The organism is Magnetococcales bacterium (assembly GCA_015232395.1).
Lineage (GTDB): Bacteria > Pseudomonadota > Magnetococcia > Magnetococcales > JADFZT01 > JADFZT01.
Genome location: JADFZT010000020.1, coordinates 1 through 57,671, shown reverse-complemented (window position 1 = coordinate 57,671; position 57,671 = coordinate 1). Strand labels below are relative to the sequence as shown.

Here is a 57,671-nt window from a genome sequence, read left to right as displayed (position 1 = left end):
AAGTTGAACAGGGCGGCAAGGCCCATGGCCATGTCCGAATAGGCGGAAAAGTCGAAATAGATCTGGCAGCCGAAACCGAGGCCGGCGAGCCAGGCATCGGTAAAATTGAGGGCATGGCCTGCCTCAGCGGCCAAAAAAAGGGGATCCACGAAGGGGGCCAACCGGTCGGCGATGGCTACTTTTTTGTAAAGTCCGATGAAAAAGAGGGTAAGACCCAGTGAAAGGTTGGTTGGATCCAGCCGGGTGAAGGCCGGATTTTGATATTGATGGACCATCTCCTTGTGGCGCACGATGGGGCCTGCGATGAGCTGGGGGAAAAAAACCACGAAAAAGCTGTAATGGAGAAAATGTCCCTGAATTTTTCCCCCCCGATGGATGTCGGTGAGCCAGGCGATCTGTTGAAAGGTAAAAAAGGAGATGCCCAGGGGCAGGATGATCGCCTCAATGTGAAACCGGTTGTCCAGAATCAGGTTGAGATTTTCCAGAAAAAAAAGGCTGTATTTGAAATAGCCAAGAACGATCAGATTAGCCAAAATCCCCAGGGCCAGGAGCCAGCCAGTCCGTTTTTTTCTCCCGGAATGGCCCCATTTTTCCAGCCAAATTCCCACCCCATAATTAAAAGCGATGGATCCCAGGATGAGCGCCAGATAGCGTGGGTTCCACCAGCCGTAGAAAAAGAGTGAGCAGAAAACCAACCACACCAGCGCCCCGCTCCGATGCCCCCGCTCTCCCAGGAGATAAAACCCCAGCAGGGTCACTGGAAGAAAAGCCAGGATAAAGGGGAAGGAGTTGAAGAGCATGGTATGAGGCCCGGCTATCCATGCAATGGATGAGTTTGCCGCTTCCCTCCCTGCTCCCCATCGGTGGTCGGAGAGGGGAGGGGGGCTGCGGGCTTATCATCGATGACGAGGAGGGGGTCTTGCTCCTCCTGCCAGTAAAATTTCAGGATACCGGTCGAAGACTCCCACACATCCCGAAATGGTCCAACTCCATCCGCTACATATCCCCCCTTCCCATCCGGAATCAGGGGCAGGGTCTCCTGGCTGGTGAGGCCGAGGCGATTTTTAAGGGCCAGGAGTAGTTTCAGATAGCGCTCCGGGTCGGGTTGCAGGGGGGCAGCTTGTCGCTCTTCCAGGGAAAAATGGATGAGGCCAGAGGAGAGATGGAGGATCCTGGAGACGGGGGTTCGGGGCAGGCGGGAGGGTTTGGCCACAACAGGCGAAGGCTTTTTAAAAGTACGCCAATCCGAGATCAAAAGGTGAAAAATCTCTCCTGCCGATGGATGGGGAGCGCTAAGCTGCCAGCGGGGATCGTCCAGGGCGTAATCCAGCAGAGCAGCGGCTTGGCCGATCAAAAGATCAGCTTGTGGGTGGGCGATGTGGATCGCTGAAAGAGAGCGACCATCGGCACAAGGGAGATACCAGAGCTGCCCGTGGATACCGTGGATGGCAGACCAGCCCAGGCTGGAAAAATCGATCCGACGCCAGCCTTTGCTGCGAAACAGAGAGAGGGGTTCCCCCACCATGGCCAGAGGGGGGTCACCATGGAAGAGCATTGGCAGCCGCTCCAGGGGTGCCCAGCGCATGGGTGTGCCCTGGGAGAAGGTCCGGGCCAAGGCTTCAGCGTGCCATTGGGCTTCGGCAGCGGTGAAAAAACCAGCTGCATCACCCACGGCGTAGAGGTTTTCATGGTGGCGAAAAGAGCCCCGCTCCAGATCCAGATCCCCCAAGGTTAAAAAATGTCCGTCCACCCGTGGCAGATTGGGGATGGGTGCACCCAGATGGAAAAGATGCTCGAAGGAAATCTGGAGGCTCCTCCCATCCACGGTGACGCTCAGGGTGGTGTTGTGCCGTTCCAAAATTCGGACAGAGTGATGCATGACAACCCCCTGCTCTTGCAACCGGGATTGGAGATCCAGCAAGGAAGGGGGCCGGGGCTGTGGACGATTTCCCGTGAGGAGCAGGGTGACCCGGAGTCCCAGACGTTGGGCCAAGTGGGCGAGGGTATATATTTCTGGAGAACCCTCGTTGACGATCACGATATGGCCTTCACGCAATGACCAAAACTGCGGCAGTGAGAGGGTCTCACCCAGGATGGGATGGGAACGCCGGCGACTGCCGGTAGCCAGCACCAATCGATCGAAGGCTATCCGCCCCCCTGCCCGGGTGATGGCTGTTTGGTTGTCAATCTCCTGAAGAGAGCCAGGCTCAAAATGGACCCCCAGATTTTCCAGGGTGTGGGTCATGCCCTGGACCAATTTTTGGCGCAACTGGGTCAGGCCCGCATCCAGAGTGGCTGCATCGAGGTTTTCCCGGGTGGAGAGCCAGGCGGAAACCATACAGCCGTGGTGTAGACAGGTTCCACCCAGGGTATCGAAGGGAGCCAGTAAAGTGAGATGCCTGAAACCGTAACGGTGCAGCGCCTGCAACAGGGTAAACGCCGCCACCCCATCTCCCACCACCAGGATCCGGCTGCCTTTGTCAATGGGGTCGAAAGCAAGACGGCGGTAGGGATCCAACCGGGGAAAACGGGAGAGTTTGCCTCCCTGGAATAGAAAACGCCATTTCCAGATCGCCCCCTCTTCAAAAAAAGTCATCAACCGCTGAAGCCAGCCGGATTGCCTACCCATGGCGCACCTGAAAGGCATGCACCACCGCTACGGCAGTGTGCTCGGTATGGCTGATGGAGAGTTGCAGTTGGTAACGCTGATTGATCCGGGGGTGAATGGTGGTGATCCGGGGTCGCCCTGCGGCTTCGTGGATTTCGATTTCTGACAGGCGTAAGGGTGTGACCTCCGGTAGTGCCTTCTTGAGGGCTTCCTTGGCGCAAAACCAGCCGCAGAAGGTGATCCGGGGGGAGGGTTTCAGGAGTGCGGTGGCGATCTCCCGGCTGCTGAAATTATCCCGATAGAAGGGGGTGGCCCGGTAGTGGTCGGTTTCGGGCAGGTTGGCTACCTCTTCGATATCGATGCCAACAAAAAAAGGGGGAATCTCCCACTTTTGGTGGGGGGATTGGGAAGAGGATGGCTCTCTGGAAAAGCGCGATGGATCCATTTCCCGGCTTGGGTGTTGCCCATCAGTGGAGGGAGGGGAGGGACGGGCGGAAGAGGTGTGCGGCGCTGTGGCGTTAGCCGTTGTGGCAGCTGTAGCTGTTTCCATAACCTCCCCCCTGAAACGCATCACGATCTCTGCCAGGGTCATGTCGGTGGTGATGGGTGGGACGCGCTGCTTGGTGGCTTCTTCCAGCAGGGCGTGGAGCTTGAGACACTGGATGGATGAGCGTAGGCCGTGGCGGTGCAGAGGGCCTTCCAGCAGAACCCCCTCTTGGAAAAGTCCCAAAAAGCGGGCCACCACCTGCCGAATCAATTCCGCCCGGTTCATGGTTCGGATTTCAGGGGCAGACAGCGGTGGCATATCCACCCTTCCCCTCGGGTGGAGATCATACGCACCAGCATGGCTTGGTCGCCCCACTGGGCTTCGAGGCTTTTGAGGTCGATGCCACAGCGGGAGCAGGTGCGTTGGTGCAAAAAAGCCTGCCCGGTCACCGGCATCCCCTCCAGGGTGTAACTCGAGAGCCGTTCTTTCAGGCTATTCAAAAACTGTCCCACCTCCTGTCCACTCAGCACCCGATGGTCAAAGACGCAGGTGATCGAGAGGGGGTGGCCGGGGGGATCGGCATCCCCACCGATGCCGATGATGATCGCCTGGTTTTTGTTGCGCAGTGGTTGAAAATGGAGAATGTTTTCCCCGGAAAGATCGGTCACGGTCACGGTGCCGCCGATCAACTCTTCCGGCCTCAGGCTGTTTTCCAGGTAGCCCCGTACCAAGGCGTGGACAGCTTCGTTGATCTTCTGTAGCGTCATCTTCCCGGCATCCCGGATGATGGGCGCTTTCAAGCCCTTCTCCAGATCCAGGGCCAGATTGACGTCGATGGTGTCGTAGAAATGAATGAAACCATTGTGGTAGAACGCATTGAAGCGGGGATGCTCTCTCAGCAGTCGGGTCAATTCATAGAGAATGAGGGAAAGCAGAGAGCCTTCAAACTGCCAATCCCGAAGCGTCTGGCGGATTCCTTCAGAGGGAAGCAGCACTGTGAGAGAGCTGTTGATCAGATTGGCCTGGCCGTGGGTCAACAGATCGATTTCCAGGGCCTTCCCGGGGGGAACACGTTGGGTGCGAAGGGGGTTTCTCTGGAACTCCGAGCCTCCTTTGGTCGTGGCCTCCCCGGATGTGGCCTCCAGCACCGAATCCACCACCCGGTTGGTCACGAGCCCCATCCCCTCAAAACGGGATTCCGGAATGCCCAAAGCCTGGATTCGCGCCTGGGCTGAACGGGAAAAGCGGCTTTCTTGAGACTTTTTCCGGGAAGGGGGGAGGGGGGAATGGCGTCGATTTTCGTTGGAGGCCGGGGAGCTTTCGGGGTTTTCCGAAAGGACATTTCCCCCATTTATTTCAGTGGGTTTGTCTTCAAGGGCTGTCAGCGATTCCTGGCTGTCGGCGATCCATGCGAGAATTTTCCCCACCTTCAGAATATCCCCAGCCAGGCAAGCCTGCTTGATATGACCGGATACCGGCGCTTCGAGTTCTACCACCGCCTTGGCCGTTTCCACCTCGACGATCTCCTGGCCAGAGGAGACCGTGGCTCCGTTATTCACCTTCCAGCGAACCACCAGGATCTCTATGTCGTTGGGGTTGAGCTGTGGGACTCTGAATTCGGTGATCATGTTTGAATTGTTTCCTGCAGGAGCCCGGAGGGGGCTGTCGATACTGTCATGTTATTGCTCAGCCCGCTGTCCCTCGTTAAAACTTTGTCCACGTTGAAAAGTTAACATTTTCTTTCGGTGTGTGATAGCCTTTTGAGATTTTATCACATTGAGTAAAACCCTGTTGAAGATTCTGTCAAGTTGAGCCAAACACGGCAAAACCGATCTCCAAAAACCAAGACGCAGGCTCGGATTTTTTTTCAATTTTCAGACGAAATTCCGATAATGGCCTCCCACTTTGCAAAACCACGATTTCATCTATATTTCAATAGTTTATGGTAAAGTTGAAGGTGGGCCAAACCTCATGCGCGATGATTTTGCCTGGGAAACGGAATTTGGGGTGGTGTGGCTTGGTTGTGTCTATGGTGGGAGATTTACCATGGGGCGGGCTGGTTGCCAAATTTGACACCATGCGTGAAACAGGCGTCGGCTAGAATCAATGTTTTTGCGTGCATTGAATTTCAGTTCAATGATGTTTATCAGGCTGTTTCTAAAAACGGGTGGGCATCGATAGTTGAGGTCGGCAGCCATTGCGGTTAATATATGGTAAGCAGTCTCTCAATGGGCTGGCTGAGTCTGTATCTGCCATCTTATTCAGTCGACCTTGTTTTTGCCGCTCCTCTCCTGATCATTCTTTGTCGTTAGGGGGCCTTATCATTTCGCTCCTTGGGTTGGTTTATGTCCTATTCCCTCATGCATCGCTCTGACCTTGTCGATCTTCAGCAATTGAAAACGCTGCCAGCTGGCGTACTAAAACAGATAGAAACAGTCAGTCGGGTTTTTCCTTTTCGAGCCAATGCCCATATTTTGCGGCTCATCGACTGGCAGGCCGTACCCGATGATCCCATCTTTAAAATGATCTTTCCTGAAAAAGATTGCGTCCCTCCATCGATCTATCAAACTCTGAGCCGGTTGGACACGGTTGAAACGATAAGCCCCAGTCAAAAAAAGGATCTTCTGGCCGAACTGACGATCAGCATGAACCCGGATCCCAGTCAGCAGAGCCAGAATATTCCACTCTTTGCTGGCGAACCATTGAATGGGGTTCAGCATAAATATCAGGAAACGGTGCTGGCCTTCCCCCACGCCGGGCAGACCTGTTTTGCCTTCTGTACCTATTGCTTCCGTTGGGAACAGTTTATTCAGGGGGCCCAAAGCAAACACAAATTGGCGCCACACGACATTCCCAGGTGGATCGACTATCTGAAGAGCCAACTTCAGGTCACCGATGTGGTCCTCACCGGGGGGGATCCTTTGTTCATGAACGCCTCCCAACTATCGGACTACCTGCTGCCTCTGCTCCAGAGTGATCTTGATCACATCACCAATATTCGCATCGGTACCAAATCACTGGGCTTTTGGCCCAATCGTTTTTTGCAGGATCCAGATACACCAGAGCTGTTGGCGCTTTTTAAACAGGTTGTCGATCGTGGCAAACATCTGACCTTGCTGGCCAATGTCAATCATCCCCGGGAGTTGGAGCCGGACGAGGCCCGTGAGGCCATTCAGGTGGTTCGCCGTTTGGGGGTGGTGATCCGTACCCAATCGCCCCTGCTGGCCGGCATCAACGATCAAGTTGCCACCCTGAAACAGCTCTGGGAGAGCGAAATCAAGCTGGGGTGCATCCCCTATTATCTCTTTCTTCCCCGGGATACCGGGGCGAAAGGTCGCTTTGAAATTTCCATCGACAAGGCGCTGCATCTGGTCCAGCAAGTGTATGGGCAGGTGAGTGGCTTGGCCAAAACCGTGCGTGCCCCCGTCATGTCTACACAATATGGCAAGGTGCAAGTGCTGGGCACGCGGTGGCTGGGCGGCAAAAAACGCTTTGTTTTTCAATATCTCCAGGCCCGGGATCCCCATTTGACCCGGATGCCGTTTTTTGCCCGTTTTGATGCCGATGCGACTTGGTTCGATCAACTGGAGCCCGCAGAGGCGTTCGATGGATTCCTGTTCCGTGGCGAACGCCCCCCTGAGGAAGGATAAGGATCCGGTTTGTGATCCATCCCACCCCAGTCGGTCATCCCCTCATGCCGAAGGAAAGAAACCGCTACCATGCGTAATGAAATGCATCTGAGCCAGGACGCTTCCCCGCAGGTCAGGCAGCTATTCCATATCATCCATGAAAATCATGGCAAGTGCGTGCTCTCCCTATCGGGTGGTCAGGTGGTGCCGGAGCTGGCGCTGCCCCTGGTGGAAATACGCCAATGCGGCATAGATCTGGAGATGATTGATTTTGATGCCGAGCGCTGTCAGCAGCATCTCGATATCTGTCAGAAGGCAGCGGATCCTTTCGTGGCTGCCATGAGTTGTCAGAGTGTGACCGATGCCAATTGGGCCGCAACCTTGGGCAGCCGCCGGGTGGATTTGGTTTTATTGCAGGTTTCATCCCGGTTTTTGCTCTCCCTTGACTGGAACAATCCAGGCCAGGAAGAGGGGCTGGCCACGGCTTTAGCCAACCTGAACCGGCTGCTTGACGGGGTGTTCAAGGCGCTGGCCCCGGGTGGCAGTGTTTTGGTCCATGGGATGGTTGGCGATAGTGATGGTTCGATCCGTTCTGAGAGCGTGGGGGATCTGCTGCGTCAGAACCATTTTAACGGCATCTGTCAGGTGCCGTTTGCAACGCAAAAGGTGTTCCTGGCCCGCCGCCCTCTGGAAGGGGCTCTGGATGACAATAAACAGTCCTACTATCGCCACCAAAACCAGATCATGCGTGAGGTTTGGTCCGGTAACGGTTCCATGTGCTGGGGTCACTTTCCCCCTGGGCAGGAGGAGAGTATCTCCCTGGAAGCCGCCACCGATCTGCATGTACAAAGAATGGCAGAGCGTATCGGTTTGACTGAGGAGTCGGTGCTGTTGGATGTGGGGTGTGGCAACGGCTATACCGCGCTTTGGTTGGCTGAGACCTATCAGTGTCGGGTGGTGGGGCTCGATCTGAGCACGACCAACATCGAGCAGGCCGAAGCGGCCCTGGCCAAGGCCTCTCCAGAACTTAAAAAACGGGTTTCATTCCTTTGCGCCAGCATGGTGGAAGCCGAATTCGCGGCTGAAAGCTTCACCCATATCTGGAGCAACGCGGCCATCTATCATGTGCACGCCCGGGAGATGCAGCCCCTGTTTGAAAAGCTCAGTCAGGTGCTCAAACCCGGAGGGGTGATGAGTTTCGATACCCTGATTTCTCCCAGGGGGGAGGTGGACGACCATGTGCGGGAGTGGGTCTGTGATCGCTTCCATCTGGAAACCCTCCACCTCCAGGAGGCCTATCAAACCGCCATGGAACAAAATGGCCTGGTGATTGACAACTGGGAAGATTTAACGCAGCATTTGCACATCACCTATAAACGTGTGGGGCAACAGGCCAACAAGGCCAACTATCCCCGTCTTGCCACGGCCTATGCCGAGAGCGCCAAAACAACGGAACGGGGAACCCTCGGTTGGGTTTTGGTCCTTGCCCGGAAAGAGGCCGTATAACTGTGTGGTTTTCCTTCTCTGTCATTTCGATGACCAAAGGTGCATGTCATGTTTAAAATAGTAAAAGGTCCAGCCAAGATTCTTTGTGTTGCGGCACTTTCGGTGCTGGGGGGCTGTGCGACCACCACACAGGAGAGCGTCGACAGTAAGCCCAGCCTCTATAGTGGAGAGTATCAGGTTCCTGGGCGTCTGAAGGGGACCACCTCCTTTGCCGACGCCGAGACAGTGGATAAAAAGATCAATCCCAAATATCCCGCATGGTATCGGGGTCATGCGCCCAATGGCATGGCGGATGAAGATTCCCTCCATTTCTATCGTGTTCTGCTTGGATCCAGCTCCAGTACGGGGTTGAACCCCGAAAATATCATGTGTGGTGACTATTATCTGAAACCGGGCGTCACCTATCCCGCACACAATCACCCTGCCAATGAGATGTATTTTGTCTTGGAAGGTGAGGCCGATTGGTGGGCTGATGATGAGAACAAAAAAGTGAAACCCGGCAACATGATGTACCATCGCCCCTATACGGTGCATGGTTTTACCAACACATCCGAGACCGAATCGCTGCATCTTTTGTGGTGCTGGTGGGTGGAGCCGGGTGAGGATCCTTCCGTATTGAACATAGGGGGCAGATTTACCAATCCTGAACTGTTTTCCGCCCCTGAAAACGCCAAGGCCCATGCCGTTCCGATTCCAGCCGTGCGGGAAAAATAATCTATGGATGGGCGCGTGGATTAGATAACCTGCCACGCTGTCAGAAAAGCCGTCAGTGGCTGAAATTCAATATCTGGATGACCACTTTGGGATGCAGCACCTGTTCGGGGTAGGTGCGCATCAAATAAAGCTGGGTAAGATGGATTTTGGCCGCTGATGGTTTAGACAACGGACCGTATTGAAAAAAAGTTGATCTGGTAGGTGGTGGTTTGTTGTTTATAACGTTTTGTTTTGTTCGCTGATTTTTAAATGTATGGGTATTTTGGCCAGATGGTTTCCAAAAAAATATAGCCTTAAGGACAGATCCATCATGCGGTTTTCGCCTCCTGTCAGCTGGCTCTTCACCCTTACCGTTGTGGCGTTCTTTCTGTTGTTAAGTTCGTTATCCATGCCCGGGCCTGTTCAGGCCGAGGAGGAGCTGCCCCTTCACCGCATGAGCAACGAAGCGCTGATCAGCCACATGAAAGCGCTGCATGACAAGGTCGAGTCCACCTTGAAAAGCGACCAGCGGCTTCTGCGCACCAATCTGGAAAAACTTCTCAAGGTTCAGGAACAGCGTGCTGCATTGAGTGCTGCGCTTCCTGCCACGGATGTTGTCCAGGAGAGTTCCATCCAGGCCATAGAAGTCGGTATGACGGCTTTGGAACAACGTATCCAGAACAACCTGCAGCAGAAGGGGATCATCCACAATGAGCGCGCTCTTTGGCAGGAACGTGAACAGCTGATCCAAAACCTGACGACTCTGTTGGAGGGGTGGATCCAGTTGCGACCCCAGATTGATCTGGGATTGCTGGAACTCAAATTTCGGGTCGATGATAAAAGCCTGCGCCGCTGGACCATCCCCAAGTATCTGAACTCAAAAGATTTTAATGGACGCCAAAGACGTTACAAGAGGGTTCAAAAGAAGCTGCAGGAAGAAAATGCGACGGTTCAGGAAAAGTTGAAAACCTTGCAGGCGCTACAGATCCAAAATGATGATCAGCAGCGGCAGGCACAAGCCAAGCTGGATCTTCTCAAACAGCAACAGGAACGGCTACGCAAGCAAGCTTCTCTCAAGCAAAATTTTGGTCAGCTGTCGCCAAAGGAGCAGCTCAATCAACTCTCCCAGCTTGAAGCGGAAACCACCTGGAGAATGGGTTCGTTTTTGCTGAATAACAGTCAACACATTCAATTGCAAAAACAGGTGGAGGAGCTGGAACAGGCGCTGGAAAAGTTGCAGATCCCGAAAATTGACCAGGCTGAGCAGGAAACAGTCGCCTATGATCTGGTCCGGGCGGAAGCGCACTCCAAAAAGCTGCAACAGCGCAACGATATTCTCGAAGAGCGTTTAGAGCAGCAAAAGATGCTGGCCAGCACCATGAATCTGCTTTTGGAAAGAGGGCAGAAAGTGGTGGAACAAAACAGCAGTATTGCCGACCGGCTGGTTGATATGCGGGTGCTGATTGCCCTGTTGAACAAGCATCCGGATACCAAAGAGAAGTTGCCCCCAGGTAGCTCATTGGCCAAGCTCGACACCATAGGCGAAAAGAGCGCCAAACAGACGGCCCACATTGTGGCGGCCATGGCAGAAGCGGAGCTTCGCCTGCCGGAACTTGAACAGAGGATCGAAACAGAGATGGCCGCTCTGGCGGAGGCCCAAGCGGATCGGATTGCTTTTTCCAGACTGCTCAAGCATGCCCGCCAGAGGCACGATCAATCCAACCATCTGCGCCAGCTGGAAACCGAAGCCATCCTTGAAAGCATCGCGGTGGCGGAAGAGTCTTTTACCCAAAGTAGTGGGAAATTGAAAACGAGTCGCAGCCAGCTGAGCAGTATGCGTCAACTGACCCTTCGGGGAATTCGTGACCTGGAGACGGCTCAGGATGTTTTTTCCGCTTTTCTTCACAATGCCCAAGGGCAACGCCATCAACTGATTCGCAATCAGTTGTATCAGCAGGCCGGAATGACCCCTCTTGCTGACCCCAGTCGCCCAGTGAATCAGGCCTCCACCATTTCAGAAACAGTCCGATCTCCGGTCTATGCCATTTTGGATCAGTGGGGGGATCAGCCGGGTGATGTGCTGGAAGGCGTCGGGTTGGAACTGAAACAGTTGCAGGCTCTTCTGGTCAGTCGGATCCAGCTTCTCAACGATCAGAAAGAACAGGAAACCCGTATTGTCAAGCTGTTGACCAGGGAGAATGATGCCCTTGCCCAACACATCCATCTGATCGAACAGACGCTCAGTGCCACACAAACCTCCTTTGCCGGTGCGATTGAACTCCAAAAACGACTTGGACGGGGCGAGATGCAGCCGGATCAGGCCCCCACCCACCTGGGCAAACTGCTGGATTCCGACCGTATTGCACCACTGGAAAGCGAGTTGGCCAGGTTTTCGGCCCTTAAGTCTGAAGTCGAGGCCCAGATCACATTCTATTCCGATCCGGACAAGGCGCGCTATGCGACCATCCAACCCCTGGGTGAGTTGCAGGCTCTGCTGGATGTTCGCATCAATTTGCTCGATGGATGGCTTCGTCTGATTGAGAAAAATACGGCCAAGCTTTCAGAACTCGACCAAAAAAATCTGGAACAGGATGCGCGACGGCGATTGCTGAGCTCTGAAAGTGGTTTGGAATCCTTTCTGAACCTGTTTGTTTCGTCACAAGGGAAAAAACTGACGGACATGTTGCAGGCGCTGCACATAGAGGTGCTTGAACTTGAAATGACCCGGGAAAATCTGGCCGAGCAGAAAAAAGCCGCCGACCGGCTTCTTCGACTCAACGACTCTGAAGGACCGATTTTGACCGAGTTAACGGATATGTTCGAACAGGCCCATGCCCGTCTCTCCCAGCAGTGGTCCGAACAAAACGCTCGCCTGAACGCCTCTCAGAAAACCACCGGGACAGAGAGTGAACCAAGAAGCGAATTTGCAGCTCCCTCTGAAGAGAGCCAAACCCTCCTGGAATCGTTGGGTACCCAGGAGGAGCAACGGGCTGAACTGGATCGGCGTGCCAAAAACCTATTCGATCTTTACATTCACAAAACCGTTGCTGAAACTTGGCTGACACTGCTCAAGGTGCGTCACTCCCGTTTTGGCATGGTGGCGGAAGCAGGGATTTATCGAAACCGAAATCGAGCCCTCACCGTAGAGAGAAACAGTCTCCTAAGCCAGATTGAACGCCTGGATGGAATTTCACCCGAACGCCAAAGGGAATTGGACGCCTCTCTTGACGCTCTCTCCCCTATGGAGCGACAACAACGGATCGAAGGCAAAATCAACCTGACCCGCCAGGACCGACTCAAAATTCAACGAAAAACCGCCATTTGGGCAGGGCTCAAGCTGGCGATTATCCTGCTGCTGGCCTGGGTGACCAGGCAGTTGGTTGAACTTTTGGTCTGGCGCCGTATGGAAAAGAAGGCTGATCGTAACATCCCCAATCTGATGCGTGGATTGGTGACCTTCCTGATCTTCTTATTCGCCTTTTTTGCTGTTGTGGCCTTTGTTTTTGGCCAAACCCTGACCGGTTTGTTGGCCACCTCCGGTTTGATGGCGATGATCATTGGTTTGGCCGTGCAGATGAATATTGCCAACATTTTTTCCGGTTTGGCGATCAATCTGGAACGGCCATTTCAGATCGGTGATGAGGTCAAACTGGACTCAACCACCGGTAAAGTGGTGGACATCACCTGGCGGACCACCCGAATCCTGACCATGTGCCAGGAGTTGGTGACCGTCCCCAACAATATCGCCGCTGAATCCGTTGTCATGAACTATTCCCAACCCGATGAAAATTATTGGAAAGGGTTTAACGTCTATCTGCCCCAGGAAGCGGATCCCGATGAGATGGAGGCGCTCTTTTATGCCGCCATGAAGGATATTGATGCCATCAAGACACCTTGGGTCATGTTTATGGGGTTTAACGAATGGGCGGCGGAATATATGGTCTGGTTCATGATCCCCTACTCAAAACGCTGGGGAGTGCCCAATCAACTCTGGAAAAATATATGGGAAGCTTTCAGGGTGAAGGGTATCAAACCGGTTTTCAAACAGTTCCACCATATGCCGCCTGAGTGATCCAAACGATGACGAGTGACCCCAATAGCAACCCCATGACGATACAAACCCTGTCTGACGTTGAGGGAGAGACCATGAAAGAGGACCAGGATCAGGACCGAGAGGAAGATCAGGAATTGGACCAGGATCAGTATCAGGATCAGGACCAGGGGTCAGACCAGGAGCAAAATAAGGATCAGGAGTCGGACCAGGAACTGGATCAGGACGAGGCGCTTGATCAGGAGTTGCGCCAGGAGCTTGATCAGGAGCTGGACCAGGATGAGGAGCTGGACCAGGACGAGGATGAGGACGAGGACCAGGACGACGAGCTGGATCAGGAGCTGGACCAGGACGACGAGCTTGATCAGGAGCTGGATCAGGATGAGGCGCTTGATCAGGAGTTGCGCCAGGAACTTGATCACGAGCTGGAGCTGGACCAGGAGCTGGATAAAGCCTATGAGCAGGAATTGAACCAAGAGCTGAAGGAGTTGAACCAGGAGCTGGGCCAGGAGCTGGAACAGCAGCTGGGGGGATTGGACCAGGAGCTGGAACAGAGCAAGAACAAGCTTAAGGCCAAATTGGATCGCCGGTATTATGCCAAACATTTGATCAAAGTCGGCATGACCAGAGCCGAGGCCCGCTCTCAGGCCAGAACGGTAGAGCGTATCCTGCACTATTTTCGTGAGGATTTGCTGACTGACGACAGGGCATGGCAGTGGCGTGAAGAGACTCGGAATCAGATCGATGCCTTTGTTGCCATGTGCACTCAGCAGTTTCAAAGCGCCCAGTCAGCCCACGAGGCTGGACTGGAGGAAATGCAGTCGGTTGCAGAGCGTTTGCACAAGGAACTGCTGCTGAATCTGACCGTGGCCGGGGCGGATCGCAAACGCATTGAAGAGAGCCAGCTTGAAATCCTGGAGGCGTTAAAACAGTTTTCCCAGGCTCTGGATGCCAGTCGCAAACAAGCTCGGCTGGAAATTGAGCGCGATTTTGACAAATCCAGAACACAACAGCTGGAACTCCACCAGGCGATTGAGGCCCGGGATAATCAATTTCATCTGGTTTATCAGCAAGGGTTCAACAATATTCGTTCCGAACAGAAATCTTTTTGGCAAAAGGTCAATGCCAGCCAAACCCAGATACGCCAGGAGAGTGAGCAGCACCTGGCCAATGTCATGGCCAAAGTGCAGGAGTTGCATCACCTCGATAAAAACAGTGCAGCCCAGAGCCAACAGGAGATAAAAGAGCGTTTTCAGCAGGCTCAGACTCACATAGAGGCGTTTCAGACCAGTGTTGAGGCGAACCAGAAAAAGGCTCAAGACCACCTGGATGCCCATTTTGCTGCGACCAGCAAGACCCTCACCACCCTGCAACAGAGCAGTGCTTCGGGCGACGAACAGATTTTATCCCGCCTGGATGATGCCAAGGCCCAATCAGCCTTAAATCAGGAGCAGGCCCAAAGCCATCTGGATAGCCGTTTTGCTGAGACAGGTAAGAGCCTCGCCATCCTGCAACAGAGCAGCGTTTCGGGAGAGGAGCGGATTTTATCTCGCCTGGATGATGCCAAGGCCCAATCAGCCTTAAATCAGGAGCAGGCCCAAAGCCATCTGGATAGCCGTTTTGCTGAGACAGGTAAGAGCCTCGCCACCCTGCAACAGAGCAGCGCTTCGGGAGAGGAGCGGATTTTATCCCGCCTGGATGATGCCAAGGCCCAATCAGCCTTAAATCAGGAGCAGGCCCAAAGCCATCTGGATAGCCGTTTTGCTGAGACAGGTAAGAGCCTCGCCACCCTGCAACAGAGCACCGTTTCGGGAGAGGAGCGGATTTTGTCCCGCCTGGACGATGCCAAGGCCCAATCGGCTTTAAATCAGGAGCAGGCCCAAAGCCATCTGGATAGCCGTTTTGCTGAGACAGGTAAGAGCCTCACCACCCTGCAACAGAGCAGCGCTTCGGGAGAGGAGCGGATTTTATCCCGCCTGGACGACGTAGAGGCTCTATCGGTTGCAAATCAGGAAAAAGTTCAAGACGACCTTGAAGCCAATTTTTCCGTCGCGGAAAAAAATCTCACAGATCTGCAACAGATCAGTGCTGTGAACCACGAAAAGGTTTTGTCCCGCCTGGAAGCAAACAAGGCACAAACGATTTCAAGTCAGGAGAGGGTTCAAAGCCATTTTGAATCGCTTCTTGCGGCATCGGGGAAGACGCTGGACAGTTTCCAGCAGAGTAACGTTGCTGGGCACGAACAGATTTTTTTCCGCCTGGAGGATATGAAAAACCAAACCCTCTCCAGCCAGGAGAGGCTTCAAAATCATCTCGAATCCCTTTTTTCTGCAACGGGCAAGAGCCTGGAAAATGGGCAGCAGAGCAGCCGCTCCGGCCAAGAGAAGATTTTGACCCGTCTGGAGGAGGTCAAAGCACAATCGGTTTTGAATCAGCAGGCGGGCCAAGTTCACCAGGAACAAATTTTAACACGTATGGACTCGGGTTGGTCCCAGGCTCAGGAAGAGCGCCGCCAGATGCAATCGGTTGTGACGGAGATGGACAGCCAGTTGCGCCAAGGGTTGAACAGCAACTCCCAGTCCACCCAATCTTATTTTGAAACCATCCAGCAGGAGTTCCAGCAGCTTACAGCCAGCATTGAACAGCAACATAAAAAATTGGACTCCCAAAGCGGCGATAATTTTAACAACGTACAAAAAGAGGTCAAAAGCCAGATCAGTGAGCTGAGCGGTCAAATGGCCAAGATTGACGAAAAGCTGGATCTGGTCAAAAGCCGCATGGATAGAAAGCTGCTCGTCAACGGCTATCTGGTCCTGCTGATTGCCCTGGCCATGGCCATGCCCAAGATCATCGAGTTTTTTAAATGGTTGGGGCTGCCTCCCCTTTAAACCAGATCTAGCAGTTGGGCGTGTACGGCGGCTGTAGCATATTGGTTCATATAGTAAATGGGGGGAAAATCGTGGTGACCTGATTGGTCATGAGATTTTCCCCCCATTTGCTTGACAGATCAAGAGGCTGCGCCATGTGTACACGCCCAATTGCCGGAACCAGGTTAAAAATAGTAGCCAAATTCAAGCAGGAACATATCGTTCCAGCCAGCATCAGCCGAGCCGGTGGTCATAGGGGTCGGTTCGTCAGTGGAATTGCCGATCCAAATGGCGTTTTTACCTACGGTATAATCCATATAGATATAGAATGGACTGGCTTCAAAGCTCATGCCAATGGTATTGATCTGGGAGCTGGCCCAACCATTGGGATCCTTGTCGAGGATTGAATAGTTTTCATAGAAGGCAATGGCGTTGATCGGCCCCCAATCAACGGGTTTGCGGTAAAGGAGGTTGGCATCCCATATCCACCCCTTGGCCGCTGTCAAATAGGAGCCGCCCTGTCCTCCAAGAAGAATGGATTCGTTGGAAACGCCATCCGGATTTTTGGGGTCATGTTCGTAGCGGATACCCTCCAGGATCAGGTTGAACGGGCCATAATCGGCGCTGACGTGTAAGGCACCAGCCCAATGATCCCCATTTTCGTGGGTGGCGTCGTTATAGAGCTGCCCCCACTGCAAGGAGGCGCCAAGCTCTGCCTTGAAGATCTCTCCCAGATGGACATCCCGAGTAAGGTAGAGGTTGAACTGATTGTTTTCCATGTTGTTCTGGTTGGAATCAGCATCCTGTATCACATCAATGGAGTAGCGGCTTGTTCGTGTTGGATCGCCATATTCACCATTTTTGAAAAAGGCGAGTTTCATATTCCAATCATCAAAATCCCCGCTGAGCTGGACCCCGGCATCGAAGTCATCCTCGTATCCCAAATAGTATGGAATGCCCCACCACCAATCATGGGAGGCATAGGGCAACTTGCCGAAAGGAACGCGCAGGATGCCCCCATCCACACGCCAAGCGTCGTTGAAGCGGTAGCCGACAGAGGCGTGATGAATCATATCGTCCCAAGTGTAGAGTCGATACTGGGCATCTAACAGGATGTTGTTGATCTCTGCATCAAAATCGATGTCAAAATGGCCGAAGGCAGCCCTGCCAAGATGATCGCGGTGACTTTCGCCTTTGTGATCAACATAGCGGTATCCGAATGAAGCGGCTCCATGGACCCTGATGGTTTCTTTTTTTGCAGCGGGGGGGGGATCTTTTTTAAGGGAGGCTGTCTCGTTCTTGGTTTTTTCGGCTTGTACAGCGGTTTCTTCCAGCTTTTGTTTGACCTCCAGATCCAAAAGCTTTTTTTCCATCCGCTCCGAGTGCGCCCGAAGCTCTTTGAGCTCCTGACGTAATTGTTCTATTTCGGTCCTTGTTTCCAGGGGATCAGCCAGAGCTTTTCCTGCCCCTGGACCCGTGATGAACAGGATTGAAATAAAAATCAAAATGACCGACATCCATCTTATTTGAATGATCGTCATGGCATTTTTCCCGGTTCTGTCATCCAGAGGCATCGTCAAGCTCTCCAACAAGGGGCCAAGAAGGGTTCTGTGGCAGGCGTCCTCCCCCCTGCCATCCCATTTCGGGCACCACTCTGGTGGCTCAACTCCATTCCACCATCACCCTTTTATGAAGCTCCAAAAAAGAAACGAGCTGATAGGAGGTGGCGGTCTTGGTGCAAAGATTGTTTATTGGTACGTGGTTGAGAGAAAACGCTGTGTGTGGCTTGGTGGCTTGAATTTCCGCATCGGTGTGCTTGCTGATGCCTGATGATGCAATCGCTGGTGCGCGTTTTCTGTCCTGTTATTCTGGTACTGGCCGACTGTGGTAGAGCGAGAGCGTCGTATCTATGGTGGGAAATTTACCACGGGGTCGACTGGGTGGCAACTTGACACTGTTTTGCAGCACAAGTGGTTGCTTACTTTTCATCGTACTGCTCCACCCCCTCCCAGGATGATCCGGGGGGATGGATCAGGTGTTTTTCGCATCGTTGTCGATAGAGCACTGACGGTTGGTCATCCGGCACAGTGATTTGGAGTTCGTCGAACAACGTCATGGCCTCGCGCCACTGCCGATTGAGATAGAGAGCATAAGCCTCTTCCCATAGCGCGATCCATTTTTTCCGGTCAGGATCGATGGCATAAGGGCTCTGTGGATCGTCCTCGCCGAGTAGTTCATAGACTTCCATCGGCTGTGTGGTTCCTTTGGCGACCACCTTATCCATGGAACGGAACACAAAACGTGGCCCAGCCCCATCGCGCACATTTTTGGTGACCAGAAGTTGGGTACCATAAAACTTATTGAGCCCCTCGGTTCGGGCGGCCATATTGACGGTTGATCCGATGGCAGTAAAATCAATCCGTTCCGAAGAGCCCACATTGCCAACCACCGTATCGCCACCATGGAGACCAAAACGGGAATAAAAAATCGGTTTGCCCCCGGCGGCAAACCGCCTGTTTAAAGCGTGGCTCTCTTCACGACAGGCCAGCATGGCCATACAGGCGTCAGCGGCATGGTTTGGATTTGGAATCAAGCCGTTCCAGACAGCCATGACGGCATCCCCGATAAATTTGTCGATGACCCCATTGTGCTTTGAAATGGCCAGGGTCAACATTTCAAAATATCTGGATGTTTGAATCAAAATTTCCTCTGGTTCCAGCTTTTCCGATAACGATGTAAACCCCTGTATGTCTGAAAACAGGATGGTTACCTCCCGCCGTTCACCGCCCGGTTTCGGCACCAGACCCGATTCCACAATATTGCGTACCAACGCCTTGGGCATGTAGCTGCTAAAACTGCGCAGGGTGATTTTCATGGTGGCAATCGACCCGGCCAGCTGCTGAATCTCACTGATCCGTGAAGAAATGGTGGCTGTGCCATCCAGGTTGAAAAGTCGAATCTGCTCAGCCTCATCCGCCAACGCTTGCAGAGAGGTTGAAAACCACTTGGAGATCAAAATGACCAGCGGCAGAAAAAACAGGATAAAGAGGATCGATATGATGGCGCTCTCAATGCCCATTTCAGCAATGGGGCCGAGAAATTCACTGACCGGAACAATCAGGACAATCGCCAGATTGTCGCCATATCGCTCAGGAATGGGTGTGACTTTGGCGATATAGGTTTCCCCCGCCACGTCAATGGTCGAAAGGTCATCCCAGCTGCCGTTTTGATAGCGATCGATAACCTCAGTCACCACTGGATCCTGCAGATCCGATACCTTGGCCACTTCCAAGCGCGTTATTCCAGTCTTGCCATCGACCACCGGTTTCATGGTGCGCATTTCATCCGGGTGGGCAAACAGCTTTCCATACTCGTCAAACAGAAAAATACGGCTTGATTTGCTGACCAGTTGGCTGGATAAAAAATTCGATAGTTCGGTCAGGGTCAAATTGGCCGTAAATACCCCTTTGGAAGAGGCGTTAAACAGATGTGAAAAGGAGACCCCCGGTTTTTTAAGATCAGAATAGAAGTACATGTCGGTCATGGCCACCCCACTCTTCTCTTCGGCAATCTGATACCAGGGGCGTTTTCGGGGATCATAGGTGGATTCAACTATTTTGCCGCGACTGATTTCTGTTCCGGATCGATTTAGATAGATCCAGACTTTTTCTTTTGTTTCATCCCCTTCTCGACCAATTATCGTCAATAACCCATAGTAGGCTTCAGGCGGTGCACCGATACGTGCCTTCAGCTCATCCTGATTGTTGATGCGGGCAATTTCATAAAAATCGCCATTTTCATAGCCCATGTTGACCGCATACAGCTGCGGGTTGAGTTCCAGTGCCTTGAGCATGAAGGGAATGGCTGGATGGGCGGCCTGAAGAGCTGCGCTCCTGGAAATTTCATGGGTGGATGCAGAGATGGCGACGATGGAAAATACCGGATCAAAAATACGCCCAAACCGTTCCAAGATGATTTCATTGGTTGAGAGTAGGAGGTTTCGCGCCGATTCCATCACCATGATTGACGAGCTGCGGTAGCCCTGGATAATCAAACCACTGGTCAGGGTGAGGATGATGACCAAAAATATGCTGGTCAATTTGACTTGAAACGAGATGGAAAATGGCTTTTTTATAGGCATGTTTCTGGCTTCATCAAGTTGAGAAGAATAGGGTCGAACATGACCTCCAAAGCCCAGTACGCAGGCTTGTTATTCTTCAGCTTTCGGACGTAACTCCGGTGACCTCCTTCCACGTCTATGACGACACAAAGACTGCGTCCAAGGATTGAGCATCTAAAAGTCGGTCAGACCATTCCTCGATTTTATCCAAAAGAGGCCTTGACGAGCCTCTCTTCTACCCAGCTGGGTAAGTTTGACCCGATTTTTTGGTGCAATTGGCACCGAAGGAGTTTGGCTTGACCTCGCCGCTCACCGATCTGTTCGCCTTCCTGCTGTCCTTTCTGTCGCCCTTTGGCCTCCCACTCTTTGTCCACTCCTGCACTGCTTCCGCTAACATGGCATCTACCTCCTGCAAAGCCGAAACTTCTGGAATGGATTGCCCGGGAACCCGCCGGGGCAAAAGCACCCTTCCCAGCCATACTGCAAACGTGATCGTCAAGCCTCAAACCGTGATCCAATGGCATCGTGATGGATTTAGATTATTTTCGAGATGAAACCACGAAGAAGAAGGGGAGGGGGTGGATGCCGGTAGCCGAGGAGAGCTGATAGTTGATCCTAGCGGATGAACCAGGAAAATCTGGGCTGTACCACGAGTGCCCACGACAAGCCGCTTAAAAATCATTCTCATCCCGGAATGTCAAAGAGCCTCGGCTTGGAGAAGGTGCCGATTTTTCCTGTCTACTCGATGGAAAAAAGAGTGCACCAGAAACCGGAGATATCACCACCAGAGCAAATTGTCCTGAAAATCTGTCGCTACGTCCATAAAAATGTGGCTCAAGGTCGATTCGGTTGGTCCCCGAAATCAGGCTGGATTGTGTTTGCGGAAATGGACTCTATCCAAACCTTCCTCCAAGTCCAGACGGCCCTGGAGTGCGAAAATCAGACAAAACAGCCCCTCTTCGCCGCAGGTATTTATCCTGGCGGCGAAGAGGTTTTTTTGAGCTTTATGTCTTGGGGCGGCATGTCCGGCAAATAGGAAGAAATGCCCATGGCCCAAGGGACAGGTTTCCGGCTTTTTGCAAAGAGTCGCCGCTTACCACTCCACCAAAAAATCATAGGAGAAGCAATCCGGCCCTTTATTGACGCTTACCAGCTTGACCTTGTAGGAATTCTTGGCCCTGACCTTTTTCGAATTGGCGCGGCCAAAATCAAATTTTAAAATTCTCGTGGCTTTGGTTTCCTTGACCGTGGCGGCTTGTTCTTCATCTTCGCAGGAGTTGAATTTCATGGTCACCTCGGTTTCCGAGCAGGGCGAACCCAGTTGGATACTGAGGCCTTCCACATACCCCACAGATGAAGAACCGGGTTCCGAGCAGGAAGAGACGGTGATGTTTTGGGAATTGCCAGCCATGGTTTAGGGCTCCTTGTTCAACGTGATCCAATGGACGTGAGTACGTAAAAAATTATCTATTGGAAACTATACCCTTCGCAAATAATCATCAAGTATGCATGGGTCAATGAAGTCCCCAACGTTCTGTCAGATTAAGCAATATAGGACCGAGCTGATCTCCAAAGCCCAGCACGCAGGTTTGGTTTTTTTCAGTTTTCGGACGTCACTCCGGTGACCTCCTTCCACTCTTTCCTTTCCCTGGGATTCAGCCCCATGCTATCTGATCCACGACCGGGATCCAGTATTTCAAGAACCTGTCGCAATAGGCCGCTTTTGGCCTTGATGCAGCGTTACACAGCTTTCTGTTGCCTGAATATGCTGCGACTCTCAAAAACTGCAAGCCAAGCCTTACGACCAAAATCGGCTCTTCCGGCTTTTGGGTGCCTGGGCGTTCTATGATCCACGGCCCGCCAGAGATAGTGTAGCTTGCCCTTGATCTTGATAAACACTTCATCCAGGAATCACTCATCCCCAGGTTGACCCTGCCTGGAGCGGATTTTTTTGGCGTCATACTGACCGAAGTAGTTGCAAATTTTGGTAGTCACGAGGTTTTGGCCATGTTTCGATGCCGTCTTGGTGCCCGAGGCAGAATCGAAATGACTACACGAAGACTTCGTCCAAGGATTGAGCATCTAAGATCTGGTCAGACCACTCCTCGATTTCACCCAAGGAGGCGGTGGCAAGTTTGTCCTCGACCCAGTCTGGAAGGCTGGGTCCAAATTTTCGTTGCAGCTGCCGATGGAGAATTTTGGATTCACCTTCCTGTCGTCCTTCCTGTCGTCCTTTGGCAATCATTTCCCTGGCAAATAAGGATTTATATTCTTCCGCCTTTCCTGGGAAAGCCTCATCTGAAAACGCCTGAATGCTATCCATATCCAACTCCTCATAGGTTTGAATCAGATAGAGCAAGGTTTGCTTGGCAAGCTCTTGATCAACCTGTAAAACTTTGCCGATTCCAGCAACTGTTTCAGGTTTCACTCCCTTTTGGAAGACACATTTTAGGGCCAGGAATCCGCCACGCAGTCGATCATCCCGAGAAAGCGCCGTATCATCAATTTGTCCTAGATCTACCACCGAAAACCGGAAATCCAGCAGATGTCCCTGCCACGACGTCTCTGCATCCACCAACGCGGAAAACAGGGGCGGGATCTGCCAAGCCTGCCTCCCATGGTACACCAACAGCGGTACGATGGGTGATAGACGCCCTCCACGACCTGTCTCCTCCCCCATTCGCTCCCAAATTTGGACCATATACCGTAGAAGCTGAAATGCGATCCAATCGTCCGGATGGCTTTTGTGCTCGACGAGTGCGTACACATAGGCCTCACCGCCTGCCACCGTTTTCACCCGGAACAGTCGATCTGTCAGATGCTGGCGAAACTCACCGTCGATGAAGGTCCCATCCACCAAGCTGGGCGGCTCCAATGACAAACACTCTGCTATCTCTTTGGGCAGACGCTCCCGCAGGAGAGTTCCCGCCGTCATAGGATTTGAGAGCAGGATCTTCAGGAATCGATCGTGGGGATGAGTAATGTCAGCCATTATCAACCTGCTGGGAAAATACCTTTATGAAATCATTGTTGAAACTCATCATCGTATCCGTTGCTGATACTCTCTACACCCGAGTTGCGCTTCAAATGGAAATCCTGGCCCTGCGGCATCAGGTGCTGGTGCTGCAGAGAAAGAGGCCAAAACGGCTTCACTTGATCGGGTTTGACCGCTTACTTTGGGTCTGTTTGTCCAGGTTCTGGCCAAAGTGGCGTGAATCCCTGGTCGTCGTCAAGCCTCAAACCGTGATCAAATGGCATCGTAACGGATTCAGATTATTTTGGAGATGGAAATCACGACGGAGGAGGGGAGGGGGGCGACTTACGGTAACCCAGGAAATCCGGGAGTTGATCCAGCGGATGAACCAGGAAAATCTGTTATGGGGAGCCCCTCGTATCCACGGTGAATTATTGAAACTTGGGTTTGAGGTGGCTCAGTCATCCGTTTCAAAGTACATGGTGACGGTGAAAAAGCCTCCATCACAGACCTGGAAAGCCTTCCTGGAAAACCATGCCAGCTCCTTGGCCTCATTGGATTTCTTCACCGTCCCGACAATCTTTTTCCAGGTCCTCCACGTCCTGGTCATCCTCCACCATGAATGCCGCAGGATTGTCTTCTTCAATGTGACCACCAACCCCACATCCACCTGGGTTGCCCAACAGATTCGAGAGGCCTTTCCATGGGATATCGCACCACGCTATCTGATCTATGACCGAGATCCAGCATTTCAAGGGGAATGTCAGGCCACCCTGAAGGGAATGGGGATCAAGTCAGTGACCACAGCACCAGCCTCACCTTGGCAAAATCCGTACGTGGAGCGCTTGTTCGGGTCCCTGCGCCGGGAGTGTCTGGATCACATGATCGTACTGGATGAAGGGCATCTGCGTCGGGTGCTCAAGGAGTATGTGGTCTACTATCACGGGGCCCGGACTCATTTGGGATTGGGGAAAGAATGCCCTGTATACCGACCAGTTCAGCCAAGAGGGGTCGGGGAGGTTATTGCCTTCCCTCACGTTGGTGGGCTTCACCACGAGTACCTGCGCAAAACCGCCTAAACGACGCTATCGATTTCGGAATGTCAAAGAGCCTCGGCTTGTTGGAGGTTCCGTTTTCCTATGCCTGATCCGCTGGGAAGAGGACGTGCAACGGTCCAGAAACCTCACTGCCTGACCAAATTGTCCCGAAAATCATCCGCTACGTCCAGCGAAATGTGGCCAATGGCCTGTCGGTCGGCGTCCGAAATTGGGCCAGATTGGGTATTCGGAATGGACACCTGTCTATCAGTCCTTATGTCCAGAGAAATGTGGCGCAGGGTCCCTGGGTTGGCACCCCAAATTGGGCCATACGAAGTTTTCGGGAGGGACAGGTGTCAAACAACCTGTTCTGAGGGTCGATTCGGCTTCTTGTCGGCTTCATGATTTGCAAGATAATGGCTGGAGAAATAACGATTTCTTGCAAATCATGATGCTACAAAAAACTAATCAACGCATTGCTTTTAAATGTAATCATCTGTTTTTGGCGGTTAACTGATCCCCTTGCCGTGGTTTAAATATTCATGTATAACATTTTTTTCCAAAATCTCTACTAAACCTCTATATTTCACCTTATAGTTCATTTGCGAGCAGGTGAGCAATCATGACATCTCTGATGACCAGACCGGGCGAGCAACCTGTCCTGACCGCAAGTGAAGCGGCAAAACTTTTTGGCGTGGCGGTTCAGACCATCCATCAGTGGGTTGAAAAAGGGCTTCTTGAGGCCTGGAGAACCCCTGGCGGGCATCGCCGTATTTTGAAAAAATCAGCCTTGGCTCTTCTGGATCAGCGGGCTGGCGGGACCAGGGGCAACAGGGACTCAAGCCCTTTCCACCTGCTGGTCGTCGATGATGATCCAAGAATGTTGGCGACGTACAAAATGCATTTGAGGAAATGGGAGTTTCCCATTCATCTTGATGTCGCCTCCAGCGGAGTCGAAGCGCTCATCCAGGTCGCCAAGAAAAGGCCCAATCTGATCATTACCGATCTTGCCATGCCGGATCTCGATGGGTTCCGCATGATTAAGGAATTGAGAAACGACCATGAAATGCGCGCCATTCATTTGATTGTGATCACCATTCTAGAAGCCCGGGAGATCCAGGCGAAGGGAGGCGTTCCCGATGATGTGATGGTTCTGCAAAAACCGGTTCAGTTTTCCTGGCTCAAGGAGATCGTCCGGCAGCGGGCCAACCTGAAAAAAATAGGGTTGGAAGAACGATGACGACGAAAACCAGCCATGAAATTGATGCGGAAATCTCCCGGCTGCGCAAGCAGATGGAGGCGTACAAGAAAGATAAGCTACGCCTTAAAGATGTGGAAACCCAACTTGAAAGAACGCTTTACGATCTTGGAATTCACCAGGAGGAGTTGCGAACCCAGAATGAGCAACTGAACCAGGCCCATGAAAAGCTTGAGGGACTTCTGGCTAAATATTCGGTCCTTTTTGAAGATTCTCCCGTTGGATACTTCGTTTTTGATACCCGGCAAAGGGTTCTTGAAGCCAACCGAGCCGCCGTTTTTCTTCTACAGAGCGCTGGATCTGATCTTGTCGGAAAAACCCTTATAAGACATTTGCCAAGAAAGTCCATTTCGGTGATTGGCGAGCATTTTCGCCGCGTCATGCAGTCCAACCATGCCACCGATGAAATTATCCTTGGCTCGAAACAGCAGTTGCCCATTCCCACTATTTTTCACAGCCAGAGAATCACGGACCCGGGAACGGGAAAACCGGTCTGCCTGACTGTTGTTTTTGATATTTCAGAAAGAAAAAAGGCCGAACAGAAGATCGCCTATCTGGCCGAGCAAAACCGGAGAATCATTGACTCGGCTGGAGAGGGTATTATTGGCATCGATGGCGAAGGTCTGATCGCCTTTGCCAATCCGGCGGCGGAAAAAATCCTGAAATGGGGCATTGAAAACATGTTGGGGCAGGAGCCGTTTCAACTCTTCAAACCTCTTGGGCAGAACGGAAAGAAGGTTTCCAAGGGGCAATGGGCTATTGTTCAAACCCAATTGGATGGAGATGTCCGACAAGTCACGGGCGAGAAGTTCAAGCGGAAGAGCGGACGGCGTTTTCCTGTTGAGTACGTTGTTGCTCCCACCTTTGATGGAGGAAACATTTCCGGCCTGGTGATCACTTTCCGGGACATCACCGAGCGTCAATTGTTTGAGGAGGCTTTGGTACAGGCCAAAGACGAGGCTGAAGCGGGAAACCGGGCCAAGTCGGAGTTTCTTTCCATCGCCAGTCATGAGTTACGCACCCCCATGAACGCCATCATGGGCATGGCGGGGTTTCTCGCCGGTTCCGATCTTGATGAGGAGCAATTGGATTTCGTTGGCACGATTCAACAATCCGGACGCGGATTGCTAACCCTCATTGACGATATTCTGGAGCTTTCGAGTCTGGACTCGGGGAAACAGGTGTTGGCGCGATCCTCCATCAATCTATCTGAACTGGTACGGGGTGTGTTGTCTATTTTGTCTCCCGTAGTCAAGAAAAAGGGGATTTCAATGGTCTCATCCGTTGATGATGGCGTTCCTGCAATCATCAACGGTGACGAGAGACGCCTCAGGCAAGTGCTTTTGCACTTGTTGAGCAACGCCGTTAAGTTTTCATCCGATGGAGAGATACGGCTTTCGGTGGGCGTGGTAGAAGATCCCTCGGAAATACACGCTTTGAAATTTACCGTTACGGACTCAGGCGTCGGCATCGCCAAGGAAAACCTGGAACGGATATTCCACCCTTTTACTCAGGTGGACTCCTCGGACACGCGGCGTCATGGCGGAACGGGATTGGGGCTGGCCATCTGCCGAAGGTTTGTCCGCTGGATGGGCGGAGACGTTCACGTGGAGAGCGTTCTGGGCGAAGGCAGCGCTTTTTCATTTACTTTCCCGCTGACTACTTCCGATGCATGCCAGCCACTGGTCCAGCCCGCTCCATTGACATTTCAGACCGATACCCACCAGGAGATTCCCCCCGAAGCTAAAATCCTCGTCGCCGAAGACGACCCGGTCAACCGGGCTTTGACACTGGGCATATTGAGGAAGTGTGGCGTGGTCGCCGATGTCGTTAAAAATGGGCGTGAGGCCCTCGACAAAATGAAGAACACCCATTTTGACCTGGTATTGATGGATATACAGATGCCCGAAATGGACGGGTTGACCGCATGCAAGCTGTTCCGAAAGTTTGAAACAAAGCGAAAGACGGATCAGCGCACTCCCGTCATTGCCGTGACCGCCTACTCTCTGGAGGAACATCGGGACGCCTCTTTCAAGGCGGGCATGGATGACTTTCTGACCAAACCGCTCATGCCCCGGGATCTGAAGATGGCGCTCCTGCGGTGGCTGGCGCCAGAAACGGATGCGCTTCCATTGCCGTCGGAGGAACCCTCCATCAATCGTTCCGTTCTGGAGCGTTTGCGGCAGGATATGGGCGAGGATTTTTCCATGGTTGTCGACCTTTTTCTTGAGGTCCTGCCGCAGCGGTGCAAGGCCATACGGAGAGCGGCGGAACAGTTGGATGGCGAGGCCATGCATCTTGAAACCCATCCGTTCAAGAGCGCCAGCCGCCAAGTGGGCATGGAAGGATTGGCCAAACTGGTGGAGGAAATAGATGATCTGGCACGGTCCGGGAAGGTCAAGAAAGCGGCCAAGCTTATGCCGAAGTTAGTAAAGGAATGTGATCAGGCGGAAAAGATGCTCCGTTCAGAGTTGGCCTCCGCCTGAAATTGTCCGCAATAAAACAGTAAACTTTAAACGTAAAAATCTACGCAATGACAACCACCAAAAGCAAAAAAGAGATTCGGAGCGAAATTGACGGTCTCAGGATCAAACTGGAAAAATATAAAGGCAATGAGTTGCGGCTGGTCGATCTTGAGCGGCAACTGGACGCCACATTGTATGATCTGGGCATTCACCAGGAAGAGTTAAGCGTTCAGAATGAGGAATTGGCGCGGTCCCGGGAAAAACTGGAATCTCTTTTCAGTAAATATTCCGTCCTCTTTGAGGACTCTCCCGTAGGATATTTTGTGTTCGACCAGCGTCAGCGGGTTGTGGAATCCAACCAGGCCGGGGCGCGGCTTCTCAACGTCGCCAAAGAGTTCCTGTTGGGAAAACCTCTCATCTCCCTTGTGAATCGTACTCACGCCGAAACGCTCGGACATCATTTCAAGCGGGTATTCGACGGTGACCAGGCGGTGGATGAAATCGAGCTGTCTCCCGCTGATGGAGATCCGATTCCCTGTATCGTGCGAAGCCATCGGATTACCGATCCGGAAAGTGGAAAACCGGTCTGTCTTACCGTGGTGTTCGACATATCCGAACGTAAACGCAATGAACAGCGCATCGCCCAACTGTCCGAGCGCAACCGGCGCATATTGGATGCCGCCGAGGAAGGAATTGTGGGCATTGGCGGCGATGGGCGGATCGTTTTCGCCAATCCGGCGGCGGAAAAGGCGTTGCAGTGGGCGGATTCCTCCCTTCTTGGGAAAAATTCCAGAGAAATTTTAAGGCCGAGAAACCTCGACGGCGCTCTTGTTTCGGACAAGGACTTCGCCGTAACCCGTACGCTCCGGGATGGCGCGGTTCACTCTGTCAGCGGACACTGCTTTCAAAGGCGGAACGGCGACCTGTTCCCGGTGGAGTACGTGACGGCGCCGACCATGGAAGAGAACGCCGTTTCCGGCCTGGTCATGACCTTCCGGGACATCACCGAGCGAAAACGTTCCGAGGAGGCTCTTCAACGAGCGCACGACGATCTTGAGCGCCGGGTCGATGAGAGAACCCGAGAGTTGCGCATGCTCAATGACCGGCTCCGACTGACGGCTCAGGTGTTCGACAGCACGGCTGAGGCCATCGTCATTACGGACGCGGCCAATAAGATCATTGAGGTGAATCCGGCTTTTACGAAAATTACCGGATACGCTTCCGACGAGGTTGTGGGCCGGGATCCAGGCTTCATGAAATCGGGCCGTCACGATCGCGCGTTTTACGCCGATATGTGGCAAAAAATATGGAAAGAGGGATATTGGCAGGGGGAAATCTGGGATCGCCGTAAAAATGGTGAGGTCTATCCCAAGTGGTTGACCATCAATACGGTAAAAAACAACTCTCAAAAGCCAACCCAGTGCATTGGCGTTTTTTCGGATATCAGCGTCGTAAAAAACGCCGAGGAAGAACTGGAGAGGCTCGCCTTTTATGACGGATTGACCAATCTACCCAATCGAACGCTTTTTAAAACGCGGTTGGAACATGAATTCAAGACCGCGCACAGGCGCAAGACCAAGGTGGCGTTGCTGTTTCTCGATTTGGATCATTTCAAAAATGTCAATGACACCCTGGGGCATGCGGCCGGAGACCAATTGCTGGTGGTCATGGCCAAGCGGATATGTTCCTGCGTGCGCGAGTCCGATACGGTCTCCCGATTGGGCGGGGATGAATTTACCGTGATTGTGACCGATGTGGATGACGCCGCCGCTGTCTCCCATGTGGCGCACAATATTTTGGAAGCGCTCAAGCGTCCCGTGGAGTTGGAAGGACAAAATATCGTGGCGGGTTGCAGCATTGGCATCGCGATCCATCCCGAGGATGGGGAGAATTCCGAAACGTTGATCAAAAATGCCGATGCTGCCATGTATCACGCCAAGGATTCAGGCCGCAACGCTTATGCTTTTTTTACTGAAAAACTCAATGTCCGGGCCGTGCGGCGCATGGATATTGAAAATGGCTTGCGGCAGGCGATCGACCAGCAGCAGTTTACGTTACACTACCAACCCAAAGTGGATTTTAAGACCCGCCGGATCATCGGCCTGGAAGCACTTGTTCGGTGGAACCGGCCCGGCGCGGGGTTGATCTCTCCAGAAAAGTTCATTCCTGTAGCCGAGGAGACGGGATTAATCCGTGAAATTGGACAAATGGTACTTGAATCGGCGTGCCGTCAAGTGGTTGATTTGATGAAGGGAGGCCTTCCGGCTTTACCTGTTTCAGTCAACCTTTCCGTCCACCAACTGCAACATCCAAAACTGATTGAACATTTGCAAGCGGCGCTAAATAAATCAGGTCTACCCGCCCAACTTCTGGAGCTTGAGATCACCGAAAGCATGTTGGCCAATGATGTGGATGCGGCCATCGTCAAGTTGAATGAGATTCGGAAGATGGGCGTTGCCATTTCCGTTGACGATTTTGGCACGGGCTACTCGTCCCTCAGCTATCTGAAACGGTTTCCCATCCATACGTTGAAAATCGACCGTTCATTTGTTCAGGATCTTCCAGACGACTCGGACAATGCGGCGATTGTGCGCGCCATCATCTCCATGGCCCACAGTTTGGGACTTGGGACGGTGGCTGAAGGGATCGAGACGCAAAGTCAGGGGGAGTTTTTGAACAATCACGCGTGCCAACGCATGCAGGGATTTTTCTTCAGTCGCCCTTTGCCCGTGCCCGAGCTTGTGGAATACCTGAAAAAATCGGATGTCGCGCCTGCGAAGAGCGGTGCCGATGGGGGATGATGACGTGATGAGCCCACGCTCTACGGAATGGCGGCGGATTGTTCCGTTGATCTTGATCATGGCCGTCGTAGCCATGACCATTGGTGGGATTTCATTGGTCGTTCTTTATGAAACGGCTTTCGAGGAGGCTCGGGCGCGTTTGACCGAGACCGCCCAAAGCCGGACAAGGTTGATGGAAGCGGTTGCCCGATTCAATCAAACGCACAATCAGGACTATCCGGGAGGCGCCTTCAAGGCCACGATTGATCAGATACGCCAGGCCCATGATGATTTTAAAGGTTTTGGGGAGTCTGGGGAGTTTGTCCTGGCGCGCCGCGATGGAGAAGAAATCGCTTTTGTTCTCCGACATCGTCATCATGATCTGGATCAGCCTGAATCCGTTCCGTTTCACAAGGAACTTGGAGAGCTTCACCTCGCGGAACCCATGCGGCGCGCGCTCTTGGGGCAGTCGGGAACGATCATCGCCCCCGACTATCGGGGCGTGACCGTTCTGGCCGCCCATGAGCCGGTCGCCGTTTTGAACCTGGGCGTCGTTGCCAAAATCGATCTGACAGAGATCCAGGGACCTTTCATACGCGCCGGTGCGGTCCTTTTGGTGATTTCCATAGTGATCATTGGCGTTGGCGCATTTGTTTTTTTCCGCGTTTCCGAGCCGATGGTCCAGAAAATCATGGAGACGGAAGTGTTGCGCAAAAGCGGTGAGGAGCTTGAGCGCGCCCAACGGGAAATACGGGAAAAGGCGGTCTATCTGGACAACATCCTCCGTTCCGCCTTGGATACTGCCATCATCGCCACCGATGAAATATTTGTCATTCGTTATTTTAACCCCACTGCGGAAAAGCTGTTCGGCTATGCGCCCAATCAGGTCATTGGTCACACAGTGATGGAGATTCATGAATGGGAAGGCGTGGCTCTGCCCCGTTTCGAACGTGGTATAGGCCGGATTCACACTGATGGCGAGCATATCTATCAGGTGGACAAGGAAGAGGATGGCGCACGTAAAATCATCGAATCCAGGGCCTCCGGCATTCTGGATGAAGCGGGCGATCTGTTGGGCTACGTTCTCATGTCGAAGGATATCACAGAGAGAAAACAGGCCGAGGAGGCTTTGAGCAAGTCGGAGAGAAAATACCGCCTGCTCATGGAGTTCGCCAATGACGCCATATTCGTGGCGGATGCTCAAACGGGCGTGATTCTGGATGCGAACAAGGCGGGTGCCAATCTATTGGGGCGTCCCGTCGAAGAGATCATCGGCATGTCTCAAACCCAACTCCATCCTCCTGAAAAAGCGGAAATTTACCAATCCCTCTTTAAAGAGCATGTGAACTCCGGCTCAGGGGTGGTCACGGATATTGTCGTGCTCCATCGTGATGGACGGCATATTCCCGTGGAAATCCGCGCCGGCGTGACCGACTTGGGGGAGAGGAAGGTCATTCAAGGCATATTCAGGGATGTGACGGAACGCAAAAAAGCCGATGATGACCTGCGGGAGAGTCGGGCCAGGTTGGCCAAAGCCCAGGAGATCGCTCATCTTGGCCATTGGGATTGGGATATCGCTGGTAATACCTTGTATTGGTCTGGAGAAGTCTTCCGAATCTTTGGACTGGATTCCCAGACCTTTGCTGCAACCTATGAAGCGTTCCTTGGTGCTGTCCATCCAGAGGATCGCCAGATGGTTGTTCAAGCGGTTGACACCGCTTTACGGGATCCCGATACGGCCTACATAGTTCAGCATCGTGTGGTTCGTCCGGACGGCGAACAAAGAATCGTCCACGAACAGGGGGAGATCACGCGCGATAATGCGGGCAAGGCGGTGCGCATGGTGGGCACGGTTCACGATATAACCGAACTCAAGGAGACCGAGGAAAAACTGCGGGATTTGAATCTCAACCTGGAAAACCGCGTGGCCCAGCGAACCCGGCAACTGGAGGCGGCCAACAAGGAGTTGGAGTCTTTTTCCTACTCGGTGGCCCACGATCTGCGGGCTCCGATCAATAACGCCTTGGGGTTTTCAAAAATACTTCTCGAAGAGCACCTGGATCAGCTTGATCCTGACGGCCGGGAACACCTTGAATGGCTCAATGGTAGCGCCCTGCAGATGAAAAAACGGGTGGGTGATTATCTCCAACTGGCCCGTTCCACAAGAGTTTTGTTCAAAAAACAGCAGGTCGATCTGTCCGCCTTGATGGAAAAGGCCGTACGGGAGCGCAAAACGGCGCATCCTGAAACAGAGCCTATCCTTGTGGAAATAACGCCCGACCTGAAGGTCGAAGGGGATGCGGACCTGTTGGCGGTTGTGGCTGAAAATCTCATTTCCAACGCTTTGAAATTTACGGTTGGAACCAAAAATGGCCGCATTGTTTTCGGTGGGAGCGAGGTCGACCAGGGCCGGATGGAATTTCATGTTCGGGATAATGGCTGTGGATTTGATCCAAAATTTTCAAATCGCCTGTTTGAGCCCTTTGAGCGCCTGCATGAGCCGGAGGAATTCGAGGGGTCGGGTATCGGCTTGACCACCGTTCAACGCATCATCCATAGGCACGGTGGAACCATTCGCGCGGAATCGGCCCCCGGTGAGGGAGCCGTTTTTTATTTTACTTTGGGAAAGCGCTTCAAAGAGCCTTAAGATGAAACCGCGGCGATATTTGGCGCATCATGCTTTTTTTGTGATATCATTCCATTTTTTCCAGAGAGGTTATCGATCATGACTCCTAACGACATCATTTTGTTGGTGGAAGATGATCCGGCGGCCGTCCGAATCGCCATGCATGCTTTCTCAAAAAGTGGCGTGGATAAAAAACGGATTACGGTCGCCAAGGATGGGCAGAAAGCGCTGGACTATCTGTTTGCGGCAGAATCGGCCGGAAATCCTCTTCCTCGACTGGTTTTATTGGATCTGAAGCTGCCCAAAATTGATGGTCTGGAGGTTCTGAAACGGATCCGGGAAGAGAAGAGCACCCGGGACACGCCGGTGATCATTCTCACCAACTCGGATGAGGAGCGCGACGTGGTTCGGGGGTATGATCTGGGCGCGAACAGCTATCTGAGAAAACCGGTCGATTTCAATCAACTCGTGGAGATTCTGGAACAGCTCGAGCTGATGCCTAAATAGGGTTTTACATCAACCTCAGCTCGCGGCGTCTATTCCTCGGCTTCATTCATTCGACAGATCCACCACGGCGGTCTTGATCGCCAGTCTTCCATCCCATTTCACGATCTGGGATGAAACCAGCAGGGGAACGTTTTTTCCATCCCTTTTTCGTCCCATCGCCCGGACCTTTTTCGGCGCGTGCCCGGTCGGAAACGGATAATTCCGCGTGGAACCGCCCTTGCCCACGGCGTCGCTGAAGAGCGCGCCAACGCCATCAAGCTTGAGGATCTCCTCCGGTTCGGCGTATCCAAAAATTTTCGCCACGTCGTGATTGGCGTAGATAGACCGGCCCTCCTGATGGATGACGAGGCCTTGGAGTGATCCCTCCGCCAAAGTTCGGTAGCGTTCCCGCGTCGTTTTCAGATCCTTTATAGCTTCCCGGAGATTCGTCGTATCTTCAAAAATGAGGATGAAAGAGGAAGCTTTCCCCTTATCCTTTGCGGCCAGGGGGGCGATCTGGGCGTGCAACGTTCTAGGACCGATCTTGGGCATGTTCACTTCCAATTCGGCTCCACGCATCACGTTCTTTCCAATAACCTCCTTGATCAGTGGATTCAATACGCCGTGAAGCTTGCGACCGATGACTCCGGAGAGTTTTCGGTTGACCGCCGGTTTTTTGTTGGGCTGAAACCATTTTTGAAACACGGCGTTAACCAGATTGATCTTCTGATCGTCTCCAGCAAAGGCGACCGCTATGGGCAGCGCGTCGGTGACCAAGCGAAGTTGCCGTTCGCTCTTTTCGAGTGTCGCCCGCGCCTCCATCAGTTCCGTCTGGTCCGCCAGGACGATGACCACGCCATCAATTTCATTCTCCTTAGTGCGGTAAGGAACGATGCGCATCCAATAGGCACGTCCCCCCGCATGAACCGCCTCGCTGATTTCGCTCTCCATACCCATGGCTTCCACCAGTTTTTTCCGTAAGTCCTTGATCTCCACGGGGCCCGGCACGGAGGTGATGAGTTGGCCGAGATCGTCCGGCGTCAGACCGAAAAGACGAACGGCCTGCTGGGTATAGCGTTTGATGCGCAGCTTCGTGTCCAGGATGACCAGTGAATAACCGACGTTGCGTTGGATGTTCTCCAGGTCGTTGTTGGTCTCCAGCAATTCGGTGGTGCGGACGGACAGCTCCTCGTTGACGGTGGTCAACTCCTCGTTGGTGGACTGCAACTCCTCGTTGGAGGTTTCCAACTCCTCGTTGGTGGACTGCATCTCCTCGTTGGAAGCCTGCAACTCCTCGTTCAGGGCCTGCAACTCTTCATTGGAGGTTTCCAGTTCCTGAATGACGGTTTGCAGATGCTCCTTGGTGGCGACCAGTTCCTGTTCCAGTTCCGTCACCCTGACCGCACCATTTTTGGCGGCTTCGTCGTTGGCATCGGCGACGTTTTCCGCTTTGGCGTCCAGCGGCGTTTCGTTGAAACAGACCAGGAAAAGAGGCGTGTACTCTTCCACCTGTTCACAGGGATGAATGGAGAGGCTGACCACCAGCTCTTTCCTGCCGACGCTGACGATCCGAGAGATGCCTTTGGCGCTTTTTCCCTCCTTCTTGGCCTTGGTAAAAACGGCCCAGAACTCGCCCCTCAACTCCGGAATCAGGATACGGGTCAAATTCATCTCGGCGCGACCGGAGGAAATATCAAGGTAAGGACTGATCTTGCCATTTATCTGGTGGATCAGGCCGTCTTCACTGATGATCATGCCCTTGGGCGCGAATTCTTTCAGATAGGCCGCCTGCATCACCTCTTCAATGGTCCGTTTTCGCTTGGCCTCGGGGATGGATTTGCCACGCGGCATGGCTGGCAGCACGGTACGAAGCAGAGTTTTTGGCATGCCGGGCTTTCGCCTGAACAGTCGCCCTTTTGCGCTGACGCGGATGAACATTTCGGCGTTGAAGCCCAGGGATTCGGACTTGCCCAACAACAGATAACCGTTGGTGTTCAGGGAAAATTGAAATTGCCTGAATACGTGATCTTGCAGCTCCTGATTGAAATAGATCAGGACGTTGCGGCAACTGACGAGGTCCAAACGCACGAAGGCCGGATCCTGGATCAGGTCCTGGCGGGCAAAGACCATGATATCCCGAAGATTCTTGGAAATCTGGAACTTGTCCCCATGTTTGGTGAAATGCCTGTCGATCAGTTCCTGTTCCACCTCCTTGAGGGAGGATTCCAGAAAAATGCCCTGCCGGGCCCGCGCCAGGGCCTCCATGTCGATGTCCGTGGCGAAAATCTGAACCTTGAAGCTGCCCAGGCGCGCGCCCAACTCTTCAGCAAGAAGGATGGCGATGGAGTAGGCCTCCTCACCGGTGGCGCAGCCGGGAACCCAGATCCGGATTTCATCCCCGGAGGATTTTTCATTGGCGAAGACGCGAATGGCCTCCTCAAGCTGGTTGAAGGCGACTTTGTCCCTGAAAAAGGAGGTGACGGAGATGAGTACGTCCTTGGAAAGCGCCTCGGCCTCCTGGGGATTTTCCTTCATGTAGGCCAGATAGTCGTCGATGTCGCGCTTGCCCGTGGCCACCAGGCGGCGCTCGATCCGGCGGCAGACAGTGGCGACCTTATAGTTGGAAAAGTCGATCTCCGTCCGTTTCTTGACCAGGGCGAGTATTTCGTCCTGGGCCGATTTTCCGCTCTCCCGTTCCTGCATCAATTCGTAGGCCCGGGTGGGAAACTGGATCATCTCCGCCAGATGTGTTCCGATCTGGTCCGGGGGCAGAACCACGTCCACCAGATTGGTCTCCAGAGCCGCCAGAGGCATGCCGTTGTATTTGGAGGTCTTGGGATCCTGGACCACGCAAAAACCGCCGTGGGCTTTGATGGAACGGATGCCCATGGAGCCGTCCGAACCGGTGCCGGATAGAATGACGCCGATGGCGTTCTGCTCCTGATCCTCGGCCAGGGAGGAAAAAAAGTTGTCTATGGAAGGCTTTGGGCCCACCGGATTGGATGTCGGCTTCAAATAGAGAACGCTTTGTTTGATCTCGATATCCGAGTTGGGTGGGGTGATGAAGATCTTGTCGGGCTCCAGAGGCATTCCGTCGGTGACCTGAACCACGGGAAGTTCCGTTTCCCGCGCCACCAGATCAACCATCATGCTTCTGTATTGGGGGGCCATATGCTGAACGATGACGTAGGTCAGCGGTTTGGGGTGTTTAAGGTGAGAAACAAGCGGCCGGATGGCCTCCAGCCCGCCAGCCGAGGAGCCGATGCCGACGACGAAAAGATCGTTTTTCTCTGTCCTGGCTTTGGGACGCCGACCTTTGGTGGAAGACGTTTTGGCGGAACGTCGTTTCGTGGTTCGGCCTTTTTCAGCCATTGGAGCCTCCAGGGCATTCGTGGATGGAAAAGTCCATCTGGTACATTATCCTAAATCCGGCAGTTGGGCGTACGCACATGCCCCAGCCTCTTGATCCACCAAGCAAATCGGGAGAAAATCTTGTGACCAATCAGGTGACGGCGATTTCTCCCAATTCACTATGCGAACCAATATCCTGCACCAGCCACACACGCCCAACTGCCGGATTTAGGATTATCAATATATCGTATTCAAGCTCCGGATTCAGGTTCCGAGCGCACGACAGCCGTCTGAATCGCCAATTGTCCCTCCCAATTGACCACCCGGGACGAGGCCATCAAGGAAACGGCCTTGCCATCCTTGTCCAGCCCCCGGGCCTCATGAACGGCGGGCGCATGTCCTGAACCGAACAGTTTGGATTTAGCGATCCCCTTTCGGCGCTCTTTGGTGGGCAGAAGGTTGTTGACGTCTTTCATGTCCACCACCTGTTCCGGGTCCGTATAACCGAAAAAACGGGCGAAGGCGTGGTTGCAGTAAACAGGCACGCCTTTTCGGTGGATCAATACGCCCTGGATGCCGGACTCCGCCAGAGTGCGGTATCTTTCCCGAGAGAGCTGAAGCTCCTTTCGAGCCGTCGTCAGTGCGGTCACATTTTCAAAAATCAGTATAAAACCGCCGGTAGACCGCCTTTTTTCATCCAGGTGGGGAACCATGAGCAGTTGAAACGTCTGGATATCCTTCCCTGTGGGGGAGTGTTCCAACTCAATGCTGGTTGATTCGCCCTCGGAAGCTTTGGCAACGCCTGGTTTCAAGTGATCGTAGATTTTTCGTCCAAAAGCGTTAAAAAGGCGTTTTCCGAGAATATCCTTACCGCTGCCAAACCACTCCAGAAGCCTGTGATTGACATTGACGACCCGCTGATCCGGCCCAATCAACGCCACGCCCATGGGCATGGAGTCGGATATCAGGCGTTGCAGGCGTTCGCTGTGGGCCAACTCCTGGCGAATGTTGTAGATTTCAGATTGATCGATGATGACGATGACCGCCCCCTCGATTTTGTTCTCCAAAGAGTAGTAGGGCACGATTCTGAACCACAAGGAGAGCGTGTCGGTCAGGATTTCCTCCTGGTGTTCCTTGCCGGAGGCGATGACCTTCGCCAATTTTTGTTTCAGATATTTGATATCCAGATGGGAAGGGGCGGCAGTGATAACCTCTCCGATATCTTCCGCCGCCAACCCGAAATATTTTACGGCGGCCGGCGAAAACCGTTTTACTCGCAATTTGGGGTCGACGATGATGAGGGAGTAACCGACGTTTTTCTGCATGTTTTCAAGGTCGCTGTTGGCGACCATCAACTCCGAGGTCCGGGTCTGCAACTCCTCGTTGACGGTGGTCAGTTCCTCGTTGGTGGATTGCAACTCTTCATTGGCAGTTTCCAACTCCTCATTGGTGGATTGCATCTCCTCATTGGAAGCCTGCAACTCCTCATTCAAGGCTTGCAGTTCCTCGTTGGAGGTTTCCAACTCCTCGATGACGGTTTGCAAATGCTCCTTGGTGGCCACCAACTCCTGCTCCAGTTCAGGAACCCTGGTCGTGTCTAAATTGACGCCATCGCTCGCTTCGGTAGAATCGTTTTTCTCCGGGATGTCGAACTCTTCAAAGCCAATGAGATAAAGACTGCTGATTTGTGAAACCCTCGTGGCGGGGTGAATGCCCATGCGCACGCCTTTGCGCATTCCGCCGAAAACGATCGGCTTGATGGAGCCGATGGCCGAGTCGCCGGTTTTCTTGACTTGAGAGAACAGAGCCCAGAATTCGCCACGCAATTCCGGAATCAACATGCGCGTGACGTTGAGATCCCCCTTGCCGGAGCCCAAAATCATATATCCGGTCACATCGCCATTGATCTGATAGACCGAACCGTCATCTCCCACCATCAGGCTTTTCGGGGCGTAAATGCGCATGATGGTGGTGCGCATGGCCTCTTCGACGCTGATTTTTTTCTGATCCGGCGATTTGTGCGACCCCGGCCAGATGGGCTTGGGACGATCCGAAAGCGGGGCGCGACCGAATCGATCACCGACGCCGACCTTTTTCTGGTAGATACGGTATTTGGCATTGGAGGTCGAAAAAAGGTCCGCGCTCTGACCCAGGGCTTCCGATTTGCCAAGAAACATGTAACCGGAGGAAGCCAAAGCAAAATGGAAGGATGAAAAAACCCGATCCTGGAGTTCCTGATTGAAATAGATCAGAACGTTGCGGCAGGTGATGAGATCCACGCGGACAAACGGTGGGTCCTTGGCGAGATCCTGGCGGGCAAAAACGACCAACTCGCGCAAATCCTTGGAGACGTGAAACTTGTCGCCCTTCTTGGTAAAATAACGGTCGATGTATTGTGGCGGCGCCTCTTTCAGCGCCGCTTCCAGATAAATGCCCTTCCGCGCCGCTTCCAACGCCTCCAGGTCGATATCGGTGGCGAATATCTGCACCTTGTAACTTCCCACTTTGATGCCCAGAAGTTCCGAAAGCAGAATGGCGATGGAGTAGGCCTCCTCACCGGTGGCGCAACCGGGAACCCAAAAGCGTATTTCATCTCCAGGTTCCTTGTTATGGACGATCTCCTGAAGAACCTCTTTCATGACCAGGAAGGCTTCTTTATCTCTGAAAAAACCCGTAACTGAGATAAGAACGTCCTTGGCCAGGCTTTCAGCCTCGGCGGGGTTGTCCCGCATGTGCAGGACGTAGCTGGGAAGATCCCTGGTTCCCGTGGCGTTGATGCGGCGTTCGATACGGCGGCATAGGGTGGTCTGTTTGTATTTCGAAAAATCGATGTCCGTACGTTTACGGACCAGGGCGAAAATTTCATCAAGACCCGACAAGCCGGACTTTTCATCATCCATCAGCTCAAGAAGCTTGCCGGGAGTCTGGACAATATCAGGTAGATTGATGCCTATCTTGTCCGGGGAGAGGATCAAGTCGATCAGATTGGTTTCAATGGCCGCCAAAGGCATTCCGTTGTATTTGGCCGTTTCCGGGTCCTGGACCAGAGTAAATCCGCCATGCGCCTTGATGGTGCGCATGCCAAGCGCGCCGTCGGAGCCTGTACCAGAGAGGATGACACCGATGGCTTTTTCACCCTGATCTTCCGCAAGGGCGGAGAAGAAGTTATCGATGGAGGGTTTGGGGCCCACCGGGTTGGTGGGGGGTTTGAGAAAAAGGACGCCATCCTTGATGTCCGCATCGTGGTTGGGAGGCGTGATGTGGATGACGCCAGGGGAAATGGGCGTTTTGTCCTTGATCTCCATGACGGGAATTTTAGTCTCCCGCGCCAGAAGCTCCACCATCATGCTCCGGTATTGAGGGGCCATATGTTGGACGACCACATAGCCCATGTGCGCATTGGCGGGAAGTTTGGCCACCAATGGGCGCAGGGCCTCCAAGCCGCCCGCTGACGCGCCAATGCCCACCACGAAAATTTTATCTTTCACGGCCGAACTTTTCTTCGTCGACTTTTCCCCGCCCGCGCTTGGCTTTTTTGAGGCGTCCAGGTCGGAGGCGGTTTTCCGTTTTGCGGTGGCTTTGCGCGTTGCGCCTGTTTTACGAGGGGGCATGGTTTCCTCCAGAGGTTGAAGAATAAAAACCTCTATTTTCTACGTTAAAGATCTATCAGCTCTACTTAAAGTCTACTAAAAACGGAATCAAGTCCCTGAAACCGTATCGCATTTCGTCATTGAAGTGTATATTATTTTCAGCCCGCATGTCTGGGCTTTTCAACCATTTTCGATGATGAGAAATTGTTAGGCCATGTCTAAAACCACCAAAAGCCGGAAAGAGGTTGAGCAGGAGGTCAAACGCCTGAAAGAACAGGTCGCCGACTTTAAGCTGCGGGAATCCCGTTTCTCTGACCTGGAGGCTCAACTCGAACGCACCCTGGAAGATCTCAATACCCATCAGGAAGAGTTGCGCAGTCAGAATGACGAGTTGCTTCTGACCCGGGAACGGATGGAAACCCTCCTGGAAAAATATTCACTGCTTTTTCTGGATTCACCAGTGGCCTATTTTGTTGTGGACCACTGGCAAAAAGTTATTGAGACCAATCATGCGGCTGCTGAACTTCTTGGCATCGCCAAAAGCCAACTCATGGGAAAGCCGTTTCTTCCTTATGTTCCCAGAGAGATGCGCAAAAAACTGGGTGAACATTTTCAACGGGCGTTCAGGTTTGAAAGCGCCAGCGATGAGTTGCAACTTCTACGAAAGCTGAAAGAGCCTGTCCACTGTCTTTTGCAGAGCCGTTTGACGCGAGATCCGGGAAAAGACCAGGCCCTTTGCCTGACGGTCGTTTTTGACATTACCGAGCGCAAACGGACGGAAGATCAAATTGCCGAGCTTGCTGAACGCAACGCCAGGATACTGGACTCGGCGGCGGAGGGGATTCTTGGCGTTGACGATCATCGCAGAATCATCTTCTCAAATCCTTCGGCCGCAAACCTTCTTGGCTGGCCCGTGGAAGATCTGCATGGCAAAGACATACGGAAAATTTTGAGGCCGGTCTCATCCAAAGGTGAGAAAATCGGCCTGAAAGATGACCCGGTCGTTGAAACGTTGCAGGATGGCAGGCCCCGCTCCGTGCTGGATGGATATTTACACCGTCGAAGAGGGGCCCGTTTTCCCGCCAGCTATACGGTTTCTCCCACATTTCACGAAAAAGGCGTTTCCGGTTTGGTCTTTACGTTCCGTGATGATACGGAGAGAAAGGAGATTGAAGAAAGGCTGAAAACCGCCAAAGAGCAGGCCGAGGAGGCCAACCAGGCCAAAAGCGCCTTTTTGGCGACCATGAGCCATGAAATCCGCACGCCGATGAATGCGATCATCGGCATGGCGGACTTTGTGGATGCCTCTACCTCCTTGGAGGAGAGAGCCGAGGCCATGGCTGTCATCAAAGAGTCGGGACAGGCGTTGTTGACTTTGATCAACGACATCCTCGATCTGGCGAAAATCGAGTCCGGCGAAATTGGTCTGCTGTCAGAGGAGTTTTCCCCAAGAGATCTGGTCGAAAGCGTGCGCAGTATCATGCGCTATCCAGCTGTTGAGCAAAAAAAACTCGCTTTGGAAAAATATGTGGACCCGGATGTCCCTGATGTGGTCAAGGGAGATTTTCGCAGAATTCGTCAAGTCCTGATCAACCTGGTCGGCAATGCGGTTAAATTTACGGAAAACGGTCATATTGCCATTTCCGTCAAAATGGCGGAGAGCAATGATGATACGGCGTCTCTGCTCTATATCGTTCAGGATACCGGTATTGGCATCCCTGAAAACAGACTTGAGGCCATTTTTGAGAATTTTGTTCAGGCGGACAAAACCACCAACCGCCGTTTTGGAGGGACCGGTCTGGGGCTGGCCATCTCCAAGCGCCTGATTGAAATCATGGGGGGAACCATCTGGGTAGAAAGCGCGGAGGGAAAAGGCAGTGCGTTTTTCTGCAGAGTTCCCTCGGAGATGGTTGACCTTGACCACTCCTTTCAGCGCAAGTCATCGATTGAGCCGTCAATAGAATCCGTCGATACAAGAAAACGCGCTATAAAGTCAGGTCGAAACCGCGCAATCACCGAGCCCGTTATTTCACCATCAACGTCGATTCTGTTGGCTGAAGATGATCCAGTCAATCAAATCGTGTTCCTGAAAATTTTCAAGAAAATGGGGTTGTCTCCAGATTTAGCCCAGAATGGTCTTGAAGTTCTGGAAATGACATCGCGCAAGAAGTATGAACTCATTTTTATGGACATTCAAATGCCGAAAATGGATGGCATTACGGCGGTCAAGCATCTACGGGACCGGGAAAAATCCGCTGGCCATTCCCATCATTCCACCGTTATCGCTCTGACAGCGTTTGCACTGGATGGAGATGAGGGCATTTGCATTACAGCGGGGATGGATGATTATTTATGCAAGCCCGTCAGTGGGCACGATCTTCGACGTATTCTCTACCGCTGGCAGGGCAATGAAAATAAAGCTGGAACCATGTTGGCAAATATCGAAAAGCCCTATGATGGCATGGTTGACGTGGATGAAAGAAGGCTTTGGAAGCTTAGAGATGATGTGGGAGGAGAAGATTTTGAATCTGTTGTACGCGTGTCCCTCATCGGCATGTTTGAACAAGCCTATGCCATTCTTAATAATATAAAAAAAGATGATGTAAAATCCTTAAAGGCCTCATCTCATAGACTGAAAGGAACATGCTGGCAGTTGGGTGCAGTAAAGGTTGGAAGTATTGCAGAAAGCCTGGAGCGCTCAAGCCGGAATGGTTCTGTTGGAGATATATCTGTTATTGCGGAAACACTTGAACATGATATAATAAATGCAAGGGAATCCATTGAAAAGTTCCTTGAAAGCATGGTGTTTGACGGATGAATAACTCAGCTCATTCAGTAGTTGTCATTCGTAGATACGCTCATGCAGAGTTTGGGTGGGCTCATGCCTGAATCCTTTAATAGAGTAGCGTTCCATAAAAGACTTGGTGGATTGATAGGTCAACAGAATCCATTGGCCTGGGCTGAAAAAATTGGCCTTTCCAAACAGGAATTCACTGGGATTTGGACGGATGGTTTAACGCCAAGTTTGGAGCATCTTATTCTCATTCATAATAAAACAGGAGCAAGTCTGGACTGGTTGATATTTGGGAGTGCTAAAATTATGGAAGAGAATAAAAAAAGAGCGCCTGACTGTTTGAAGGAATATGGAGAGGAATTTTTAAGTTCAATGCATGACAAAGCCAGATCCATATGCAGCCAAGATGGATCTGGCGATAAATTAATCCCTGCAAGCAAAAAAGAGCTATCCAAGCTGACCAAGGCTCTGTGCCCAATTTTTTTCAGACATTACCGCCGTCAAGCATTTGAAAAGGAGGAACTACGCGCGGAAAATGAGGCGATGAAGAAGCGCGTGGAAGCATCGGAACAAGCGGAAGAAGAGGCAATCGAAAAACATCACTGCGCATTGAAACGGGCAGAAGCGGTTGCTGTTGATCAACGCCGAAAGGCATCTGCGCGCGCGAAAAAGGATGCGATAGAGAGGCGTCAGGACGCAGTGGAACGAGCCGGCGGGAGAAAATGAATTGAGGGAAGGGGTGTGCCTCCCTACGCGACTGTCAACTTGGCGTCCATACGGCATCCATGGTAGATTTTCCCAATGGATAAGACGCCTCACTTTAACCATGGATTTCGGTTTCCAGGCCAGATCATCTGCCACGCAGTTTGGCTCTATCACCGGTTCGCCTTCAGCTTCGAGACGTGGAGAAAACCCTGGCCTCACGAGGGGTTATCGTGACTTACGAATCCATTCGCCAATGGTCCCTCCATTTCGGTGAGGATTACGCCAAAAAGATCCGATCCAGGCAGGGTCAACCTGGGGATGACAGGACTTTCCCCAAAAAAAACAGGGTTTGATGCGCGCAACACGATGATTCAATGGGAGAAAATGTTGGTTTGGAAGTGAAATGGGCATTTTTGGAGAGACTTTTTGCAGGATGAGGGGCGCTCCCCGGTGGGGTAGGATTCCGGTTGCGAAGCCAGGAACACCAACTCACCAAAAGGAGGCCCCATCTCATGATACCGCAGACTGCGACCAAAATCCGCTCCCAGATGCCCCATTTTTCGGGGAGATTTTCAGTCGGTTTAGGAAAAGTGGCACGGCGGTTGGTGGATGAGGTGATGTATGGCGTTGCGGCCCGTGGCAGCGTTCGTCTGACTGAGATTGGACGTGCGCTGGAAGAGCGGATACCTCTGTCCAAGACCGAAACCCGGTTATCCCGTAATCTAGCTCGTGAAACCATAGGCCAAGAGGTGGGCGCTTCAGTGTTACGGGAAGGAGCCGGCAGGATCCAGGATCGAACCTTGCTGATCCTGGATCCATCTGATCTGACCAAACCTTACGCCAAGAAGATGGAATTTCTGGCAAAAGTCAGGGATGGCAGCGCGGGAAAGATTGCCTCTGGTTATTGGTTGTGCCAGGTGGTGGGCGTCGAGAATGGGGATAACGCCATTATTCCGCTCCACTCCCACCTATACTCTCAGGAGGCTCCGGGTTTTTTGAGCGAAAATGCGGAAATCCTGATGGCAGTGGAGCAAGTGTCTGCGGCCTGTGAAAATCGAGGCGTTTGGATAATGGACCGTGGTGGTGATCGTGGTGCGCTGCTTGAGCCCATGGTGGATGCTTCGAGATCTTTCATCATTCGCCTGAAAGGAAACCGCCATTTGATTTGGGGCCAGCGTCACCGTGCGACCTCGGATTTGGCCAGGGACTGCCCGCTACGCTACTCATCATGGATCGTGCGTGAAGAGCATGGCAAAGAGGTCAGGGTGGATCTGGAATATGGCTTTCGGCCCGTCCGTTTGCCTGAACGTCCCGAAGTCCACCTGTGGATGGTGGTGGTGCAGGGGCTGGGTAAAGAGCCACTGATGTTGCTGACGAATACTCCCCTTCGTCGGCGGCATAAGGATGTGGCATGGGTGGTAAACGCCTATTTTTCAAGATGGCGCATTGAGGAGGCGATCCGTTTTGTTAAACAAAGCTATAGCCTCGAAGATATTCGAGTTTTGACCTATGAGCGTCTGCAAAACATGGTGGTTCTGGTCAACGCCGTAGCCTTTTTCACGACTGTAATCCTGGGGACGAGGCTGAAGTTGGATATCCTGGCCACGCATTTGACGAAAGCATCAAAGCGGGTGTTCGGCGTGCCTGATTTTCGCTTCTATGCCCTGGCCGACGGAATCCGGGAAGTTTGCGCTCGATCTCCCAGGTGAGGCCCAGTTGCGGAATTACAGGACTATGGGCAACTGGCGTTTGATTTTGAGTGAAAATTTTTGGGGAAAGTCCTGGGAAAGATCATCATGCCTGGTTTCTTCCATTCCGGCCTCCATTCGTCTGGTTTTCAGCCAGAATGAAAGATCGCCATGAATAGTGGAACCCTGCCCTTTATTGAGCGCTTACCTTTGAATGTTCGAGCTACGGTGAATTTCCGTTTGGTACCAGTTGGCAAAATTATCTGACATATTGAAACCGATAGCAATACCATCCTCGATGGCCGTCAGCCGGAGGGGATCACCATTTCGGAACTGAAAAAGCCGTTTCCAGTGGAGTGGGAGGAGCAGCAGACCTTTTTTTGGAAGGCGTAGGGGAGGACAATAGTGAGGAATAGTTTGTCAGGAATGGTTCAGGAAGCTATTCAGGTGACGGATAAAAAAGTCGTTATGATATAGGGCTGCTTGGCTGGTGAGATGGCGAGCTTTATCCAAATCACCCTGGGCCAAGGTGCCAATGGCGGAAGTGACGAGGGCATTGGCAGTCGATTTGGCCTGCCAAACAAGCCCCAGATCCGCTCCACAACGCCGACAGATGGCGGTCTGGTCGTCCACTGAGCCCCGACACAGGCCGCAACGCGCAGCCACCCTCAGGTCTCCATGTAGTAGAGGATGTCCGCCAACTGCTCCCGGGCTTCTGCCAACGCCGTGAAATTTTCCTTATCCAGAGCCTGAAGGATCTCTTCGATCAAATTGATCATGTCGTCGCGATCCTCGTCACTGGCCTCTTCAAGCATTCGTTCAGCCTTCTCCACCAGAGCGCGGGCTTCGGTATGTTGCTGCCGCTGGGCAGGGGTGACATCCTCTTGGCCTTGGGGGATGTTCTCCTGGGGTGTGCTGTCGATTACCTCCTCGTTTTCGAACAAGGCTTCCACCCGGGAACGGGCCTGGTCCATCTCTTCGGCTTCAAAGTGGGTCATGGCGTTGTCAATGGTAATGCTGCGCTCCAGTCCGCTGATCTTCTCTCGGGCCGAGGCATGTAGAACTCCGTTGAGATCCAGATCGAACGTCATGACGATGGGATTGTTGGCTGGTGCTTTGGATAATCCTTCGATACGAAAAGATCCAATCAGAATGTTGTGCGAGGCATCCGGATTTTCGCCCTGATAGACCTTTACATCCACCACCTTCTGATCGTCCTGCACGGTATAAAACACTTGGCCGCGGCTGACCGGAATCGGCGTGTTGCGGTGGATGATGGGAACGTAGACGAAAGGGGTCTCAATGCCATCCAAAAACCCCAGGGCGCTGGTGCCAAAGGTGTAGGGGGTTACATCCACCAGCACGGCACTGGCGGCTTCGCCTTTGACAATTCCCCCCTGGATAGCCGCCCCCAGGGCCACGCACAAATCCGGATGGATCTCCCCCCGGGGCGAACGATGAAAAATCTCCTCCAGTCGCCGCCTCACCAGTGGCGTGCGGGTTGAACCGCCCACGAGTAGAATTTCCTGGATGGCATCCGGGGTCAGTTTGGCGTCATCCAGGGTAGCATGTACCGACTCCAGGGTGCGTTCCACCAGTTCCTGGATCATTTCCTCATAATCATCCCGAGACAATTCCAGGCTCAGATGAACCGGTACCCCATCCTTTTCGGTGATGAATTCCTCTTCGATGTTGACAAAAGGATATTCCGACAGTACCCGTTTGGCAGCTTCGGAGGCACGCAGCAGTCGGGCATGAGCGGGACTTTCTGGAGAAAGCGTCACCCCATGGGTGGTTTCGAGTTGCTCCAGCAGGTGGCTGGTGATGAGTTGGTCAAAATCATCCCCCCCCAGGTGATTGTCGCCGTGACTTGCAATCACCTCCACCACGTCCTGTTCCATACGCACAATCGAGACATCGAAGGTCCCACCCCCCAGGTCGTAAACCAGAATGTCACGCATTCCTTCATGCCCGGCCTCATAGGCCAGGGCGGCGGCAGTGGGCTCATTGATCATCCGAACCACATCCAATCCGGCAATGGTCCCAGCCTCGCGAGTAGCCTGCCGCTGGGCATCCGAAAAGTAGGCCGGTACGGTGATGACGGCTCGGTTGACCGGTTGTCCCAGGTCGGATTCGGCCATCTCCTTGAGCCTTTTGAGGATGATCGCTGAAATTTCCTGGGGAGCATAGTTGGTTCCACCCAGATCGATCCGGGTATCCTGTCCCATGAGCCGTTTGACTGACTTGACACTGCGCTCAGGGGCAGCCGCATACTGGTTGCTGGCACTCTGTCCCACCAGCAGTACCCCGTCTTCGGACAGCCCCACGAAAGAGGGGAGGATGGGATCGCCCCCGGAGTCGCCAATCAGGCGCGGCTGGCCGTTTTCAAATACCGCCACCTCGGAGTTGGTAGTACCCAGGTCGATGCCAATAATAATATCATTCACGATCAGTCTTCCCCTTGCCGGTTGACGGTCACCTCTGAAAGCCGTAGGACTTGGCCAGCCAACAGGTAGCCAGGACGCTCTTCGGCAATCACCACCCCCGGTGGATGATCTGGATCCCATGATGTACCCATTGCCCGCATTCGCTCTGGATCAAAGGGGCGGTGCAGGGTTTCCAGACGTTGCACACGCTGGGCATCCAGAATTCTGTCCAGCCGTTTTAACAACATCCGCTGGCCTTGAACCAGCCCTGTCAGCCAAGCCGCATGGGCCTTACCTCCAAAACTCCGGACCCGCCACGGGAGCGCATACCCATCGAGGGTGTTGAGGCTTTCGGCAAACCGGTCCCTAAAGTCCAGCATTTGGAGGAGCAGATGGTGTTGCGCCTCCCGGGGGCCTTCGCCACGGGCTTGGTGGATCTCCCGGGTCTGGCGCGCCAGAGTGGATTGATTTTCGGTGACAGTGTTGAAAAGTTCTCCGAATTTATCCAAAGCCCCCTTTACCTGGCGGGCCTCACGGGCCACCTCATTGCGCAGTCCAGCCATCTCCATGTACACATTGGCCAGATCAGCCTGTCCGGAGACGTCATTCAAAGTGGATTCTTCTTCGGGCAGTTGGTCCAGATAGGATTGGAAACGCTCTACTAGGAGCTGTTTGTCGGCATCGTCCAAGGATCACTCCCGTTTTAAGCGGTGTTGTTTCAACACGGTTCCAAAATGGTTGGAAAAAACCTCGGCAGTCATGGGTTCCGGGTTGCTCTTCTGCTTCAGCAGGTGTTGAACCAGGGGATGCAAGTCAGGGCTGGCTGTCTGGAACAGGGAAAAATCACGCCGGTTGCGTTCACTGGCCAGCAGCTCGAAAGCCTCGCGGATTTGCCGGAATCGTTCAGGGTGGTGCTCTGGCGGGTAAAGCCGCAACTGGGCCAAGTAGGCTTGGCGAACCTCTTCGTCGTCGGTATTGGCCGGAACCTGGAGAATTTGATAGGGATCAATCATCGAAATCAAATTCCAACTGTCTGGGATTGTGCAGGGTCTTTTTCGGTTTACGGGGCTTTCGCGGCACTGGTGGAATGACTGGCGGGTTGGGCTCATCGAAACTGGTGTTTTCCATAAATTGATCGATCAACCGTTTGGCTTCAGTCGGACCCAGAGGAAAGCTGGGGACAAGCTCCCGATAGAGGTGTGCCTTGATCTCTGCCAGCGTCAAGCCCCGATCCTGGGGAGCCAACTCAGCCAATATCTGCAGAGCCTTCAGAGAGAAAAAGGCCTGGATGGCTTCTTCAGGGTCACTTTTGGCTCCTTCAAGACTTTCTTCCAGCTGATCAAAAAATTCAGGGAAGATAGGGAATTTTTCGTTATCAAGATGTTCTTCGTAATCAAACGGTATTCCTCCAGGTATTTCAGGCAAGCCAAAGGGCATGGGGGGACCGGAGTTATACATGAAATGCCCGATGCGATCCTGGGTACGATGATCCAGCGTCGAACCTGCTTCCATCATGGCATCGTCCAAACGGTTCAGATCCCGATACGGCACCCGGTATTCATCCCCTTCATATTTCGCAAACAACTGGAAGAACAGAAACGAGGGATCTCCAGGCCATTTTTTTATCCCTTCACGAGCAAAAGCGCCAAGTGGCTTGAACCCTTCATGATCGGCTAGAAAGTGGCAGACCAAACGGCGTTGATCAACCGGAAGGGGCAGACGGGCGCATTTGTTTAACCAGGTGGAGAGTGCCGGTATCCACGCTTTTGGATTCAAGGATGGTTCCCGCCCGCTCGCTTCTATGCGTTCTATCAAATCCAATAGCAACCCAGGTTCCGGTGAAGTGTCTTTCAGGCTTGCAGTGAGCTTTTTCTTTAAGGCACCAAACAGGGACTGGGACACGATTATCCGTTCGGCCTCCATCAGGGCCATCAAATCCGCTACACATGCATGATTGGCCTCTTGGCGAGCCTGTTTCATATGGATGTCGGCTTGGCGTTTGTCTCCTGCCATCAACGCCATAACCCCTCGGCAAATTTGAACTGAACCATCGCGGATCTGGGGGCGTTCTACCGTTTCGGCAAGTTTGAGTTCCTTTTCAGCTAAATCCTGGCGTCCGGATTTAATCTTTTTCCGGGCATGCATCAGGTGGCCCTTCACCACCTGACGGCGCACCGGATTGTTGATTGGATTGCGCTCAAGGATTTGACCAGCCAGTTTTACGGCTTTTTTGAAGGCACCACCGTCGAAGGCTTCGTTCATCGCCGCCTCCAGTACCTCGGGATCTTCAGGGAAGTGTTTCACCGCACGTTGCACGGCTTGGCGGCGCTGTTTGGCATTCCCTTTTTTTTCATGGAGGTGAATTAACCGCAGATAAACCTGGCGGTCGGAAGGGTCAGACTCCAGGCTCCTTTCCAAATATTTGATTTCAGAAAAACGCTGCTCCGCAATCGGTTCAGACCAGGAATCGGCCCAATGGTCCTTTTCATCCAGCTGACTGACTTTATTTGCCAGGTCGCCCATGTGGCGAAAAAGGGCGGCCCGGACAGGACCTTTTTCGGCTTCTGGCAGATCCTCATCTTCCGCTTCTAAGCGTCCCACGCAGAGCTGCCACTGATCCAGAGCGGTGTCCAAATAGCCTTTCCGTTCCTCCTCAAGGGCGGCCATGCGGTGCCGACGCCAAGCCGGCAATAAACCGAATTTTTTATTATATTTCGATAACCCTCTGGGATGTTGGTCCAGCAGGCTACCGCAAATTTGTCGTCCAATCTGCTCAGGGATTAAGTTGGCCCACCTGTCGTTCAACAATATTGAGAACAACCTATCGGGCCGCGATCGAGACCGTTCAATCTGCCCTAGCAGCTCCTGGGCTGGTTTTTCCACCCCTTCGAGAAACAAGGCCATCTTGTAGGCGGATCCTTCAGAGTCCCCCTCCGAATCCGGTTGAGGTTGTTTACCCTGGGCAAGGGGGATCAGGACACGCGCGATGGGGGATAACGGGGAGTCCACCGGAATTCTTTCCAGGATCCCCATGGCCGATTCGGGATTACTCCGGGTTGCCAAAATTCCAAGCAGGAGCAGACGCAGAGACCGTAGGGAAGAACGCACAGGAATCTGTTTGGTGGCCTCCCGGGCCTCTTGCTGTCGATCCAATATCAATGCTTGTATAGCCTGTCTGGCATGGATCAGATGACGTCCAACTGGGTGATCCGTTCCCAAGGCATTGGCTATTTCTTCATCCACCACCGCCAAGCAGGCCAACAGTTCGGCCACCGGGGTGTGGGAGAATTCTGGGGTATCCGTATTCTTTTCCCCCCACAGACGCGCTGCCTTGACATGAAGCCCGGCATTACACCAAGCAGAGAGCAAGAGCGACGTATCGATCCTTGCGCCATTCAGACGGTCAGCCTGTTCCAATGTCACCGCCGCCTCTCGAAACAATCCCTTATCAAACAACTCCTTGGCACGCCCCCAATAGGCCGTTATCAGAAGCTCGCAACCTTGCCCACCCGGTTCCTGTTTGTTCAGGGATTTGAGATTTTCAATGGCCTGACGAAATTGTCCGGCTGCCAGCAAATCCTTGCCCTTCTGAAAAAGCTGTCCGGGCGTTGCCGAGCGGGTACGTTTCTTTCGTTTGTGGCGTTTGGCCATGCCTGACATGAATGTAATTTGGGTTTCCAGAAATTTTTCGTGCTCCCTCATGGAGCCACCAATAATTATCCATATCCTATTACGAGCCAAGTCTCAACCCAGGACATCATCCACCTACAGCCGATCCCACCAACCATGGGAGGGATTCCAGAACGTTTCTTCAATAAAAGTTTGAACCCGGTTCGTCTCGGTCACCCACTCGCATTCCCAACTCGGTGTCCGGACAAATTGCCGTAAGTATTTGATTATCCATCGACACGAGGTTTTAGAGAGTTTGGGCCAGAAGAGAGAAAATGGGGGATTTTTTGTTGGAGGGTCGACACGAGGTTGGTGGGGCAGGGTAGGGGGGTATGCCCGTAACCATTGAAAATATTGGGGAATTTTGGCGTAAAAAAAACCGCATCATTTGGGGGTGGGCGGCCTGAGAATATCTCTGAAAAAAGAAATGGTGCACCGGGAAGAACCCGGTTCGAACAATCTCCGTTTTTTTGTGTATATCAAAAAACGGAAACAGAGAAAGTTTTGGTTACGCTCGGTATGCGGAACGAACCCGGTTCAAACTCAGACCCAATAAAATCAACAACTTGTAAATTTTGTCAGTCACGAGGTTTTGGCCATTTTCCGATTGCGCCTTGGTACCCGAGGTGAAGTCGAAATTACTACACAAAGATCTCGTCCAAGGATTGAGCGTCCAAAATCCGATCAGACCACTCCTCGATTTCACCCAAGGAGGCGGCAGTAAGTTTGTCCTCGACCCAAGAGGGTAGGGGAGTGCTTCCAAATTTTTTATAGAGGAGGCGACGAAGGACTTTGGTTTCACCTCGCCGCTCGCCGATCTGCTCGCCTTCCTGTCGGCCTTCCTGTCGGCCTTCCTGTCGGCCTTCCTGTCGGCCCTCTAGGCGACCTTTTGCGATCATCTCCCTGGCAAATAGGGATTTATATTCTTCCGCCTTCCCAGGGAAAGCCTCATCCGAAAACGCCTGAATGCTATCCATATCCAACTCCTCATAGGTTTGAATCAGATAGAGCAAGGTTCGCTTGGCAAGCTCTTGATCAACCTGCAAAACTTTACCGATTCCGGCAACCGTCTCAGGCCTCAATCCCTTTTTAAATACACATTTTAGGGCCAGGAACCCACCACGCAGCCGATCATCCCTAGAAAGTGCAGCATCATCGATTCGTCCCAGATCCACCACCGAAAACCTAAAATCCAGCAGATGCTTCTGCCAGGAAGTCTCTGCATCCACTAACGCAGAAAACAGGGGTGGGATCTGCCAAGTCTGCCTCCCATGGTACACCAATAGCGGCACAATGGGTGACAGACGCCCCCCACTATCTGTCTCCTCCCGCATCTGCTCCCAGATCCGGACCATATACCGCAGAAGTTGCAATGCTATCCAGTCGTCCGGATGGCTTTTGTGTTCGATGAGCGCGTATACGTAGGCCTCACCACCTGCCACCGTCTTCACCCGGAACAGCCGATCTGTCAGATGCTGACGAAACTCACCGTCGATGAAAGTCCCATCCACCAAGCTGGGCGGCTCCAGCGACAAGCATTCTGCTATCTCTTTGGGCAGACGCTCCCGCAAGAGAGTTCCCGCCGTCACAGGATTCGAGAGCAGGATCTTCAGAAAGCGGTCGTGTGGATGGGCAATGTCAGCCATGTCCAGCGCCCTTCAGTCTCAATCCCTTCGAAATCAGGGTGGGGTCCGGACGACGCGGCGGAACGCTACTGCGCCGGCATCAGGCTGTCTCAATCCCTTCGAAATCAGGGTGGGGTCCGGACATCTGCCAAGAAAAATGTGATCTTATTTTAAGGTCTCAATCCCTTCGAAATCAGGGTGGGGTCCGGACCATACAGTTCGGGGAACCCTCAAATCCCTTCCCATCGTCTCAATCCCTTCGAAATCAGGGTGGGGTCCGGACCCGGTGAACTGGTTGGTTGGAACTTGGCTCGTGAGTCTCAATCCCTTCGAAATCAGGGTGGGGTCCGGACATGAGCATCAATGTTGAACTGGCCTACTTCTTCCAGGTCTCAATCCCTTCGAAATCAGGGTGGGGTCCGGACGGAATTCCGGGGATGGAATGCCCCAGACCTGCAGTCTCAATCCCTTCGAAATCAGGGTGGGGTCCGGACAGACGATCAATAAGAATATCGTTGTGTTTATTGGCGTCTCAATCCCTTCGAAATCAGGGTGGGGTCCGGACGAGGGTGAGCGGGTGCTTTGGATCGATTTTGAGCAGTCTCAATCCCTTCGAAATCAGGGTGGGGTCCGGACCAAGCTTGGTGTCTACGTACTCATGAAAAGGCGGTCTCAATCCCTTCGAAATCAGGGTGGGGTCCGGACCTGACGGTGATTACATTGGGACGATCAGCAAAGGGTCTCAATCCCTTCGAAATCAGGGTGGGGTCCGGACGAAGAGGAGGAAATAAAGGCATCTCAATTTTATAAGTCTCAATCCCTTCGAAATCAGGGTGGGGTCCGGACGACGCCAAGATGTCCATCGATCGGTTGGTGAGTCTCAATCCCTTCGAAATCAGGGTGGGGTCCGGACTTCGTCTTTATCTTCGCCATTATGATTCCCCAAGTCTCAATCCCTTCGAAATCAGGGTGGGGTCCGGACACGCAACGTTGGATAAGGTTGTAGTATATCCGACCGTCTCAATCCCTTCGAAATCAGGGTGGGGTCCGGACGTTGCGACGTTTTTCGTAGCACCCAGCCTGGGAACGGTCTCAATCCCTTCGAAATCAGGGTGGGGTCCGGACACGTGGTTCCTTCGGTGCCGCCCGTCAACTGGAGTCTCAATCCCTTCGAAATCAGGGTGGGGTCCGGACTGGGATGAAAAAACAAATAAACCTATTTTAAGAGTCTCAATCCCTTCGAAATCAGGGTGGGGTCCGGACTGAATTGATCGTTAAACAACTGGAAGATTTCAGTGTCTCAATCCCTTCGAAATCAGGGTGGGGTCCGGACAAAAACTGGGGGAGCAGGTTGCAGGAATACAAAAAGTCTCAATCCCTTCGAAATCAGGGTGGGGTCCGGACAGGCGGGTCTTGGTCTCCTGCCTACCCCCCCGCAAGGTCTCAATCCCTTCGAAATCAGGGTGGGGTCCGGACATCGCCATTTCGACAAAGAGTGCGTTGATGTTTTGTCTCAATCCCTTCGAAATCAGGGTGGGGTCCGGACATTTAATCCCAGTGCCGTCATTCCAAAATTGTCCGGTCTCAATCCCTTCGAAATCAGGGTGGGGTCCGGACGGAAAATGGGGATTATATCACGTATTCCCAACATGTCTCAATCCCTTCGAAATCAGGGTGGGGTCCGGACTCGGAGAAGCATTTTTTATGAGCGGAGGAAAAAGTCTCAATCCCTTCGAAATCAGGGTGGGGTCCGGACACTGCCGCCCAAAGCTCCACCGATGCACTCATGATGTCTCAATCCCTTCGAAATCAGGGTGGGGTCCGGACGCAGTTGCAAACAGCCTGACGCCCAGCTTGACCTAAGTCTCAATCCCTTCGAAATCAGGGTGGGGTCCGGACTATCAGGGCGGCAATGTAACCATCGAACACAAAAGTCTCAATCCCTTCGAAATCAGGGTGGGGTCCGGACAAAGCAGAGGATAAAGATGGAGTAGGATATGGTCTCAATCCCTTCGAAATCAGGGTGGGGTCCGGACAGAAACAATGAAACACAAGATAGGTTTCTATCGCAAGTCTCAATCCCTTCGAAATCAGGGTGGGGTCCGGACGTTACATTGCCAGGGCTACAAACCAAGCAAGTGAGTCTCAATCCCTTCGAAATCAGGGTGGGGTCCGGACTTAGAGAAACATGTTTTTGTAGCCTCTCCTGAGGGGTCTCAATCCCTTCGAAATCAGGGTGGGGTCCGGACGTTTATCAATGCATACAAACTTCCTCCCTTAGATGAGTCTCAATCCCTTCGAAATCAGGGTGGGGTCCGGACAAAAACAGCTGGGTTTTTATGCTTATACTAATTTGGTCTCAATCCCTTCGAAATCAGGGTGGGGTCCGGACCCCCTCCATCCATGCAACTGTTTGATTTTCAAAGAACAAAAATTGCCTAAGAAACAGGCAAATAAAGTTAGCTTTTTTTGCGTCATTTTCTTGTTTGCCAAGAAACAGCTTATCATGCGCAACATATTGAATACAAACAAATTTTAAAAAAAACACCCACAAGAGACAATCAGGCATAAACAATATTTCGCTTCCACAAAAAAAATAGCTTTCCATGTCCCTCACCCGCGGCCATCCGGGGCGTCATATTTTGGCGCGCGGGGCATTTTTCGACCGAGAAATCGGACGGCTGGACCACTGCGAACCACGCGGGTCTTGTCGGGATGCAGTTCCAGATCCAACCGGTTCAGTTCTTTGCCGACGAATGTCCGTGCCGCCTCCGCCGCCCTTTGGGTCGGGGCGAAAACGAGAAAATCGTCGGCGAAGCGGACGAAGGGGAGATTGGCCGCCGCCAACCGCTGATCAAAGCCGGTCAGGTAGAGGTTACAGAAAAATGGCGAAAGAACGCCGCCCTGCGGAACGCCCCGACGTTTGGTCAAAAAACCGGTACGCGGCGCGCCGACATCCAACCACATGTCGATCAATTTCAACATTTCGCGATCATCGATTGTCCGCTTGAGAACCTTGCGTAGCGGACCATGGGGAATGCGGTCGAAAAATTGTCGGATGTCGGCGTCCACCAACCATTCCAGGCCGCAAAGGATATGTTCGCGCGCCTTCGAGACCGCCATTTCCACCGACCGACCAGGCCGGTAACCGTAACTGTCGGAATGAAAAAGCGACTCTCCCAAGGGTCGCAACGCCCACAGAACGGTTTTTTGAGCCAGTTTGTCCCGCAACGTCAAGGCGGAGATGATTCGTTTTCCGCCGTCGGCCTTGGCCACCGGGAACATGCGCGTCGGATGGGGTCGATAGGCGCCGGTCCGCAACTCATCGGCCAGTTGGATCAAATGCAGCGCAATGTTCTTTTCCATGTCGGCCCGGGAGAGCCCGGGAATCCAGACGGCATTATCCCCCTTGAGACTTTTCCAGGCGGCGTTGAGGGTTTGGGGCGCCAGCGCCAGCCCCCGTTTTTTCAGGGACCGGTGAATTTTTCGCAGACGACGCGGCGAGGAGATGTCATATCCGACCAGATACCAGCCAGGCTGCCCGCTGCTCATCCATGCAATCCTTCACGCCTCATCAACCGACCAACCGCAAGGAGGTGGAAAAGGCATCGCTCCTTCCCGTACCCCGACTCAATACGCGCCGTCGACCATCCACCCGCGCCAGCAGCAGGCTGTCGTCCCGTGGGTGGATGGCGCTGCCCAACTGGATGAACAACTCTTCCGCCGCCGCCCGCATCAGGCGGCATTCATGCACCGATTTCTGCCCGTCCAGCCGCCATTCGCGCAATATTTTCAAGACCGCGCGGCGGGTCTTGTTCAAGTGGATGTCGTAGGCGATGATGACGTCCATGATCGTGTTTTTGTCCCTTGATGACGCTTTGCCGCCCACGCCGTCCGTTTACGGCGGGGCGGGCGAGAGGAAAAGAGAACCCCTCCGTCCAGCCTTCGGTCAATCCTATCACACCGAGGTTGAAACGGGAGAAAGCTATTTTTTCTTGGGCGACGAAAAATCGTTGATGACTGGAATTTCCATATCTGAGCGGAATGCAAAATTTGTTTGGATTCAAGGTATTGCGTGTGATAAGGTTTTTCTTGGGCATCAAGAAAATCGCGTCGCGAAAGCTAACTTTTCTGCCTCTTTTTTAGGCAATTTTTGTTCATGTTTCGGAAAAACAAAGTTGGAGATTAGCCATCCTAATTGGAAATTCATTTGTCTGATGGCTTGTTTTTTTGGAC

35 protein-coding genes and 1 CRISPR repeat array (1 of these 36 running past the window's edge) are annotated in these 57,671 nt (G+C 52.9%); of the genes, 16 read left to right on the top strand and 19 right to left on the bottom strand.

The genetic code is table 11. The features are described from left to right. The 4 genes in view from HQL52_08010 to HQL52_07995 are tightly spaced (at most 14 nt apart) and all read right to left on the bottom strand, a layout consistent with a single transcriptional unit that may run on beyond the window. Positions 1-800, bottom strand: partial view of an MBOAT family protein gene (locus tag HQL52_08010; protein MBF0369383.1) — the 5' portion only. It extends 742 nt beyond the left edge of the window; only the first 800 of its 1,542 coding nucleotides appear in the window; it begins with the start codon at positions 798-800; the stop codon falls past the left edge of the window. Positions 801-814: 14 nt separating this feature from the next. Next, complete coding sequence (locus HQL52_08005) at positions 815-2,629, bottom strand: NAD(P)/FAD-dependent oxidoreductase (protein ID MBF0369382.1); 1,815 nt, start codon at positions 2,627-2,629, stop codon at positions 815-817. Further along, a complete protein-coding gene (locus HQL52_08000; GenBank protein ID MBF0369381.1) occupies positions 2,622-3,413 on the bottom strand; it encodes a 4'-phosphopantetheinyl transferase superfamily protein in 792 nt (263 codons plus the stop codon). The genes HQL52_08005 and HQL52_08000 overlap by 8 nt, the downstream gene beginning before the upstream one ends. Then, entirely contained in the window at positions 3,377-4,723 is a 1,347-nt protein-coding gene (locus HQL52_07995; protein ID MBF0369380.1) for a 2-oxo acid dehydrogenase subunit E2, read from the bottom strand. Before HQL52_07995 ends, HQL52_08000 begins: the two co-directional genes overlap by 37 nt. 717 nt (positions 4,724-5,440) lie before the next feature. On the opposite strand from HQL52_07995, the gene HQL52_07990 reads away from it, so the two are divergent. The 5 genes from HQL52_07990 (at position 5,441) to HQL52_07970 (ending at position 15,862) form a co-directional block, all read left to right on the top strand. After that, on the top strand, positions 5,441-6,745 hold the full coding sequence (locus tag HQL52_07990; protein MBF0369379.1) for a lysine 2,3-aminomutase: 1,305 nt from the start codon (positions 5,441-5,443) through the stop codon (positions 6,743-6,745). A gap of 69 nt (positions 6,746-6,814) precedes the next feature. Then, positions 6,815-8,230 (top strand): methyltransferase domain-containing protein, encoded by a 1,416-nt coding sequence (locus HQL52_07985; GenBank protein ID MBF0369378.1) that lies wholly within the window; start codon positions 6,815-6,817, stop codon positions 8,228-8,230. Between the two features lie 48 nt (positions 8,231-8,278). After that, the gene (locus HQL52_07980; protein MBF0369377.1) at positions 8,279-8,944 is read left to right on the top strand and encodes a cupin domain-containing protein; all 666 of its coding nucleotides are present in this window, start codon (positions 8,279-8,281) and stop codon (positions 8,942-8,944) included. Between the two features lie 310 nt (positions 8,945-9,254). Then, positions 9,255-12,995 carry a mechanosensitive ion channel gene (locus HQL52_07975; protein ID MBF0369376.1) on the top strand — a complete coding sequence of 1,247 codons (3,741 nt, stop codon included), beginning with the start codon at positions 9,255-9,257 and terminating at the stop codon, positions 12,993-12,995. A 74-nt stretch (positions 12,996-13,069) separates the two neighbouring features. After that, complete coding sequence (locus tag HQL52_07970; protein ID MBF0369375.1) at positions 13,070-15,862, top strand: hypothetical protein; 2,793 nt, start codon at positions 13,070-13,072, stop codon at positions 15,860-15,862. A gap of 164 nt (positions 15,863-16,026) precedes the next feature. Here HQL52_07970 and HQL52_07965 read toward each other — a convergent pair whose 3' ends face one another. Continuing rightward, on the bottom strand, positions 16,027-17,382 hold the full coding sequence (locus tag HQL52_07965; protein MBF0369374.1) for a hypothetical protein: 1,356 nt from the start codon (positions 17,380-17,382) through the stop codon (positions 16,027-16,029). Between the two features lie 437 nt (positions 17,383-17,819). Then, the gene (locus tag HQL52_07960) at positions 17,820-19,982 is read right to left on the bottom strand and encodes a hypothetical protein (protein ID MBF0369373.1); all 2,163 of its coding nucleotides are present in this window, start codon (positions 19,980-19,982) and stop codon (positions 17,820-17,822) included. Between the two features lie 601 nt (positions 19,983-20,583). Here HQL52_07960 and HQL52_07955 point away from each other — a divergent pair. After that, the gene (locus HQL52_07955) at positions 20,584-20,997 is read left to right on the top strand and encodes a hypothetical protein (GenBank protein MBF0369372.1); all 414 of its coding nucleotides are present in this window, start codon (positions 20,584-20,586) and stop codon (positions 20,995-20,997) included. A 57-nt stretch (positions 20,998-21,054) separates the two neighbouring features. Here HQL52_07955 and HQL52_07950 read toward each other — a convergent pair whose 3' ends face one another. From HQL52_07950 to HQL52_07940, 3 genes are all read right to left on the bottom strand, one after another. Further along, entirely contained in the window at positions 21,055-21,372 is a 318-nt protein-coding gene (locus HQL52_07950; GenBank protein MBF0369371.1) for a hypothetical protein, read from the bottom strand. A gap of 329 nt (positions 21,373-21,701) precedes the next feature. Continuing rightward, positions 21,702-21,860, bottom strand: coding sequence for a hypothetical protein (locus HQL52_07945; protein ID MBF0369370.1), 159 nt, complete (start codon positions 21,858-21,860; stop codon positions 21,702-21,704). A 151-nt stretch (positions 21,861-22,011) separates the two neighbouring features. Next, positions 22,012-22,953 carry an Rpn family recombination-promoting nuclease/putative transposase gene (locus HQL52_07940; GenBank protein ID MBF0369369.1) on the bottom strand — a complete coding sequence of 314 codons (942 nt, stop codon included), beginning with the start codon at positions 22,951-22,953 and terminating at the stop codon, positions 22,012-22,014. A gap of 26 nt (positions 22,954-22,979) precedes the next feature. Here HQL52_07940 and HQL52_07935 point away from each other — a divergent pair, with 26 nt between their 5' ends. The 6 genes from HQL52_07935 to HQL52_07910 all read left to right on the top strand — a co-directional run bounded on the left by HQL52_07935 (position 22,980) and on the right by HQL52_07910 (position 33,608). Continuing rightward, positions 22,980-24,014: a transposase gene (locus tag HQL52_07935; protein MBF0369368.1), complete on the top strand. Its 1,035-nt coding sequence runs from the start codon at positions 22,980-22,982 to the stop codon at positions 24,012-24,014. Positions 24,015-24,594: 580 nt separating this feature from the next. Beyond that, complete coding sequence (locus HQL52_07930) at positions 24,595-25,212, top strand: response regulator (protein ID MBF0369367.1); 618 nt, start codon at positions 24,595-24,597, stop codon at positions 25,210-25,212. After that, complete coding sequence (locus tag HQL52_07925; protein MBF0369366.1) at positions 25,209-27,716, top strand: response regulator; 2,508 nt, start codon at positions 25,209-25,211, stop codon at positions 27,714-27,716. Before HQL52_07930 ends, HQL52_07925 begins: the two co-directional genes overlap by 4 nt. Positions 27,717-27,763: 47 nt before the next feature. Further along, positions 27,764-30,496, top strand: coding sequence for an EAL domain-containing protein (locus HQL52_07920; protein ID MBF0369365.1), 2,733 nt, complete (start codon positions 27,764-27,766; stop codon positions 30,494-30,496). Further along, positions 30,459-33,122 carry a PAS domain S-box protein gene (locus tag HQL52_07915; protein MBF0369364.1) on the top strand — a complete coding sequence of 888 codons (2,664 nt, stop codon included), beginning with the start codon at positions 30,459-30,461 and terminating at the stop codon, positions 33,120-33,122. The genes HQL52_07920 and HQL52_07915 overlap by 38 nt, the downstream gene beginning before the upstream one ends. A 78-nt stretch (positions 33,123-33,200) precedes the next feature. Next, the gene (locus HQL52_07910; GenBank protein ID MBF0369363.1) at positions 33,201-33,608 is read left to right on the top strand and encodes a response regulator; all 408 of its coding nucleotides are present in this window, start codon (positions 33,201-33,203) and stop codon (positions 33,606-33,608) included. A gap of 42 nt (positions 33,609-33,650) precedes the next feature. Here HQL52_07910 and HQL52_07905 read toward each other — a convergent pair whose 3' ends face one another. Together HQL52_07905 and HQL52_07900 are read right to left on the bottom strand one after the other, a co-directional pair. Then, on the bottom strand, positions 33,651-36,959 hold the full coding sequence (locus HQL52_07905) for a PAS domain-containing protein (GenBank protein ID MBF0369362.1): 3,309 nt from the start codon (positions 36,957-36,959) through the stop codon (positions 33,651-33,653). Between the two features lie 230 nt (positions 36,960-37,189). After that, the gene (locus HQL52_07900) at positions 37,190-40,426 is read right to left on the bottom strand and encodes a PAS domain S-box protein (GenBank protein MBF0369361.1); all 3,237 of its coding nucleotides are present in this window, start codon (positions 40,424-40,426) and stop codon (positions 37,190-37,192) included. Between the two features lie 316 nt (positions 40,427-40,742). Here HQL52_07900 and HQL52_07895 point away from each other — a divergent pair, with 316 nt between their 5' ends. The 3 genes from HQL52_07895 to HQL52_07885 all read left to right on the top strand — a co-directional run bounded on the left by HQL52_07895 (position 40,743) and on the right by HQL52_07885 (position 45,736). Next, on the top strand, positions 40,743-43,346 hold the full coding sequence (locus HQL52_07895; GenBank protein MBF0369360.1) for a PAS domain S-box protein: 2,604 nt from the start codon (positions 40,743-40,745) through the stop codon (positions 43,344-43,346). A 63-nt stretch (positions 43,347-43,409) separates the two neighbouring features. Then, positions 43,410-44,048, top strand: a complete 639-nt coding sequence (locus HQL52_07890; GenBank protein ID MBF0369359.1) for a hypothetical protein — start codon at positions 43,410-43,412, stop codon at positions 44,046-44,048. A gap of 581 nt (positions 44,049-44,629) precedes the next feature. Beyond that, entirely contained in the window at positions 44,630-45,736 is a 1,107-nt protein-coding gene (locus HQL52_07885) for a transposase (GenBank protein ID MBF0369358.1), read from the top strand. 399 nt (positions 45,737-46,135) lie between these two features. Here HQL52_07885 and HQL52_07880 read toward each other — a convergent pair whose 3' ends face one another. From HQL52_07880 to HQL52_07845, 8 genes are all read right to left on the bottom strand, one after another. Beyond that, a complete protein-coding gene (locus tag HQL52_07880; protein ID MBF0369357.1) occupies positions 46,136-46,381 on the bottom strand; it encodes a hypothetical protein in 246 nt (81 codons plus the stop codon). 2 nt (positions 46,382-46,383) lie between these two features. Beyond that, positions 46,384-48,162 (bottom strand): Hsp70 family protein, encoded by a 1,779-nt coding sequence (locus tag HQL52_07875; protein ID MBF0369356.1) that lies wholly within the window; start codon positions 48,160-48,162, stop codon positions 46,384-46,386. Positions 48,163-48,164: 2 nt separating this feature from the next. After that, the gene (gene grpE / locus HQL52_07870) at positions 48,165-48,830 is read right to left on the bottom strand and encodes a nucleotide exchange factor GrpE (GenBank protein ID MBF0369355.1); all 666 of its coding nucleotides are present in this window, start codon (positions 48,828-48,830) and stop codon (positions 48,165-48,167) included. Between the two features lie 3 nt (positions 48,831-48,833). Further along, the gene (locus HQL52_07865) at positions 48,834-49,154 is read right to left on the bottom strand and encodes a DnaJ domain-containing protein (GenBank protein ID MBF0369354.1); all 321 of its coding nucleotides are present in this window, start codon (positions 49,152-49,154) and stop codon (positions 48,834-48,836) included. Continuing rightward, on the bottom strand, positions 49,147-51,801 hold the full coding sequence (locus tag HQL52_07860) for a hypothetical protein (protein MBF0369353.1): 2,655 nt from the start codon (positions 51,799-51,801) through the stop codon (positions 49,147-49,149). Before HQL52_07860 ends, HQL52_07865 begins: the two co-directional genes overlap by 8 nt. Positions 51,802-52,451: 650 nt before the next feature. After that, positions 52,452-53,456, bottom strand: coding sequence for an Rpn family recombination-promoting nuclease/putative transposase (locus HQL52_07855; protein ID MBF0369352.1), 1,005 nt, complete (start codon positions 53,454-53,456; stop codon positions 52,452-52,454). A 15-nt stretch (positions 53,457-53,471) separates the two neighbouring features. Then, positions 53,472-55,827: a CRISPR direct-repeat array (repeat unit 36 nt; unit sequence GTCTCAATCCCTTCGAAATCAGGGTGGGGTCCGGAC). A gap of 221 nt (positions 55,828-56,048) precedes the next feature. Next, the gene (locus HQL52_07850) at positions 56,049-56,987 is read right to left on the bottom strand and encodes a Retron-type reverse transcriptase (GenBank protein ID MBF0369351.1); all 939 of its coding nucleotides are present in this window, start codon (positions 56,985-56,987) and stop codon (positions 56,049-56,051) included. A gap of 22 nt (positions 56,988-57,009) precedes the next feature. Further along, complete coding sequence (locus tag HQL52_07845; GenBank protein MBF0369350.1) at positions 57,010-57,285, bottom strand: CRISPR-associated endonuclease Cas2; 276 nt, start codon at positions 57,283-57,285, stop codon at positions 57,010-57,012. Here HQL52_07845 and HQL52_07840 point away from each other — a divergent pair. Then, on the top strand, positions 57,284-57,671 hold a 388-nt coding region (locus HQL52_07840), incomplete at its 3' end, for a hypothetical protein (GenBank protein MBF0369349.1). The genes HQL52_07845 and HQL52_07840 overlap by 2 nt on opposite strands.

Coding starts and splice junctions, on each gene's coding strand:
- HQL52_07960 (MBF0369373.1), bottom strand. CDS start 19,982: ATGCCTATAAAAAAGCCATTTTCCATCTCGTTTCAAGTCAAATTGACC.
- HQL52_07860 (MBF0369353.1), bottom strand. CDS start 51,801: ATGTCAGGCATGGCCAAACGCCACAAACGAAAGAAACGTACCCGCTCG.
- HQL52_08005 (MBF0369382.1), bottom strand. CDS start 2,629: ATGGGTAGGCAATCCGGCTGGCTTCAGCGGTTGATGACTTTTTTTGAA.
- HQL52_07920 (MBF0369365.1), top strand. CDS start 27,764: ATGACAACCACCAAAAGCAAAAAAGAGATTCGGAGCGAAATTGACGGT.
- HQL52_07910 (MBF0369363.1), top strand. CDS start 33,201: ATGACTCCTAACGACATCATTTTGTTGGTGGAAGATGATCCGGCGGCC.
- HQL52_07995 (MBF0369380.1), bottom strand. CDS start 4,723: ATGATCACCGAATTCAGAGTCCCACAGCTCAACCCCAACGACATAGAG.
- HQL52_07975 (MBF0369376.1), top strand. CDS start 9,255: ATGCGGTTTTCGCCTCCTGTCAGCTGGCTCTTCACCCTTACCGTTGTG.
- HQL52_07865 (MBF0369354.1), bottom strand. CDS start 49,154: ATGATTGATCCCTATCAAATTCTCCAGGTTCCGGCCAATACCGACGAC.
- HQL52_07985 (MBF0369378.1), top strand. CDS start 6,815: ATGCGTAATGAAATGCATCTGAGCCAGGACGCTTCCCCGCAGGTCAGG.
- HQL52_07890 (MBF0369359.1), top strand. CDS start 43,410: ATGCCTGAATCCTTTAATAGAGTAGCGTTCCATAAAAGACTTGGTGGA.
- HQL52_07895 (MBF0369360.1), top strand. CDS start 40,743: ATGTCTAAAACCACCAAAAGCCGGAAAGAGGTTGAGCAGGAGGTCAAA.
- HQL52_07905 (MBF0369362.1), bottom strand. CDS start 36,959: ATGGCTGAAAAAGGCCGAACCACGAAACGACGTTCCGCCAAAACGTCT.
- HQL52_07950 (MBF0369371.1), bottom strand. CDS start 21,372: ATGGCTGGCAATTCCCAAAACATCACCGTCTCTTCCTGCTCGGAACCC.
- HQL52_07935 (MBF0369368.1), top strand. CDS start 22,980: ATGAAATCATTGTTGAAACTCATCATCGTATCCGTTGCTGATACTCTC.
- HQL52_07980 (MBF0369377.1), top strand. CDS start 8,279: ATGTTTAAAATAGTAAAAGGTCCAGCCAAGATTCTTTGTGTTGCGGCA.
- HQL52_07970 (MBF0369375.1), top strand. CDS start 13,070: ATGAAAGAGGACCAGGATCAGGACCGAGAGGAAGATCAGGAATTGGAC.
- HQL52_07915 (MBF0369364.1), top strand. CDS start 30,459: ATGTCGCGCCTGCGAAGAGCGGTGCCGATGGGGGATGATGACGTGATG.
- HQL52_07940 (MBF0369369.1), bottom strand. CDS start 22,953: ATGGCTGACATTACTCATCCCCACGATCGATTCCTGAAGATCCTGCTC.
- HQL52_07930 (MBF0369367.1), top strand. CDS start 24,595: ATGACATCTCTGATGACCAGACCGGGCGAGCAACCTGTCCTGACCGCA.
- HQL52_07955 (MBF0369372.1), top strand. CDS start 20,584: ATGAACCAGGAAAATCTGGGCTGTACCACGAGTGCCCACGACAAGCCG.
- HQL52_07965 (MBF0369374.1), bottom strand. CDS start 17,382: ATGACGATCATTCAAATAAGATGGATGTCGGTCATTTTGATTTTTATT.
- HQL52_07845 (MBF0369350.1), bottom strand. CDS start 57,285: ATGGACGTCATCATCGCCTACGACATCCACTTGAACAAGACCCGCCGC.
- HQL52_07925 (MBF0369366.1), top strand. CDS start 25,209: ATGACGACGAAAACCAGCCATGAAATTGATGCGGAAATCTCCCGGCTG.
- HQL52_07990 (MBF0369379.1), top strand. CDS start 5,441: ATGTCCTATTCCCTCATGCATCGCTCTGACCTTGTCGATCTTCAGCAA.
- HQL52_07855 (MBF0369352.1), bottom strand. CDS start 53,456: ATGGCTGACATTGCCCATCCACACGACCGCTTTCTGAAGATCCTGCTC.
- HQL52_08000 (MBF0369381.1), bottom strand. CDS start 3,413: ATGCCACCGCTGTCTGCCCCTGAAATCCGAACCATGAACCGGGCGGAA.
- HQL52_07850 (MBF0369351.1), bottom strand. CDS start 56,987: ATGAGCAGCGGGCAGCCTGGCTGGTATCTGGTCGGATATGACATCTCC.